The sequence below is a fragment of the Tardiphaga sp. 813_E8_N1_3 genome (assembly GCF_051811025.1).
Taxonomy (GTDB): domain Bacteria; phylum Pseudomonadota; class Alphaproteobacteria; order Rhizobiales; family Xanthobacteraceae; genus Tardiphaga.
Map to the genome: position 1 here is coordinate 4,997,625 of NZ_JBPWQE010000001.1, position 57,671 is coordinate 5,055,295.

Sequence of the window (57,671 nt, forward strand, 5' to 3'; positions counted from 1 at the left end):
TCTGCGCCCTTTACCAAACTGCCATACGCCGTTGCGAACCATTCGACGTAGTTGTCGAAGTTGGTCAGGAGAACATACTCTCCGAACTCAGCAAGCGGCGTGCCGGTGTAACGCGGCAACCAGTTTTCTACGATATCCTTTTTCTCTTTCATTCCCGCTGATCTCGTCTGGAGGTGTGCAACGCCGCAGCCTGCCAAACCAGTGGATAGGACTGTTCCCTGTCCAATGAGACACGCCTGGATTATCTGGGGTTCCATTAATCCACTTGCAACCGTGAATGGTCCGGGTCTTGCGTCGAATGCGCGCTATTCAGGAAGGTGACTTGCAACAGCGGCCGCGTTTGTCGGGTCTGATCGCGCAGGAATGATGTTTTCTTCTGCGACCTCGCACGTAATTGATTGTATAGTTGAGGACACGGAGGAGGCGAGACGTACTGCATTGCATCAATTCCCCTGAACTCTAGGAACGGAGGTTCGCCATGAAAGTCAAAGAGGTGATGCACAAAGGTGTCGACTGGGTCAGCCCCGACACCCCTGTCACCGAACTCGCAAAATTGATGCGGGGGCATGACATTGGCTGCGTTCCGGTTGGCGAGGACGACCGCCTGATCGGAATGGTGACCGACCGCGACATCGTCTGCAAAGGGCTCGCGAGGAACAGTTTCGATGCCCACCGCGCGACGGCGCGCGACGTGATGACCGAAGGTATCCATTGTTGCCGGGAGGACGATGATCTCGCAAAGGCAATGCATCACATGGAGAAACTGCGGGTCCGCAGGCTGCCGGTGATCAACAAGAGTAAACGGATGGTCGGTATCGTCAGCCTGGGCGATGTCAGCCATTCTGCGTCAGGTGATTTGTTGTCCGACTGCGTCAAGAGCGTTTCGGCCCATCACTGAAACACGGCCAGTCGGCACGATCGTGGAGCAGCTCGATGACAGAACTTTGCTCGTCGAACCGCGATGAAGTAGGTCGTGCCGACGCGGTCACGCCATTGTCCGTAGGCGCAGCGAGGGCGTAGATCGAAACTGCGGCATGCGGACAGCGAATACGGTCCCAACATTATGCACACGCCTTGTTCGCGTTTTTTTCTGAATGGTGGCAATTTGGCGCGCCATTCAGAACGAAACTGCGAACTTCTTATGTCATTGAGACTACCTGATAATATCGAAGATTCCTCTCGTCTTGCGCAACCCTCTCATTCGTTTCGACAACGGGCGGTGGCTCGCTAATCCCCGTCGTATTGAGATTCTGCCAGGACCCCCCACATCATCTTGATAAGGGAGTCCTGGCTGTGCAGACCGTACGGGCTACTCTTGCCGCGACAATTGCGATTGCCGCTCTGGCTGTCTTCCCCACCACGTCTGTCTCGGCGGAGGGGAGTGGAAAACTTGTGCTGACGATCGCAATCGACGGAGCGATCGGACCGGCAACCGCCAGCTACGTGAAGGACGCTCTCGCCAAGGCAAGCGAACGGCGCGCCGAAGCTGTCATTCTGCGCCTGAATACGCCGGGCGGCCTCGTCACCAGCATGCGCGAGACCATCGCCGACGTGCTGGCATCGCCCGTTCCTGTCATCGGTTATGTCGCCCCGTCCGGAGCCCATGCCGCCAGCGCCGGCACTTATCTCCTCTATGCAACGCATATCGCCGCAATGGCGCCGGGCACCAATCTCGGCGCGGCAACGCCCGTGCAAATCGGCAGTCCGGTGCCAGGCCTGCCGGGCATCACCCCTGACAAAGACGGTAAGGACAAGAAAGACGGCGCCCAGCAAACGGAGCCGAAGGACGCGATGATGGCGAAGGCGACGAACGACGCCGTCGCCTTTATCCGCAGCCTGGCCGAGTTACGAAGACGTAACGCCGATTGGGCCGAGAAAGCCGTCCGCGAGGCAGCCAGCCTCTCCGCCAGTGCTGCGTTGCAAGCGAATGTCATCGATCTCATTGCGCGCGACCCGGTCGAACTGCTCAGGCAGATCGATGGTCACGTCGTGGAGCTTCCCGGTGGCGACAGACGGCATCTGACGACGAAGGATGCGACGATCGAGACGATCGATTCCGGATGGATCGCGCAATTTCTGTCTGTGATCACCAACCCCAACGTCGCCTTCATTCTTCTGCTGGTTGGCATCTACGGTCTGATTTTTGAATTCATGTCTCCTGGTGCCGTCGCGCCCGGCGTGGTCGGTACAATCTGTCTGTTGCTAGGCCTCTATGCCTTCAACCTGCTGCCGACCAACTATGCCGGCCTTGGGCTGATGATGTTGGGGATCGCGCTTCTGATTATCGAGGCCTTCAACCCGACCGTGGTTCTTGGCCTCGGCGGAGCCATCGCCCTGGTCCTTGGTGGGTTGATGTTGTTCAGGATCGAAGCGCCCGGATACCGGCTGTCATGGACGCTCGTCGGCATCGTGACGGCGATGTTCATCGGGCTGCTTGTCATTGTGCTCGGCTCGCTTCGGCGTGCCCGCAAAGCTCCGGCACGAGTCGGCGCGCAGGCCATGCACGGCCTAGCTGCCGAAGTTCTCGACTGGAACGACATCGAAGGTCACGTCTTCACGCAGGGTGAGCGCTGGCGAGCCCGCAGCACGGAAACGTTCAACCCCGGAGAGACGGTCGAGATAGCCAGCATCACGGATCTGACGCTGATGGTGCGTCGCCGGCCGGCACTCAGCGCCGGCGAAGGAGGTGTGCGATGATGCTCGATTACATAGCCTATTCGCTGCTCGCGATCATCGTGATCGCCTTTCTCTCCTCCGCCATTCGCATCCTGCGGGAATACGAGCGCGGCATCGTCTTCACGCTCGGACGCTTCACCGGCGTGAAAGGTCCGGGGCTCATCATCCTGATTCCGTTCGTGCAGCAGATGGTGAAGGCCGATCTCAGGGTGATGGTGCAAGATGTACCGCCGCAGGACGTCATTTCCCGCGATAACGTTTCCGTCAAGGTGAATGCCGTTCTCTATTTCCGCATCGTCGATCCAGAACGCGCGATCATCAAGGTCGGAAATTACATGGCCGCGACCAGCCAGTTAGCGCAGACCACACTGCGCTCGGTGCTCGGCAAGCACGAGTTGGATGAAATGCTCGCAGAACGCGACAAACTCAACGCCGACATTCAGGAGATCCTCGACCAGCAAACCGACGCGTGGGGCATCAAGGTTACCAACATCGAGATCAAGGATATCGACCTCAATGAAAACATGGTGCGTGCCATCGCCAAGCAGGCCGAGGCGGAGCGGCTGCGGCGAGCGAAAGTGATCAATGCGATAGGCGAGCAGCAAGCCGCCGAGAAGCTCGTCGAGGCCGGCCGGATCCTCGCTCAGGAGCCGCAGGCGATGCAGCTGCGCTATTTTGCGGCGTTGCACGACATTGCAGGCGAGCGGTCATCGACTGTGGTCTTTCCGTTGCCGATGGATCTGCTCAGCCATATGACGCCGCGGCCGGGCGGAACATCGTGACTACCTTCTTGTACTTCGGTGCCAGCTTCGGCTTAAGTCGGTCATGGCCCGAAGGGGCCATGTCTCACACAAGCTTACTCACCAGCCCGATTGACCATTAATGAGTATCCTCGGCGCGCTCGTCGACAGGCACATGTGACGGGTGTCGTGCGTCGCCGCGCCGGTTTTGTGGACGGACATACATCGTCATCGCTTCCGGGAGCTCTGCCTTGACTTTCAGAGCGGCGACAAGCGCGTCCTCGGCGTCCACGACGACATGGCCCGCCTTGCCCTTTAACTTGAATCCAACGGTAAATTGCATCTGCGCACCACCTCGTCTTCACTGCACTCGTCTTCACTACAATTGCGTCGCCCGCCTACTTTCCTCCAACGGGCGCCATCTCGGCCTTCTTTCCCGTCGGGTCGAACTGTTTGAGATAGGCGACAACATCGTCAATCTGCTTCGGAATCTTGAGTCCCGGAAACGTCATTTTGGTGCCGGGGATCTTGGCCTTCGGATCCTTGATGTATTCGCGGAAGGTTGCTTCATCCCAGGTGATCCCGGAATTCTTGTTCGCAGGTGAATAACTGTAACCTGCAACTGTTCCAGCCTTACGCCCAAAAAGCCCGTTGAGCTCGGGCCCGACTGCATTCTTGGCGTTCTCGCCGATTTGGTGACACGCTCTGCACTGGGTAAATATTTTCTCTCCCGATGCAGCATCCTGCGCGAATGCAGAAGCGGTTGAGAGAATTCCGGCTCCGAGTACGCAAGCGAAAATTCGCATACGACCACTCCATGTCTGTCAACTCAGACGGTCGACAACCAAGATAGATCGACATGTCACTGACCGGCGCGTGGCACTCGCGGACGTGCCTCCGGTCCGCAATCAGCCAAGCGACTTGATGATCTCCCGGTAAGCCGTTTCGGGAAACGCTTTCAATGTGCGCGTTCGAATGTTTCCCAGCATACCGAGCTGCAAGTTGAATCGCGCGGCGACGGCATCATCAGGCGCTTCGTAAACCGCGACCATGTCATAGTCGCCCATGGTCAGAAAAAACGATTTGAACTCTCCATCCATATCCTTGAGAGCTTTCTTCGCCAGGTCGAGACGACGCGGCGAGTCCTTGACGTGTTGGACACCTTGATCGGTCCAGTTTGCAAGCATGATATATGTGGTCATAGAAGTCCTCCTTGCACACGAGGCCCCCGCTCATCTTTACGCCCCAGCCTTGAAGAAAATGATCCGGCTCAACAGCGTGTAGTCCGACTCAAACACCATGATTCCGACAAAAACCAGCAGCAGCAACGGCGGGAGTAGGATGGCATAAGCCAAAGCCAGACGCTCCCACGCCATGTGCATGAAGACCGCAATAATCAAGCCTGCCTTCAACATCATGAACAGCACGATGAGAGACCACCTCAGATATCCCTGCAGGTTGAAGTAGTCGACGAGGTAAGAGCATGTACTCAGGACAAACAACCATCCCCAGACCACGAGATAAAGCTTGATCGGGTGCTGATGTCCCTCGGCATGGGCCGCGGGGGTTGCATGGGATGTTGCATGTAGCGTGACTTCAGCCATGTTTTTCCCTCACCAAAGATAGAAAAAGGCAAAGATAAACACCCATACCAAATCGACGAAATGCCAATAAAGGCCAGTGATTTCGACGATTTCGTAGTTCCCCTTCCTGCTTGTGAAAAATCCCCGACGTCCAGTCTCGAAATCTCCGCGCCAAACCTTTCGCGCAATGATGATCAGGAAAATCACGCCAATCGTTACGTGCGTGCCGTGGAATCCTGTGATCATGAAAAAGCATGAGCCAAACTGCTCCGCCCCCCATGGATTTTCCCAGGGCCTCACCCCCTCCATGATCAGCTTGGTCCATTCGAAAGCCTGCATTCCGACAAATGTCGCACCGAACGCAGCGGTCACCAGCATCAGCATCGCCGTTTTGCGGCGATCGTTGCGGTAGCCAAAATTGACGGCCATAGCCATGGTCCCGCTGCTGCTGATCAGCACGAAGGTCATGATGGCGATCAGAATGAGCGGGATGTGTTGTCCCGCAATCGTCAGAGCGAAGACTTCACTCGGGTTTGGCCAGGGCACCGTCGTAGACATGCGCGCCGTCATGTACGACAGCAGGAAGCAACCGAAGATGAATGTATCGCTGAGGAGAAAGATCCACATCATGGCCTTTCCCCAGGATACATTCTTGAATGCCCGTTGATCCGAGGACCAGTCGCCGACAATACCTTGCCAGCCTGTGGTCGTCGTTCGGCGTCTTTCGATGTTTGTCAGCACAGTCTCTGCCATCGTATCGATGCCTTTCCTATGTCAGCAACTGGCGACAGATGGTGACGAGATCGTCCGCCCAGCCAGTCAGCAGAGCGAGCAGGATCAACCAGACCAAAAGCAGGAAATGCCAATACATCGTGCACAGTTCCACACTCAAACGCAGGCGCGGGATTTCAACACCGCGCCATGCCTTGACGATGGTTCTGCTCAGAGCGACGAGACCGCCGAGCAAGTGCAGTCCATGAATCGCGGTGATCAGATAGAAGAAGGCGTTGGCAGGATTGGCGGCCAGAAAGTAGCCCCCAGTGTTAAGCTGCTGCCACACCAGCAACTGACCTATCAGGAAAACAACGGCCGAAACGCCACCTGCAAGCAGGCCGGTGAGCACATTTTCGCTGTCGTCGCGACGTGCGGAAACCTGCGCCCATTGCAACGCGCCGCTGCTCACGATCAAAACAGCGGTGTTGAACCACAGCAACGCGGGCACGGGCAGCGACCGCCAGTCGATCAATTGCATGCGCATGGAGTAAGCGCTGACGAAGAGCGCAAATAGCGACCCGACAACCGCGAGAAACACACCCAAACCTATTTTCGCCGCCGGCAACGACATCGAACTTCCGCCGGGAAAATCGCCGACCGCCCCCTCCTCCAGCCAGGGCTTGGCCGCAAGCCGTTGCTGCGAGAGCCACCATCCCGCAATGGCCGCTATTCCAGCCATGAACAGGACGATAGCCGTCATGGATGCGCTCCCTTCGGCGTAGAGCTGGCCGGCGGTTCATTCTGGGGGATGAAATCCCGTGCAGCGCCGGGCACGCTATAGTCATAAGCCCAGCGATAGACGACCGGGAGCTCTTTGCCCCAGTTGCCATGCGCCGGCGGCGTCTGCGGCGTTTGCCACTCAAGTGTGGTCGCGTTCCACGGGTTACCGCCAGCGTCCTCGCCCTTGAACAGGCTCCGGATCATGTTGAACACGAATACGAGCTGGGCAAAGCCGACGATGAGCGCAGCGATACTCATGAATGCATTCAGGTCGTGGGCCGACGCCGGGACGAATGCCGTCCCGCCGATGTCGTGATAGCGGCGCGGCACACCCAGCAGCCCGAGATAGTGCATGGGGAAGAAGATCGCGTATGCTCCAAGGAATGTAACCCAGAAATGGAAGCGTCCCAGCGTCTCGTTCAGCATCCGTCCCGTCACTTTCGGATACCAGTGATAGATCGCGCCAAACACGACCATGATCGGCGCAACACCCATGACCATGTGAAAATGGGCGACCACGAACATGGTATCGGACAACGGAACGTCCACGACGACGTTGCCGAGGAACAGGCCGGTCAGGCCGCCGTTGACGAACGTGATGATGAATGCGAGCGCGAACAGCATCGGAATGGTGAGGTGAATGTCGCCGCGCCACAGGGTCAGGATCCAGTTATAAACCTTGATCGCCGTGGGGATCGCGATGATGAGAGTTGTTGTTGCGAAGAAAAATCCGAACTTCGGATTCATGCCGCTGACATACATGTGGTGCGCCCACACCACGAAGCTCATCGCTCCGATTCCGACAATCGCCCACACCATCATGCGATAACCGAAAATATTCTTTCGCGCATGAGTGCTGATGAGGTCAGAGACAATGCCGAAAGCAGGTAAAGCAACGATATAGACTTCGGGATGGCCGAAAAACCAGAACAGGTGCTGGAACAGCAGCGGACTGCCACCGCCGTACTTCCCCAGCTGCCCCATCTCCACGAGCGTTGGCATGAAGAAGCTGGTGCCAAGAAGCCGATCGAACAGCATCATCACCGAGGCGACGAACAAGGCTGGAAATGCAAGCAATGCCATCACGGTTGCTGTGAAAATGCCCCACACCGTCAGAGGCAGCCGCATCAGCGTCATTCCGCGCGTGCGACCCTGCAGCACCGTCACGACGTAATTCAAGCCGCCCATGGTGAAGCCGATAATGAACAGGATCAGCGACACCAGCATCATGATGATGCCTGCTTCCTGTCCGGGGCTTCCGGAAAGGATGGCCTGTGGCGGATATAACGTCCATCCCGCACCCGTTGGGCCGCCCGGCACAAAGAAAGTCGCAACCAGCACCAGGACGGCAAGCAGGTAAATCCAGTAACTCAGCATGTTCGCGTAGGGGAAAACCATGTCGCGAGCGCCGACCATCAGCGGGATGAGGTAATTCCCGAAGCCTCCGAGAAACAGTGCTGTGAGAAGGTAGATCACCATGATCATGCCATGCATGGTGATGAACTGGAGATACTGACTCGGATCAATAAACGAAAACGTTCCGGGGAAGCCGAGCTGCAGCCGCATCAGCCACGACAGCACCAGCGCGACCATGCCGATGGCCATTGCCGTCATCGCATACTGGACCGCAATGATCTTCGCATCTTGCGAGAAGACATACCGCGTCCACCAGCTTCTCGGGTGATAGAGATCGACCTCACCCACTTCGGCCGGCGGAATTCCTGCCAGTACGTCAGACGGGACATCAACCATTAAAATGTCCTCCCGGATTTATCCTCTGATCGTCACTCATCGCAAGCGTTACGACGTGCAACGCCGCCGCGCCGGTCCTGCTATTTGCCGCGGATCTTGTAAGTCGCCTTCATGATGATGCGATGGCCAAATAACGCTGCGAATGTCTGCTGCTTCTCCAGCCATGCATGATATTCGCTCTCCTCCTGGACGATGACGTTGCTCCGCATTTGCGCATGCGCGATGCCGCACAATTCCGCGCAAAGAACCTCGAATGTTCCTGTCCGCGTAGGAGTGAACCAGAAGTATGTGACCGAGCCCGGCACCATATCCATCTTCGCCCGGAACTCGGGCACGTAGAAATCGTGCAGAACGTCGATTGAACGGAGCAATACCTTGACCGGCTTCCCGATCGGGAGATGCAAGTCGTCGTTCTCAACCACGACGTCGTCCTGACCATTAGGATCGTTCGGATTCAAGCCTAGCGGATTCTCGGCACTGACGTTGCGGGCATCGACCGTCCCGAGCCGGCCGTCTTTTCCGGGCAGCCGGTAGCTCCAGCGCCATTGCTGGCCCATGACCTCTATCTCTGTCGCATCGGAGGGCACAGTCACGAACTGATGCCAGACAACCAAACCGGGCGCCAACATCGCTCCGACACCGATCGCAGTCCCTATGGTGAGCCACCATTCGAGCCTTTTATTTTCGGGCTCATAGGCCGCTTGTCTTCCTTCCTTGTGATGAAAACGGAAGATGCAATAGGCGATGAATGCGACGATCGCGAAGAAGACCGCCCCGGTGATCCAGAACGTCATGGTGATCGTGTCGTCGATGTAACTCCAGTTCGATGCGATCGGCGTCCACCACCATGGGCTTAAGAGGTGAAACAGCACCGAAGCGACTGCGACCAACAGCAGTATGAATGCTACAGCCATCCCTTGTTCATCCTTGCCTCTAGAGGCTGCGGACAAGACTTAGAAAAGGGCGCAGTTAACGTCTGCATCGATGGCTGATTTCGAGCTCGCCATCACAATGCTGGCCGCCTTGCCCTCTAACCGGTCGCAACATCGAATTCGAAAAGTTGCGATCGCTGGTGTCGTCGAACTACGGGCACTTGCCACTACAGGATGTTCCCCGGCAGGCTTGATTGTCAATAGACCGGCTTATTCCTCACGACGACGATAGCACCATGATCGAACCGTTGAGCAATGGCACGCGCAACGGATTCCCATATCGCATTGCAATACACGACGCCGCGCATCCGCGTGACAGACAAAGTGATGCATCAATTGCCATCAGCCACGCGGTGAAACGTAAACCTTACAAAGGAAGAATTCACCGAACAGTGCGTGCTATTCTTTCCGGATTGCGCTAAACTTACTGCACAGGTTGCGACAGGTTTTGCTCGGCAAAGCTCTCTTCGTTGAACTTGGCCGTCTTCCAGAACCAGTCGCGATTTCTGCGCACGAAGGCGAATACTCGTCATTTGAGAATGACCCGATCTCGCCGGTGCGAACGCGTGGGAGATCGTGACCATGGCCACTCCGTATTCTGACAAGATCTCGCAGACAGCACCAGGCGCTTCCGATAGCGTTGCCGTCCCCGTTATTCGCAAGATCGGGTTGTCCGATCTGCATGAAGCGTTGCAGCTAGGCTGGGAAGACTTCAAGGCGGTTCCAAGTCACGCCATTATTCTGTGCGTCATCTATCCTGTTCTCGGGCTTGTGCTGGCCAGAATGACCCTTGGTTATTCGGTGTTACCACTGCTTTTCCCGCTAGCCGCCGGTTTTGCGTTGATTGGTCCTTTTGCAGCCCTCGGTCTCTATGAACTCAGCCGCCGCCGCGAACGCGGCGAAGAGGCGTCGGCGTGGCATGCACTGGGCGTGCTGCGCTCGCCGTCCTTTGGGGCCATGCTTGGCCTCGGCACGCTGCTGCTCATTCTGTTCGTGGTCTGGGTGACCACTGCGAATGCGATTTACATCTCCAAGTTCGGCAATGCCCCTGCGGCCAGCATTCCCGATTTCGCATCGCGTATCTTCACAACCACAGAGGGGCACCAACTGATCGTCCAGGGCTGCGGCGTCGGACTATTGTTCGCCATCATGGCCCTGTGCGTTAGCGTCGTGGCGTTTCCGCTGATGCTCGACCGACATGCGAGTGTGACAGATGCAGTTCAGACCTCGCTGCGGGTCGTGATGAAAAATCCTGTGACCATGGCGGCATGGGGTCTGATTGTTGCCGCGCTGCTGGTGGCCGGTTCGCTGCCGCTATTCGTCGGTCTCGCTGTCGTTCTTCCCCTACTCGGTCATGCCACCTGGCATCTTTATCGCAAGGTGCTGGAACCAGACCCGAATCCTCGGCAGGATCCTCCCCGTCCGCCGAAAGGACGGCGCTATGCGGCCGATTTTCCGGTCTCTCTCTTCCCGTGGGGCCGTGATAAGCCATAGGTCGAAACAAACGACCGTGACGCTCGTGTCGGCTTCACAATCGGTCGCGCCACCCCGCGCGGATGAAATCCAGTCCAGATGAGGGGCGATCCCGGATATCTACCGGAAGCGGACTCCGCTCCCGGCAGGATGTCCACCATCATCTATTAGGAGAACCCAAACAGCTTTGCCGGATTTGTGACCAGTATCTTTTCCAGCAAGGCGTCGTCCGGCGCGTAGCGATAGAGCAATTCAAGCAGGTCGGCGTCATTCGGCGGCTGGACGACCGATACCGGGTGCGGCCAGTCGCTTGCCCAGACGCAGCGATCAGGCGCGGCTTCGAGATAGGCTTGCGCGATGGGAACGACGTCGTCCCAAGGCGGACCTTTCTTGGACGTCTTTTCACCAAGCGAGAGCATCACCCAGAAATTTCCCTTCGACAGCAGATCGAGAACCGCACGCAAGTTCGGATCGTTCTTGCCGAGCGTTGGATCCGGGCGACCCATGTGATCGATGAGGACTGGCACCTTGAGAGACGCGATCTTGTCGAGATTGGCGACAATGCCGTCCTTCTCCGGCTGGAATTTAGCGTACCAGCCGAGTTCGGAAATACGTGCGATCGCGCGCGCGTAGTCGCTGTCCGAAAGCACGGCGCCGAGCTCCTTGCGGAAGCTGAACCGCGCCCCGCCGACGCCGGCGTCGTTCAGCTTGGCGAGATACGCATCGTCGCGCTCGGCGAAAACCAGTGCATTCGCGCAGGCCTTGTAGTTCGGCCCCATCGCCGCCAGCCCGTCCAAAACCACCGAATGATCGGCGCCATATGTCGTCGTCTGCACGATGATGCCGCGCTCGATACCAAGCGCCTTGTGTACCCGAAGCGCAGCCTCCCAGGTCGCCGTCGGCATCTGATAGGCTGCGCCTGGCCGGACGGGATAGCGCTCCACCGGACCGAGCACATGGAACTGACTGTCGATGCTCTTTGGCGGCGGCTTGCGGGACGGCGTGCGCGGGTTTGGATCAAATGGAAGATAGTCGGGCATCTGTTGCTCCTTTAATCGATCACCGCAGTGAAATCGCATTGCACCAGGGCGCCGCCCTCCATCTCCATGGAGAGCGCGTGACGGGCCGGGCGCGAATGCTCGTCCGGAAACATCTTGAGCCACTCGACATTGACCGGCCCACGATTGCTGCGATCCTTGAGCCAGACCGTCATCTTGATGATGTCGTCGGTGCTGCCGCCACCGGCTTCCACGATCGCCTTCATATGCGCGAACATGTTGGCGCACTGGCTTGCGAGATCGGGTGGCATCTCGCTTGTCTTGGGATCGCGGCCGAGGATGACGCCGGACATCAGCAGATTGTTGATGCGGCAGGCATTGGGGATCGGATTTGCGTGTTTGAACTCGCCGATATGAACGCTGCGGCGGCGCTTGGAAGATGTCATGGCTACAGTCTCCGGATAACGGTCAGACGAATTGGCACGACACCGAGCCATACGGCCCGTAATCGGCATGTATCGTATCGCCGCGGCTGACCTCGATCGGACGCGTGAAGGATCCGGCAAGCACCACCTCGCCGGCAGCGAGATATGCGTCGTGCGGCGCTAGGCGATTGGCGAGCCACGCGATGCCGTTTGCCGGATGGTTCAGCACGCCGGCAGCAACCCCGGTCTCTTCGATCTGGCCATTCCGGAACAACAGCGCGCTGACCCAGCGCAGATCGACATCCAGCGGACGGAATGGGCGACCGCCGACCACAAGCGCGGCATTCGCTGCGTTGTCGGAGATCGTGTCCACCACCGTGCGGGGCTTCTTGGTTTGCGGATGCACGCGGTGCATGCGCGTTTCCAGGATCTCGAGCGCCGGTGTGACGTAGTCTGTCGCATTCAGCACGTCGAAGATCGTGCAATCCGGCCCGCGCAGATCGGTCTTGAGCACGAAGGCCAGTTCGACCTCGACGCGCGGCGCGAAGAACCGCTCATAAGGGATGGTGCCCGCATCCTGATAGAACATGTCGGCGAACAACACGCCATAGTCCGGCTCGGAGATGCTGACCGCATTCTGCATCGCCTTCGAGGTCAGGCCGATCTTGTGGCCTTTGATTACCCGCCCGCGTTCGAGCTGCAGCGCCGTCCAGGTCCGCTGGATCGCATAGGCATCCTCGATGGTGAGATCGGGATAGTCGGCGGTGAACATGGTGATGAGCGTCTTGGTCCGCTCCGCTTCGTCGAGGCGATGCGCCAGCGTATCGATGACCGTCTGATCGAGCACCGTTATTTCTCCTCTGTGACGACGTTGCGAAGAATGCCGATCTGCCTGGACTCGACCTCGACGACATCGCCTGGCTTGAGCCAACGCGGCGGCGTGAAGCGGGCGCCGGCGCCGGTTGGTGTTCCGGTTGCGATCATGTCGCCGGGCTTCAAGGTGGCGAAGGTCGACAGATAGGAAATCAGGTAGTCGAAGGTGAACATCAACCGCTCGGTCGAGTCGTTCTGACGCTCCTCTCCATTCACCCGCGTGACGATATCGTGGGTCCCCTGCGGATCGCATTCGTCGGCCGTGACGATCCACGGCCCGACGCTGCCGGACCGGTCGAAATTCTTGCCCTGGGTGACGTTGAACTTGCCGTGGTGCAGCCAATCCCGCACCGAGCCTTCGTTGCAGAGCGTCATGCCGAAGATGTGCGACCACGCATTCTTGCGCGTGATGTGACGGCCTTCCTTGCCGATGACAATCACGAGCTCGCCTTCGTAGTCGAGCTGCTCGGAGATCTTCGGCTTTTCGATCGGCTGATCGGAGCCCACCACCGATGACGGGTTACGGACGAACAGACTCGGATATTTCGGCAGATCCGAGTTGTCCTTGTATTCGGCGTTGCGGTCCTTGTAGTTGACCCCAATGCACCACAGCTTCTCCGGCGCCGGGATCGGCGGCAGCAAGACCAGGTCCGACAGTCGATGATCGGGCTTGCGGCCGGCGCTCACCTGCTTCGCCTTCGCCAGCCCGTTGCCCGCGATCAGGCTGCGCAGATCGGGAAACTCCGATCCAAGCGATGCGCTGAGATCGATGACGCCGTCATCGGCCACCACGCCATAGTGGCTGTTTCCGCCGGTCAAATAGCTGCATAGTTTCATGAGGGCCTCTTGAACAATTCACTGGATCGATTGCCGCCGGATCGCGATGCCGGAGCGGTTGCTCGCGTTGCGCCCGCAGCGTTGTTCCAATTACTTCGATGTCTGGAATACGGACTTCAACGTGACGATCTCGCCTAGCCGCGCGTAACGCGGACCGGCAATGCGGGCGATCGGATCAAGGTTCTCGGTCTCGATCTTGCCGTTGGCGAGCAGATCGTCCTTGATGTGAAATGCGACCACTTCGCCGACGATCAACCGGCTGCGGGTATCGCCGAATTCGAGGCATTGCCGAAATCGGCATTCCATCGCGATAGGCGCCGCCGTCAGCCGCGGCACCGCGATATGATCGCTGGGAGTCGTCTCGAGACCGAGGACTTCGACCTCGCTCACCTCCGGCGGATGTTCGGCGGAGCTTTCGTGCACCGCCGACATCAACGGCGAATCCGCGATGTGAATGACGTATTCTTCGCGATCCAGGATGTTGCGCGCCGTGTCCTTGTAGACGCCTGATTTGCGGCCGACGCTGATTGCCAGCATCGGCGGCTTGGGCGAGACGAAGGTGAAAGCACTGAAAGGCGCAAGGTTGACAGTACCTGCCTGCGACATGCTGGTCACCCATGCGATCGGTCGCGGGACGACGATGCCGGTGAGCAGACGATAGGCTTTCTCGGCGCCAAGTTCAGCGGGATCGATCTTCATTCGTCAATCCGCCTTCACGTTGGCCTTGCGCACGACCGGAATCCACTTGGCGTCCTCACGATCGAGATAGGCTCTGAACTCACCTGGCGTCATCGGGAGCGCTTCGGCGCCAAGCTTTTCGAACTTGTCGATCACGCCGGGCTCTTTGAGTATCTCAGTCAGCGCTTTGTTCAATTTATCGGCGATGGGAGCGGGGGTGCCCGCCGGAGCAAACAGCCCTGTGAAGGTCTGGCCGTCGAAATCCGGATAGCCGAGCTCGGCGAAAGTGGGCACGTCCGGAAGCGTCTTCAGCCGATGTGGGCTCGTGACCGCCAGGGCGCGCACCATTCCACTCTTGATATATTGAAGGCTGACCGACAGTTGATCGAATGCGAACTGAACCTGTCCGCCGAGAAGGTCATTGGTCGCGGGCGCGTTGCCGCGATAATGCGCCGTCACCCAACGAATCTCGAGTTTGGACTGCATAAGTTCGCTGAGCAGGTGATTGGTGGTGCCCGGCCCCGGGGAGGCCATCGTCAGCTTGCCCGGATCGCGCTTCGCGAGTTCGAGCAATTCGGCGAACGACGTAGCCTTCACGGAAGGATGAACCTCGAGCACCAGCGGCGTCATCGAGATGCTTGAGATCGGCAGGAAGTCGCGCTTCCAGTTGTAGGCGTCACGCTTGTTGATTTCGGGAGCAAAGAGAACCGGACCATTGGCGCCGACCATGAGCGTGTAGCCATCATTCGGCGCTTTCGCCAGCGCTTCTCCAGCGATCATGCCGCCAGCGCCCGACTTGTTTTCGATCACGAAGGGCTGGCCCAATTTCTCTTGCAGCCGATCCGCGACGATGCGCGCCGCGCTATCGACATTACCGCCGGCCGGATAGGGCACGATCAGTTTGACAATGCGCGCGGGCCATTCCTGGGCCGTCGCCGCGCCATTAACCAGCGTCACAACAATGGCTGCAGCGATCCATAGCGACCTCATCATTTCCTCCCGCCAGATGCGGCTTTCACGCCGCTGACCGTATATTCGACGCCGATTGGGACCAGCGCTCTTGCGGCGAACCATTGGTTCAACCGCTTTACTTGTCGATGCCAATGTGCGGTTATTGTCCACATTATGGACAACGGAATGCCGACAACGCTCGACCCGGAGCCGCGACAAGGCGCGCAGGCGATCCGGCGCGCGCTCTTCCTCCTGCGCGTGCTTGCAGCCGGCGGTGAGAGCGGATTGCCGTTGAAAGAAGTCGTCCAAGCGACGCGTCTATCGCGCCCGACCGTACACCGGATCGTCCATGTCCTGATGGAGGAGGGGCTCGTCGAGCGCCACGAGCGCTCGGGTCGCTATGCAATCGGCACGCAGGTCCCTGAATTGGCACTCGCTCGCCCATCGCGCTCGCCATTGCTCGCAGCGGCGGACGACATTTTGCGCGAAACGTCGCAACGGGTCGGCGATACACTGTTTCTAACGGTGCGCACCGGCAACGACACGTTATGCGTAGATAGGAGAATTGGCTCATATCCGATTCAGGTACTCTCGATCGCCGTCGGTGCACGGCGGCCGCTCGGCGTCAGCAGCGCAGGGGTCGCCATCCTGGCCGCGTTACCGGCTCAAGAGTCACGCAGGATCGCTGCGACGAATGAACCTCGTTTCGCGGGATATCGGACCGACCGGCAGACCGTGCTGTCAGAAATCGCCGACGCCCGGCGCAGGGGCTATGGCGTGCGCGAAGTCGGGTTGGTCCAGGGCACGAAATCGATTTCGACCTGGATCAAGACAGCCGATGGCGATCCGGCGGCGGCCCTCACCATATCGGCCGTTCGAACACGGCTCGGCCCGCGACGCGAGCAGGAAGTTGTCGAAACGCTTCTGAAGGCAGCTTACGAGATCGAGCAGAAAATCCGGTAAGCAGGCACGCGTCGTCGCCCAATCCAGGGCAAAGGTCCGTTTGCGATATAAGCAGCGATTGAACAGCCAATCGACGGCCGGCTGTTCTCATCTGAACGGAAAAGTCTGGCGCGCCATTCAGGACACAACCACAAACTCATACACGATTGAAATTGCTTGAGATTTCGTAAAATACGCGATGGCGCGAGGCTCGTCGACATCGATTCCGGCCTCAAGATACACCTCACAACTCCGCGCGCCACGGCGGCTCCGGGGTGCTAGTATCGTCGAGGCCGCACGACCGAAGATTTCACCTGTGCGATTGAATCGCGCTCGGGAAACAATGGCGCACGAAGAGATGCACTCCAAAAACAACGGCCGACCGTAATTGCGGTGAGTCGGCTGGGACGTGGAGGACGCTATGGCGTGGCGTGACGACAAGGCCCGGGCAACTCTGATCCGCGACGCGGCGGGAAGCGTGCAGTCGGGCAAGGCCCCCCGAACCTTTGCCGAGCTTATGTTCGGCTACACCAATGTCGAGGACCTCGCCAGTTACGATGCCTCCTCGCTTGCCTTCCTGGCGGAGCAAGCCTGGGAGCATGTACAGCGACGCACGGCGGGTCGTGCCGATATCCGCGTCGTCAATCCGATGATGCCGGACGGGCGCGAGATGTCCGTGCTCGAAATTCTCAACGACGATATGCCTTTCCTGTTCGATTCCATCATGGCGGAGCTCGCCGAGCAGGGCATCGAAGTCACCCTCGTCGCTCACCCCATCATCGCGGTGGAGCGCGATGATCAAGGCAAACTCCTGCACTTCCACGGTGAAGCACTGCCGGAAGGGGCAAAGGGCGCGCGCGAGAGCCTGATTCACCTCCACATCACCCGCCTCGACGCCGACGCTGACCGCGAGAGGCTGATTGACGGCCTCAGCAGGACGTTGAGCGACGTGCGCGCCTGCGTCGTGGACTGGCGCGTCATGCGTGACCGGGTCGAGAACGCGATCAAGACTTTCTCTTCCAATCCGCCGCCGCTGCCGATCGACGAGGTCGCCGAGGCCAACCAGTTCCTGCAATGGCTTTGCGCAGACAATTTCACCTTTCTCGGCGTGCGCGAATATCGCTTCTCGCCCGATAGCGATGCGTCGGACGACATCACGACCACTGAGGGCCTCGGCATCCTCCGCGATCCCGATGTAAAGGTCCTGCGCCGCGGCGGCGAAATGGTGGTGATGACGTCGGAAATTCGCGAGTTCATGCGCGAGCCGACCCTACTCATCGTCATCAAGGCCAATGTGAGTAGCCGCGTTCATCGCCGCATCCGGATGGATTATATCGGAATCAAGCTCTATGCGCCCGACGGCCGGCTCGAGGGTGAACTACGAGTCGTCGGCCTGTTCACCTCAGGCGCCTATACGCGCTCGGTACGACAGATCCCCTATGTTCGCCACAAGGTATCGCGGGTGCTCCAGCGCGCCGGCTTCGACCCGAACAGCCATTCGGGCAAGGCGCTGATGCATATCCTCGAGGAATATCCGCGAGACGAACTATTCCAGGTCGACGTCGACACCCTCTTCAATTTCATCATGGAGATCCTGATCCTCTATGAGCGCCCCCGCGTCCGGGCGCTCGCTCGGGTCGACAAGTTCGATCGCTTCGTCTCCATCCTCGTCTTCATTCCGCGCGACAAATACGACACTGATGTGCGCATGCGCGTCGGCGCCTTCCTGTCGCAGATCTACAAAGGGATGCTGGCGGCCTCCTACGCCTCTTTCCCCGAAGGAGCATTGGCGCGCGTTCACTACATCATCGGACGCTATGAAGGTAAGACTCCTGCCGTCGAGCGCGCCACACTGGAAGCCGGGATCAACGCCATTGCCGCGACCTGGGCCGACAAGCTGAAGGCCGCGCTGACTGCGTCTACCGATGGCATGCGGGCGCGCATGCTCGCCAATCGCTATGCCCAGGCCTTTACCGGCGGCTATACCGAGGTTTCCACGGCAGAACAGGCGATAGCCGATATCGCCACCATCGAAAGGCTCACGCCAACCCGCCCGGTGACGATTTCGGTTCATCGCTTTGAGGGCGAGGACGATCCCAGACGCTTCGGCCTCAAGGTGTTCTCGGATGCCGCGCCGCTGTCGCTGTCCTATCGCGTGCCGGTGATCGAAAATCACGGCCTGCGCGTGGTCGATGAACGTACCTATCAGATCGTGCCCGGTGCCAGGCCGGAGCCGGTGTGGCTGCACGACATGACGATCGAGACCAGCGACGGCCAGCCGATCGAGATCAACCCGGAATTCAACCATCGGCTCGAAGCCTCGATCATGGCGGTGGTCGGTGATCGAGCTGAATCCGACGGATATAACGGGCTGATCCTGCGCACGGCCTTGGGCTGGCGCGAAGTCTCGACCATCCGGGCGCTGTCCCGCTATTTGCACCAGATCCGCGCACCGTTCAGCCAGGATTATATGTGGGAGACTCTGCGCAAGAACGCAGCGATCACCGCCAACCTCGTCGCGCTGTTCCAGACCCGCCTCGATCCACGCCTCACCCTTACTGATTCCGAGCGCTCGGCCCAGGAGACCACCCTCCTTGCCGATATCGAGGAGCAGCTCAAATCTGTCGCATCGCTCGACGAAGACCGCATCCTCCGCCGTTTCACCAATCTGGCACAGTCCACCATCCGCACCAATTTGTGGCAGGTCGGCGAGGACGGACATCCGCGTCCGGTGATCTCCTTCAAGTTCGACGCGCGCGGAATCGAGGACCTGCCGGCCCCACGACCGCTCTACGAGATTTTCGTCTATTCGCCCCGCGTCGAAGGCATTCACCTGCGCTTCGGCAAGGTTGCGCGTGGCGGACTACGGTGGTCCGATCGGCCGCAGGATTTCCGCACCGAGATCCTCGGCCTCGTCAAAGCCCAGCAGGTCAAGAACGCCGTGATCGTGCCGGTCGGCGCCAAAGGCGGCTTCGTGCCCAAGCGCCTGCCCCCACTCTCCAGCCGCGACGCGTGGCTCGCGGAAGGCACCGAAGCCTATCGCATCTTCGTTCGCTCGCTGCTCGAACTCACCGACAATCTCGACGGTGACGACCTCCTCCCACCCGACTCGACCGTGCGGCATGATGGCGACGATCCTTATCTGGTCGTCGCCGCCGACAAGGGCACCGCCACCTTCTCCGACATCGCCAACGCGATTTCGGCCGAGAAGAACCATTGGCTCGGCGATGCCTTCGCCTCCGGCGGCAGCCAGGGCTACGATCACAAGAAGATGGGGATTACAGCGCGAGGCGCCTGGGAGGCGGTCAAACGCCACTTCCGCGAGCTCGGCACCGACATTCAGACCATGCCTTTCACCGTGGTGGGCGTCGGCGACATGTCCGGCGACGTCTTCGGCAATGGCATGCTGCTCTCGCCGGCGACGAAACTCGTTGCGGCATTCGATCACCGCGACATCTTCATCGATCCCTCCCCCGATCCGGCGATCAGCTACGCCGAACGCAAGCGCCTGTTCGACATGCCGCGATCGAGCTGGCAGGACTACAACAAATCGCTGATCTCGCAAGGCGGCGGCGTGTTCTCGCGCACCCTCAAGGCGATTCCACTCGCACCCGAAGTGCGCACCCTGCTCGATCTCGACAAGCCTCAGGCAACGCCCTTCGAGGTGATGACGGCGATCCTGAAGGCGCGCGCGGACCTACTGTGGTTTGGCGGAATCGGCACCTATATCCGGGCATCGGTGGAGAGCGACGATCAGGCCGGCGACCGCGCCAATGATCCGATCCGCATCACCGGGACCGGCGTTCGCGCCAGGGTGATCGGCGAAGGCGCCAATCTCGGCGTCACCCAGCGCGGCCGCATCGAAGCGGCGCAGACGGGCGTCAAGCTCAACACCGACGCGATCGACAATTCGGCCGGCGTGAATACGTCCGACGTCGAGGTCAATATCAAGATCGCATTGGCGCGCCCCGAGCGCGAGGGACGCCTCAGCCCCGCTGACCGTAACACTCTGCTCGCCGCGATGACCGACGACGTCGGTGCGCTGGTCTTGCGCAACAACTATCTGCAAACGCTCGCGCTCTCGCTCGCCGAACGCAAGGGCGTGGCCGAGACCGGCTTCCTCACTCGCCTGATGCAGTCGCTCGAGCAGCGCGGCCTGCTCAGCCGCGCAGTCGAATTCCTGCCCGACGACGCTGCGATCACCGAGCGCACACGGCGCGGGCAGTCCCTGACACGGCCCGAACTTGCCGTGTTGCTCGCCTACGCCAAACTGACGCTCTACGACGACCTGCTCGGCACCAGCGTGCCGGACGATCCTTATCTCGCCCGCGAGCTCTCCGGGTATTTTCCGGGCCAGGTTCAGGACAGATTCCCGACAGCGGTAGAGTTCCATCGTCTCCGACGCGAAATCATCGCGACCAGCCTCGTCAATACGGTCATCAACCGCGGCGGCCCGGCGTGTATCGTGCGCCTGATCGACGAAACCGATGCCGATATCCCCACCATCGTCATGGCCTATGTGGCGGTGGATGAATCCTACGGGCTCAAGTGGCTAAATGATGCGATCGATGCGCTCGACGCCTGCATCGAAGGGCAGTTGCAATTGTCCCTCTATGAGGCGGTCCAGGACCTTCTCCTTTCCCGCATGGTCTGGTACGTGCGCAACATTAATTTCAAGGACGGCCTCGAGGCGGTGATCGCACGTTTCGGCCCGGGTATCCGCGAGATCAGGGCCTCTCTCGACAACACCCTGCCACCGGACTTGCAGGCCGCGCGCGGCAAGCGCCGGCAGGAGCTGACCGATGCCGGCGTCCCGTCCGGCCTCGCCGGCGAACTGGCCGATCTCGACACCCTGGTCTCGGCGCCAGATATCGTGACGGTCGCCGAGCGCACCAGCCGCAGCATCGGCGATGCCGCCGCGACGTTCTTTGCCGCCGAGGCCAGTTTCCGTCTCGACCGCATCATCGCCGCCGCGCGCAGCGTGCCGGCCAGCGATCGTTTCGAACGCCTCGCCATCGACCGCGCCGTCGACCTGATCGCGTCGGCCGAAAGAGGCCTCGCCGCGGATATGCTGGCAACCGGCCAATCGGGCCAGCAGGCTGCGGAAACCTGGCTTGCAGCTCATCCCGAGGCGACGCGGATCCGCCGCGCAGTCGAGGAGATTGCTGCTGGCGGCCTGACGCTCGCCAAGCTGATGGTGGCGGCAAACCTGTTGGGGGACTTGGTCAAAGGCTGAGGCGTGCGAGGCAGCGATGTGAAACTCTAAAGAGCAACGCTAGCGCAGGTTGTTAGCCAGCAAACGGAGGAACCCAATGATCCACGCTACTTGCCATACCGCTGATAATGTCCGCTGCATCGAGTTCGATGCCACACCTTGGTTCAGCGAGGCCAACGCTCCGAGCATCATCGATTTGGCCCAACGAGGATGGGCCAGTACAGCGATTGCAGATTCCCTCGAGCGCCGACGAGGATACGAACGGTTGCACGACCTCATTGAGTATGCGGCGAAGCGACTGCAACCGGAATCCCTGGAGGACCCCACCTGGGAAACCTTCGAGTGCGTCGTCGATGGACCCGAGGCCGTAGCTTGGCTCAAGAAAAACCGGCCCGACGTTGTGGCAAGGATCCCGTAAGCTACGGGAAGCGCAGCGATGGCGACGATGATTGGCGGCATCACTATCGGGCCAAGTTAGCAGCGAGTCCTTACAGTGCCCGAAAATGGGCATTTTCAAACCGCCCTTCGAAATCACGGTCCAGGCAACAGCACGCATGATCGACGTCCGCCAACTATCTAAATGAGCAATACCCGAGTTGAACTGCACTACCTATGTCGTCAATTTGGCATGATCTGATGACTCAGTTTTCGTCAGCTTCCGATCAAGCCTAAGCGCACAAATGTTCGCGCGATGCCAAGATGCGATCGAGCACACCAGGAGTAGAAGGCGAGCGATCGAAGATCGTCCGCTATATCCAGGGCCCGGCGTCGAGCTGTTGTTGTCTGTCGTAAAGCTGATGGTGCTCGTGATTATCGCGGCGCGATCGACAGCCGATGGCATTACGATGAAAGACGTTGGTGTTCAAAAGCGCAAAGCCATCACCGGGCGGAGCGAACCGGAGTTGACGCTTGCACCACAGAGCGGCAACGCGCCCGATCCACGTCTCGTCGAATTCGTGCGTCTACTGGCTCGCCATGCAGCGCGGCGGTGGTACGAACAAGCCGACAAGGAGCAAGGTCTGAACCGCTCCCGACTCTACCGGAAACGGTATCATGAAGGTCGCGCTCTTCCTTATCTCGGCGGAGGGCAAGGCTGACCGTTTGGAAGCACGCATCTGGCAGCTGGTGGTGCCGGACGTGCAGCAGGCGGTGGCGGCGGTGCCGGACGCGCAGCAGGTGGCGGCGGTGGTGCCGGACGTGCAACAGGTGGTGGCGGTGGTGCCGGACGCGCAGCAGGTGGCGGCGGCGGTGCCGGACGCGCAGCAGGTGGCGGCGGCGGTGCCGGACGCGCAGCAGGTGGCGGCGGCGGTGCCGGACGCGCAGCAGGTGGCGGCGGCGGTGCCGGACGCGCAGCAGGCGGCGTGGCAGCCGGCTTCGTAGCCGAATTCGGAGCTGCTGGCACCGCGGGTGCAGGCCCAGGAGTTTGGGACGATTTTGCGCCGACGGGCGGAGAAGCCTTCGGAGATGTGACAGGTGGAAGCGGCTGACCGTTGGTTCCTGGTAGCGCCGATCCCGGCTTGTTCGCACCCGGAGCTACAGGGGCTGCTGGCACTGGTGTCGCAGCCGGCGAAGATTTCGCACCGGAAGCTGGTGACGCGCCTGGAGCTGCGCCGGGGATAGGCGGAAGCGGCTGACCGTTCGATCCCGGTAGAGTCTGTCCCGGCGGCTTGCTGATTGCATTTGGAGTCAAAGGCGCTGCCGAGGCCGGCGGCGTCCCCGGTTTTACAGCTGTCAACGGGGGCGTACCGGGCGCGACATTTGTAGGTGACGTCGGAGCCGGACCTGTTGTCGCTGGTGCGGACTTTGTACCAGCCGGCGGCAGTGCACTGGGAACTGGCTTGCCGTCGGGGCCGACGGCGCCTGGCGGCGGCGTTGGCCCTGTTGCTGGCGTGGACTGCGCCTGAGACGGCGCCGGCTGCGCTGGAACAACAGGTTTGGGCGTCTGTACGGGTGGAGGGTTAGGCGCGAGCGCAGCCTTGGTCGCGACCGAAGGCGGCAACGAAGGCGCCAGAAGCGCGGCAGCTCCTGCACCCGCAACTCCCGCAGCGATGACGCCGCCCACTCGTGATGAGGGCACCGGCGCCTGTCCCACGCCTTGCACTGGAGCAGCGGGCGGAGGCGCAAGGGTTTGGGCCTGCCCGCTGGGATTGGTGATCGTCACCACATTCGTCGTATTGTTGACGACGACGGTGTTGTGAATGTTGTTGTAGATGATGTTGCTCGGCGGAGGTGCCACATACTCAGGTGGCCGCACCCATACGGGAACGGGCGAGTAGTCCGGGACCGGAAGAATGAACGCATAGACCGGCGGCGGTGGTGGCGGCAGATCGACAAAATAGACCGGACGCGGCGGCAGGAAGATGATCGGCGGCGGAGGCGGCGGAGCAAATCCGAAATCGGGATCGTCGAACATCAAAACCGGGCGCTCGACGTAGATTACTTCCTCTGGCGGCGGCGGCGGCACGTCATATGCGATGACCGAAAACTGCGGCGGCGGTTCAAAGGCTGCTGAAAGATAGGCAAGCCGGCGACGGGCATCATCCGCGTGCGCGCCCCGCGGGTAGCGGCGAAGATAGGACCAGTAAGCGGGTGGCGTGTTGACACCCCGCGTTCGGCGCCAGGTGATCGCCTCGCGGCGCGCTGCGACGATCGCACGAACCCGCCGCGCCATCGGATCATTGGGATAGGCAGCGAGGAAGGCCTCATAATCCTCCAGCGTGTCACGGTCCACGGCGGCCAGGTAGGCTTCCTGCGAGCTGAAATCGCGAAGCGGTCTTGAGCGAATCGCGGAGGTTTGCTCGCGCGAAACCGCAGGCGGAGGTGCGTCGGGCGCGCGCTCGAAGAAATAGAATGGCGCCTCTAACTTCGACGCATTCCACGGGACTTCCGCGCCCTTGGTTGTTTCGTTGACGCGGAGCCGAATGCGGCTGAAGAGATCTTCCACGCGCAGCCCGCCTTCACGCATCATTTCGGCAAGCGCCTGGGCATATGCCGAATAGGGGCCGGCCTCAGAGGGGGCCACCGTACCCGGTGCCGAATTGAAGGCGATAAACATGCCTTGTTCGGGCTCGACGAGCGCCAGTCCGCCGGTCAGCGGCGCGCCGGTCTTGGCGAAGGGATTAGCTCGCGCGATATCGAGCACCACCATGCTTGCCTTCAATTTCAACGCGGCAAGCGGCGCCATATAGTCGGATAACCGAAGCGCTTCCGCCGATATATTGACGTCGCGAGCGATCCTGGCATCGACCGGCACGAAATAGTTCTCGCCTTCAAGCTGCAATCCATACCCGCCAAGATAGATGAAGGCGACAGTCTCCGGTCCAGAGGACGATGCCTTGTCCAGGAACTCCCGGAACGTCCGACGCAGCGAATCCTGATCCAGATCTCGTGCCCCGGTGACGTCGAAGCCGGCAGCTTGAAGTGTTTGTGCAATCAAGCCGGCATCGTTCGCGGGGGTCGGCAGGGCACCTGCCTGATAGTTCGCATTGCCAATCACCAGAGCGATGCGCCGTTCGGACGGCGCGGCGTTCGATGTGCTTCCACCGACCAGCATGAGTGCCAACAGAAAAGCAGCGAACTTCGAGATCGATGTCATGACCATCCCGCCAAATCTTTGGGTCCAGCGTTACACATAAATTCAACAGCGTTGAACGAATTCTGAATGGAACGGGTCGGAATTAAGGCGCTACCAAAGAGCATGAGGAGGGCAACAGGATACGTTAACCACTGATTGTTCCCCTCGTCGGTATGGTCAGCAGGCGAATAAACCTCAGCGAGGTATCCACCAGTGTCACGTCAGCAATTGTTATCAAAGTTCGAACCCGCGGTTGGCACTTCGGTGCCCTTTTTCAGCGACGACGAGTGTGTTCAGAAACTTGCAATGCTGATGGAGCACAGGGACAGCAGGAGCCTTGGCGAAATTGCTGCATTGATTAGCCGTTTAGCCGTTCCAATAGAATAATTGCCGGCGAAGCATATATGGTAGTAACAGATTGCCTCACGGCTGCACTTGATTTAGGGCGTGGACTCATTGGCGCGTAGCCAAATCCGGATTGATGCGAGCTTGATGAACGCCAGATAGTTGGCTGCGAGTTTGTCGTACCGGGTCGCGACAGGCCGACATTGCTTGATCTTGTTGAAGAACCGTTCGATCAAGTTCCGCGCACGATACAAATACGGGCTGAAGCAGATCGGGTCTTTACGATTTCGTTTTGGCGGAACGTTCGCCCATGCTCCTTGCTGGCGGGCAGACTCCCTGATCCAGTCCGCGTTGCTGGTGTACGCGCACGACGGAGGTATCGATCATCTGCACCGCCGCGTCATGACCGGCGGCCAACGCATCCATGATCCGGTCCCACACGCCAGCCCGCCGCCAACGAACGAAGCGATTGTAACAAGTGGTGCGGGGACCATAGGTCTCCGGCAGGTCGCGCCATGGCGCACCTGAACGGAGGACCCAAAAGATGCCAATGAGCACGCGACGGTCATTTACACGCTGAACGCCACGCGGCTTGTTCGGCAGCATCGGTTTGATGGCCGTCCATTCATAATCGCTGAGTTCGTAGCGTATGATTCGGGGCTCCAGTTTCGGAGCTTGAACCATGTCCGCGGTGATACCATCAAGCCGCATTGGCCCTGCGAGGCGCCGCTAACTGGTTCGACCCGGTCGCGAATGACCTGCAACGGACCTCGCCTCTTTAGCCAACTGGTGACGTCCATATCCAGTGCGTGTTCCTCCTGTGATATTAATGACGCAGTCGGCCGAATATGGCGGCGAGCCTTGTCGGATGACCGATATTGGTTGGACTCCGCGATGTTTTCCCCCGCTAACCTGCTTGCACAGAACCCCGCTTAACGGGTCCACGCACGACGGGCGCCGCAAAGGCGCAACGGAATTTCAGACGTCGCTATTTGGGCTGCGGGGAGATTTTTTTGTCTTATTTTGTGGCGTCTGAAGGCGCGCTGGAAACCGGTGCGGCCATTGGTGCGCGCAAGCGATCGCATAGCCGTTTGGCGGCGCTGACCTTGGCCGCGTCGTCCCGTCGCCTGCTGGGCACCAGCTCCATGGCGGCGCTCGGACTGGTCCTGGCAACATCGACGCCATCGCGCGCCACCGACTGGACCGGCGGCACCTCAACCGACTGGTTCATCGGCACCAACTGGTCGGCCGGCGTTCCAACCAGCGCGGTCGACGCGATTATCGACACCGTCGCGCCCAATGCCACAGTGGTCGGAGCGGCCGGCGCGCAGGCGAATGTTCTCTGGCTCGGCGTTTCCGGTACTGGCACGCTGACGATCCAGAACGGCGGCGCGGTGAGCAGCTCCGCCGGCGTTCTCGGCTTCGCTGCCGGCTCGACCGGCACCGCGACGGTCGATGGCGCCGGCTCGTCCTGGACCAATTCCGGCAACCTCTTTCTCGGCAATGGCGGCACCGGTACGCTGACGATCCGGAACGGCGGCGCGGTGAGCAACGGCACCAGCTTTATCGGCTACCGTGTCGGCTCGACCGGCACCGCGACGGTTGATGGCGTCGGCTCGTCCTGGGCCAATTCCACTAACCTCTTTGTCGGCTATTACGGCACCGGCACGCTGACGATCCAGAACGGCGGCGCGGTGAGCAACATCGACGGCGTTCTCGGCAACAATGTCGGCTCGACCGGCACCGCGACGGTTGATGGCGCCGGCTCGGCCTGGACCAATTCCGGCAATTTCTTTGTCGGCAATTCCGGCACCGGCACGCTGACGATCCAGAACGGCGGCGCGGTGAGCAACATCGTCGGCGTTCTCGGCTTCAATGCGGGCTCGACCGGCACCGCGACGGTTGATGGCGCCGGCTCGGCCTGGAGCAATTCCGGCGATCTCCGGGTTGGCGATTCCGGCACCGGCACGCTGATGATCCAGAACGGCGGCGCGGTGAGCAACGTCATCGGCTGGATCGGCAACAATGTCGGCTCGACCGGCACCGCGACGGTCGATGGCGCCGGCTCGTCCTGGACCAATTCCGGCTCCCTTTATGTCGGTAATGGCGGCGCCGGCACGTTGACGATCCAGAACGGCGGCACGGTGAGCAACGGCGGCATCGGCTCTCTCGGCTACAATTCAGGTTCAACCGGCACCGCGACAGTTGATGGCGCCAGCTCCACCTGGACCAATTCCGGCTCCCTTTATGTCGGCAATGCCGGCGCCGGCGCGTTGACGATTCAGAACGGCGGCGCGGTGAGCAACGTCACCGGCTATCTCGGCGTCGTTGCCGGCTCGACCGGCACCGCGACGGTCGATGGCGTCGGCTCGTCCTGGACCAATTCCAGCGATCTCAATATCGGCTATGGCGGCACCGGCACGGTGACGATCCGGAACGGCGGCGTGGTGAGCAACGTCACCGGCTTCCTCGGCATCAATGCCGGCTCGACCGGCACCGCGACGGTCGATGGCATCGGCTCGTCCTGGACCAGTTCCGGCGACCTCTATGTCGGCCGTTCCGGCACCGGCACGCTGACGATCCGGAACGGCGGCGCGGTGAGCAGCTCCGGCGTCGCCTTTATCGGCGAACTTGCCGGCTCGACCGGCACCGTAACGGTTGATGGCGCCGGGTCGTCCTTCACCAATTCCGGCCTCATTATCGGCTCTTTCGGCACCGGCACGCTGACGATCCAGAACGGCGGCACGGTGAGCAGCGCCGCCGGCTATGTCGGCAGCAATAACCTCTCGACCGGCACCGTGACGGTTGATGGCGCCGGGTCGTCCTGGACCAGTTCCGGCACGCTCTATGTCGGCAATTCCGGCACCGGCACGCTGACGATCGCCAATGGCGGCATCGTCTCGACGGCTTCGGGCATGCAGATCGCCACTTCGGCCGGCTCGACCGGCACGCTCAATATCGGCGCCGCCTCCGGTCTGGCCGCGGCCGCGCCCGGCGCGCTGACCACACCCTCGGTCGTGTTCGGGGCAGGCACCGGCCGCATCGTCTTCAACCACACCGCCTCGAACTACAACTTCGCCCCGATTATCTCCGGCGCGGGGGCGGTGACGGTGGAGAACGGCACCACGATCCTGACCACGACCAACACCTATAGCGGGGCCACCACGGTCAATGGCGGCACGCTGGCGGTCAATGGCTCCATCGCCAGTTCGGCGGTGACGGCGAACAATGGCGGCACGCTCGGCGGCAACGGCACCGTCGGCGGTGTTACCATCAACGGCGGCGGCGTGCTCGCGCCCGGCAATTCGATCGGCACGCTGACGGTCGGCGGCAATCTGGCGTTCGGCGCCGGCGGCATCTACCGCGTCGAGGTCTCGCCATCGGCCGCCGATCGCGCCAATGTCACGGGCATCGCGAGCCTGACCGGCGGCACCGTGCAGACGGTCTTCCAGCCGGGCAGCTATGTCAGCAAGAGCTACACCATCCTGTCGGCGGCCGGCGGCCTCGGCGGCACCACCTTCAGCGGCGTGAGCGGCAGCATGCCCGCTTTCAACGTCGGCCTGAGCTACACGTCGACCGACGTGGTGTTAAACCTCTTGGCGTCGCTCGGCGCCGGCACCTCGCTGCCGGGCAATGCGCAGACCGTCGCATCCACGCTCAACAACTTCTTCAACAATAGCGGCGCGCTGCCGCCAGCCTTTGTCGCGCTGTTTGGTCTCACCGGCAGCAATCTCTCATCCGTGCTGTCACAGGTATCGGGCGAGACCGCCACCGGCTCGCAGCAGACGACCTTCAGTGCGATGAACCAGTTCATGGGCGTGATGACCGATCCCTTCATCGACGGTCGCGGCGATCCGGTTTCAGCGGGATCATCCGCGGGCGCATCGGCCTATGCCTCACCGGACATGCCGCGCTCCGGTGCGGCGCGCGACGCCTATGCGATGTTCACCAAGGCGCCCGTCATGGCCGATCCGTTCGCGCAGCGCTGGAGCGTGTGGGCGGCAGGCTATGGCGGCTCGCAGACCACGAACGGCAACGTGACACTCGGCTCCAACAACACGACCAGCCGCATCGCAGGCATCGCGGTCGGCGCCGACTACCGTATCTCGCCGAATACGCTGGCAGGCTTTGCGCTGGCGGGTGGTGGTACGACCTTCAGCACCGTCAATGGCGGCTCTGGCCGATCCGATATGTTCCAGGCCGGCGCCTTCGTCCGGCACAATGCGGGTGCGGCGTATCTCTCCGGCGCGCTGGCCTATGGCTGGCAGGACATCACCACCAATCGCACGGTGACGGTGGCCGGCATCGATCAGTTGCGCGCGCAGTTCAACGCCAATGCCTTCTCGGGTCGCGTCGAAGGCGGCTATCGCTTTGTCAGCCCGTGGATGGGCGGCGTCGGCATCACGCCTTATGCCGCAGGACAGTTCACCACCTTCGATCTGCCGGCCTATGCCGAGCAGGCGGTAACCGGCATCAACACCTTTGCGCTGGCCTACGCATCAAAGAGCGTCACCGATACGCGCAGCGAACTCGGGCTGCGCAGCGACAAATCATATGCGATGCCGGACGGCATCGTCACGCTGCGGGGGCGCCTGGCATGGGCGCATGGTTTCAACCCCGGCCGCAATATCGGTGCGACGTTCCAGACATTGCCGGGCGCATCCTTTGTCGTTGGCGGCGCCGCGCAGGCCAGCGACTCCGCGCTCGTCACCGCCTCCGTCGAAAAGAAATGGCTGAACGGCTGGTCCGTCGCCAGCACCTTCGAGGGCGAGTTCTCTCAGCTCACCAAGAGCTACGCCGGCAAGGGCGTGGTGCGGTATGCGTGGTGATGCGAAATCGTGTCCACATTCAGTTCGACGATGAGCCGGAAGGCTTGGGACGCGACGACCATCGCGCCTTCACCGACAAGAACGTCGTGTGGTCTCTTTCGCTATGCATCAAGGTCCTGCGGCACCTCGGCGTGCCATTTCCACGGCCAGCAGAACTCAGCGTGTTCGCGCACGACCTTTCGATTCCGACGGCTTAAACTTTTACAGCCTGGAGCGGCAGAGAATCGAAAGACGCGACCGCCCGCGGCAGAATTGCACGTCGAAACGCGCTATGATACTTAGCCTGCAACCTGGGAGGCGGCCGACATCAGCTCTCGGGGGGTCGGAGCCCCAAACATGCGACGGCCATCCTCGGGAACTTCGGTAAAGCTCCAGCGCACGATACCCTCGCGATCAAGCAGGAATTGGCCAAAGAGTTGGCCATGGCCAGTTGCCTTCATGTGCTCGTCGGCTTCGGTCATTTCGTAGCCGTCCTTATTGTTGAGGAGATCAGCCGCAGCCATCGGATTCATCGGCTCGGGCAGCTCGCCCGGCATGTCTATCCGCATTGTCATCACGGCGTTCATCCCCATCTTGTGCGGCCACTCGGTTTCGCTCTCTGTGAACTCGAGATTGGGCAAGCCAAACGCGCGGTGCGAGACGCGCTCGGGGTCGGACGCGGCGAGGAGATTGGGCAAAGGATGGTAACGGAAATAGAGCCGCGCACGCTCGATAGGCGTGTTGACCACCACGAGACTCTCGACGCCTTTCTCGCGCAGGGCTGGGTCAAGTTGCGCCTGGGCCGCGAGATGGCGCCGGCAGAACGGGCAATGCAGGCCTCGAAACAAGCCGACCAATACTGGGCTGTGGCCGCGAAAGTCATCAAGCGCGATCTTGCCGTCGCGTGTGATCGCATCCAGCACAATGTTCGGTGCGCGGTCGCCCGGGTGGAGTAGCCCATCGACATGACGTTCGGACATGATCAACCTCCTCTACTTTGCTAATCAAGAAATGGCAGTACGACCAGCGCTTCGGGATCAAGCCCGTGCCGGGCGCAGACATCGTGCGCCAGAGCAAAATACCGCTCGGCCTCAGACATGTCGCCTCGATCGAGGTTCAGCGTCGCGAGACCATCATAGCATGGAAAGAGCTGCTGTGGCTCGCCCGTTTCCCGCGCCACCTCAATGGCCTCATTGTAGTAGCGGACCGCAAGTTCCGGCTGGCCATGGCATTGATGAATCTGCCCGAGCACAATCAATGGCACTGCGAGATGTTCTCGCTGATCGAGTGCACGGTCGAGTTCGATCGCCTTTTCGGCGGCCGGCACGCCTTCGTCGGCACACCTGTCCGTGAAGGTGCAACAGGCGACAGCAAGGTTGGCAAGAAGACGCGCCTGAAAGCCGAAATCGCCGATCCGGCGTGCGACATCAAGGCCGCGTCGGCATACCTCCATGGCTTGCGCCGGATCAACCATCGTGTAGAGCACACTAAGATTCGTGTAACCGCGACAGGCTGCGCTAAGGAGACCAGCGGTTTCGGCGACTGCGACGCTACGTTCCACCTCGCACACGGCCTCCCGGCTTCGGCCCAGCCGCGCCAGTGCAACCCCTTTGGTATTGAGCGCCTCTGCAGTAGCGCGAGCCGCCTCAAGCCCGGCTTGTATATCTACGTCCGTCGGCACGGATTGAGCGTAACCCAGCGCATCGTCTGCCCATCTCGCAGCCGCGGCGTGATCGCCCGTGCGAAACGCGAGGTGGCCGCGCTCTTGCAAGAGATGCGCCCACTCGATCGGCGCGTCCGTTCCTTCAAGCAGCGCAGCCGCCTCGGCGTAATGCGCCTCCGCCTTGGTTCGTTTGCCAGCGTCCCACATCAATCGACCAAGTTTGCGTAGTATCCGCGCTGCGGCGGCGCAGTCCCCGGCCGCGCGATGGGTCTCCAACACCGTCTCGTAGTGTTCGTCGGCCGTGTCACGCCGGCCAGCAGCTCCACAAAGGTCGGCAATTCGCTCGTACAGCACAAGCCGTTCCGGTCCTTGATCGCCAGAGGTCAATAAGACGGCCAGTGCCTGCTGATAGAGGCGGATAGCGTCATCGTTGGCGTAGATCGCGCGCGCTCGATCACCTGCTGCGCTCAGGTAATGTGCGCCCTTCGGCTTGCTCGCACTGAGGCTGAAATGATGTCCCAGCAGTGTAAGGTCTTCGAGCCGCTCGGGATCATCCCCGCACAACCGCTCTAGGGCAGTACCGATCCGCCCATGCATCTCAATACGCCGTTGCAGAAGGAGGTTTTGGTAGATCACATCCTGAAGCAGGGTTTGCGTGAAACGATAGGATTGCAGCGAAATCGAGCTCGCCCCCGCGATCTCCTCGACGATCTCGGCGTCGCACAGCAGTTCAAGCCCTGCCTCTACTTTCACCGGGTCAGTCGCCGTGGCACCGAGAAGAGCAGCATCAAAGCGTGGGCCGATGACCGCTGCCTCCTGAGCCAACCGACGCACGTCGTGTGGCAGTCGGTCCACTCGCGCGAGCAACAAGGCCTGAATGCTCGCCGGGATGTCAGCGGCCGCTTCATCGAACTTGATCTGCCAATGCGAGCCGTCACGCGCTAAAACGCCAGCTTCGATAAGACCGCGTATGATTTCTTCAACGAACAGCGGATTGCCGCTCGCGCGTTCAAGAATTCGATTGAACAGATTGCCGGATGATCCATTCCAACCGTCACCGAAGAACGCCGCGAGCAGCTTTTGTCCGTCGGCGATGCCAAGGGGTGCCAGCCGCAGTGTGGTATGGCTAATTCGACTTGAGTCGAGCTGGTCCATTTCAAGTGTCGGCCGGTGTGTGAACAATAGCATCAGCCGCCCGCGCTCCAGCCGATCCATCACGAACCGCAGCGCCTCAAGCGATACGGCGTCGGCCCAGTGCAGGTCCTCGACAATGATCAGGAGGGGCGATAGGGCCAGACGCCGTTCGAAGACGGTGCGGATCGCGAAAAAAATCTGCCGTCGAAGCTGTTCCGGTTCAACGTGCTGCAGGACGTCGTCGGGGTCGCCGAGACCAAGAACATAAAAATAGAGGGGCATCAGCCGCTCGACCTCTTCGGCCGCCATGCCAAGCCCCGACAACGCTTCGGCCAGCTTGGCTTGCGCCTCTGCCGCCGAAGCCTTGTGCGCGATGCCGTAGGCGCTGCGCAGCACTGCGGCAAGAGTACCGTAGGATTGCTCGCCCAGCGGCGAGCAAGCGGCCCGCCGGATCGCCACGCCTGCGAAGCGATCCTCATCGCGAGCGCGGGTAACGAATTCATCCACCAGGCGCGATTTTCCGATGCCGGCTTCGCCAACCAGCCGCATCAGCTGGGCAGCTCCGCCACACGCCAGATCAAGGCACCCCATCATACGGGCGATCTCCGCGTCGCGTCCGATCAGCGGCGCGCTAAGGCCCAGTATTTCGAGTCCTCGTGCCGCACGCGGTGTGTCGAGCGGCCCCCTGAGACGATGTACCAGGACGCTGCCAACCTTGCCGCGAAGCGCAACGTCGCCAAGTGATTCATACGAGAATGCATGCCGCGTGAGGCGGTAGGTGAGCGGCCCCACCAGCACTTCGCCCGGGGCTGCCATCGATTGCAATCGCTGAGCGGTATTCACCGTGTCACCGGTCACTGAATAGGATTTGGCAGCGCCCGCACCAAGTCCCCCCGCAACCACGTGCCCGGTGTTGATACCGATATGGAGCATGAGCGGCGAACCTGCGTATGCCTTCAAACGTTCTCCCAGGTGCGCCGTTCGCTTGATCATGTCGAGGGCCGCGCGGAGCGCCCGCTCAGGGTCGTCTTCGTGCGCGGCCGGCGCACCAAACAGTGCGAGCAGCGCATCGCCGATGAATTTGTCCACGAAGCCGCCAAAATTTTGCACCGCTGCCGTTAATTCCTCAAACAATTCGTTCTGAAGGGTCTGCATGACTTCCGGGTCGAGCCGCTCGCTCATCGTGGTAAAGCCACTGAGATCCGCAAACAGCACGGTAATGGTGCGGCGGTTCGCTTCGGTATCGACCTTGTGGGGTGTCCGCCGAGATGCTCGCTCGATCTCGATAACCGGGCTCGGCGTGAGCGCTGGTCGATCGGGCCCTACCGGAATCGTCGGTGATGACGCCTCCCGTCGGTCGCCGGCATTAGAGGCGTCATCGACGTGGGCGCCACATTTCGGGCAATACGTAAAATCGGGTGCGCATACATAGCCGCAACTGGGGCACGAGTTCGGCTGCTTTGCACCGCACTTCGGGCAGAAAGCAAAGCCGCTCTGAACCTCGAAACCGCAACGGGAGCAGGTCATGGATCAAGACCTCGCGGGAGTCGCGATGGCGCGATCTGATCTTGGACCTCACCGAATGGGCCCTAGATCCTTGGTAAGAATGGCCTCACAGCGTCGGAAGAGCAAGCGGGGGTTCTAGTATGGACGACGAGGATCATAGATGCGGTGGAGTTCGTTCTTGCGATCCTGCCTGTTGGCAGATGCGGGTTCGGCGAAGCGCGATCGCTTCGCCGGGGCGCATGAGTTCAACCCCGACCGCAGCGTTGCCGCCACATTCCAGTCCGTGCCCGGTGCGTCGTTCGTCGTCAACGGCGCACAGCAGGCCAGCGATGCCGCATTGACCACCGCCTCCGCCGAGATGAAGTGGCGCAACGGCTTCTCACTCGCCGCAATCTTCGAAGGCGAGTTCTCCGACGTCACCCGCAGCTACGCAGGCAAGGGCGGCGCGCGTTATCAGTGGTAAACGGCAAGCTTACTGCCGCTCATTCTGCGAACGGGGCACTAAGTGGCCCTTTGGCAAGAAGGTCACCAATGCTCCTCCGCTTCTGGATTGAGCCACAGACCTCTCGCGATCATCCATCCAACACTAAGAGGTAATACAGGTTAGTTCTGTGCGCGCCGCAAGGCCTAGTGGACCGATGAGATGGATCATCGCCCACAAGCCATATTGGGCAAAAGCTTCTGCCTCATCCCGGCAATCGCACCGACAATCACGATTGCAGGCGCACCGATTCCCTGCCGCGCGGCGTCCGCCGGAGCTTTGTCAAGACTCGTTTCAACAATTTGCTCTTCCGACGTCGATGCCGAGCTGATGATAACGGCCGGTGTATCACGCGCCATGCCGCCACGTTCGAAGGCGCTCATGATCTCAGGCAAATTCGACATGGGCATGTAAACGATGATCGGCTGTCCGACACTCGCCAGCCTCTCCCACTCGGCTATCGATGCCCGATCCGCCGATCGGCTTCCCGCCATCAGGATAACCGCATGGTTGATGTCCCGCATCGTCGCCGGAATGCCGGCGAGGGCTGCAGCCGCAAGTCCCGACGTAATGCCCGGTATGATTCTGAATCGAACACCGGCCCGTGTCAGTGCCAAGGCTTCTTCTCCACCACGCCCGAATACAAAGGGATCGCCGCCTTTCAGCCGCAGAACGCGGTGCTGCATCCTGGCGCGTTCGATCAGAAACTCGTTGATGTCGCCCTGCTCGGATGAAGGTCTGCCGCCGCGCTTTCCCGCAAAGATCAGTTTCGCCTGATTGCCCACAAGCTTCAGGATCCGCGGATCAACCAGCGCATCGTGAACAATGTCATCTGCCGTCTTCAGTGCGTGGAGCGTATGCAGTGTCAAAAGCCCAGGATCGCCCGGGCCTGCACCTGCAAGCCATACCTCGCCGGGTGGGAAGTCCGGGAACTCAGGAAGGGTATCGGCGAGAAGCTGAGCGTCCATCACGACTCTCGCCCCCGGAACCGCCGCTGATAGGCGCTGTCGTAAAGCGCACTTTCACGAAACTCCCGCGCGGCCAACACCTCGCCCACGAGAATAAGCGCAGTACGATCGATGCTGGTCTTCTGAACTTCAGTGGCGATGGTGCCGAGTGTGGCGCGGATGATCTGTTCGTCAGGCCAGCTTGCGCGAAACACCACCGCAACCGGACACGCTTCGCCATAAGCGGGGATCAATGTCGCAACTGTTGTCTCAAGCACGTGAATGGACAGATGAATAGCGAGCGTGGCGCGCGTCGCCGCGAATGCAGCCAAATCTTCCGTTTCGGGCATCGACGAAGCCCGTCCTGAGGTTCGGGTCAGGACGACCGACTGCGCGACCTCGGGTAGTGTCAATTCCCGTGCCAGCGCGGCAGACGCTGCGGCGAAAGCCGGCACGCCCGGCGTGACGGTGTACGAGATATTGAGCGCATCGAGACGCCGCAACTGTTCGCCAAGCGCGCTCCAGATCGATAGGTCGCCGGAATGGAGCCGCGCGACATCCTGACCTGCATCGGAGGCTTGCACGATCTCCGCGATGATCTCGTCGAGTGACATCGGCGCCGTATTGATGATGCGCGCGCCGGCCGGGCAATGGCCTAACAGAGCTTGCGGCACCAAGGAGCCGGCATAGAGACAAACCGGGGAGCCAGCGATCAGATCGCGTCCGCGGATCGTGATCAGATCGGGTGCGCCGGGTCCGGCTCCGATGAAATGAACAGTCATGTGTCCTCGCCGACTGCGATCGCGCAGGTTATGTTGTTGGCCACGATGCGCGCCCCGAGCAGCCGGGCATTGTGCCCCGCTGCCACAAGCGCAGATGCTTCCGCGATCGACGGAACGCCCTTGATCCCCTGGACGCGCAATGAATGCGTGATAACCCGATCCGTGACACGCCCCAAATCTGACACTGGACATCGCACCAGCGGCACCGACAGATGCCGGGCCGCATGTGCGATCCCCTGCTCATCGGCTTTCAATGTTTCCGTCGCAATCGCGCTGAGGTCATCATGCGCAATACCGAAATGCGAGAGCGCCGCAAAAATCACGCTGACCACGTCTTCGGACGGCGCCCCGCGCCTGCACCCGATGCCTGCAACGATCATGGCTTCTTCACCCGCCATTGCGTGACCGGCATTGCCGGGCGCCAGCCGGACATGGTGCCCACTTTATCGACTCGCGCGATTTGCAGCCGCACGAGATCGCCGCCGAAGCGGCCGAAATAATCGGCGAGCCGGGCTTCCGTCTCGAGCGACACCGCATTGGCCACGAGGCGCCCGCCAGACTTCAGCGCTGACCAGACCGCTTCGAACACGCCATCATCCATCATGCCGCCGCCGATAAACACAGCATCCGGTCGGGTAAGCCCCGCGAGTGCTTCCGGCGCATGGCCTTGCACGATCTTGAGATCCGGCGCACCGAGGGCTGCAGCGTTTCGCGCGGCCCGGTCTGCCCGGTCCTGACGTGCCTCGACTCCGATTGCACTCAAGGAGGGATGGCGCAGCAACCACTCGATCGCGACCGAGCCTGCGCCAAGTCCGATATCCCAGAGCAGTTCGCCGTATCGCGGCTCCAGCGACGACAGCGTCACGGCGCGAATTTCGCGCTTTGTCAGTTGGCCGTCATGCTCGAATAGTCCGTCATCGAGGCCCGGTGCGAGAGCGATGATCGCAGCGTCCGGTTCCGCAACCACCTCGATAGCGATCGTGTTAAGCGCGGCAATGTCTGCGATATCGAAAGTCGATGCTGTCGCGTGACGCACCCGCTCACGAGGACCGCCCATCGCCTCGAGCACTGAGATGCGCGATTGTCCCATGCGATGCGCGTTGAGAAGTTCGACGAGCTTGGCTGGCGTCGTGCTGTCCCACGACAACGCGAGGATGCGCGCGCCGGGTTGCAGGTGCCTGACAATGCCGTGCAGCGCACGACCATGCAGCGTGACCAGTGCAACGTCCTGCAGCGACCATCCCATCCGTGCAGCCGCGAGACTGAAAGCGGACGGTTGCGGCAGGCAAACGAATTCCTCGGCCGGCACAAATGCCGCGAGTTGCTTGCCAACGCCGAAATGAAAGGGATCACCGCTCGCCAGAACCACGACGGAGCGCCCACGATACTGCTTGATCTCGTTGAACGCGTCGCTCATGGGACTGGGCCAGATCAGACGCCGCCCCAGAACAAGATCGCCGGCCAGTTCCAGATGGCGCGCGCCGCCCACAACCAGCTCCGCCGAACTGATCAAGCGCTTGGCAACAGCAGACAGCCCGTCGATACCGTCTTCACCAATGCCGATGATGGACAGCCAGCGCTGCTCCGTGCAGGTTGCAGGCTCAGCAGTCATGGAGATGGCCTTGATACGCGTTCTGATCCTCGGAGGTACCACGGAGGCCTCTGACCTGACGCAGCTGCTTGCGACCGACTCGCGCTTTGAGACGACCGTCTCGCTTGCCGGGCGCACTGCGAATCCCAAATCGCAGCCCGTTCAAACGCGGATCGGCGGTTTCGGCGGCGCCGACGGTCTTGCCGCATGGCTGCAGCGGGAAAAAATCGACGCCGTCGTTGACGCAACGCATCCCTATGCCGATCAGATCTCGTCCAATGCCGTGGCCGCATGCACGCGGCTTGCGATCCCGCTCGCCTCGATCCTGCGCGCCGCCTGGCAACCTCGACCGGACGATAACTGGCTGACCGTCGCAAGCGCGGAAGCCGCCGCTGACGCGCTGGGGCCTGGGCCGCGCCGTGTTTTCCTGAGCCTTGGCCGGCAGGAGCTCAGCGCCTTCGCAACGAGCCCCCATCATCACTACATCGCACGCACCATAGATCCGCCCGACGATGTCGCGCTGCCGCCCGATATGCGTTTTCTGTTCAGTCGCGGCCCCTTCAACATGCCGGCTGAAACGGCACTTCTCGCGCACGAGAAAATCGATGTTGTTGTTTCCAAGAACTCGGGGGGCGCTGCGACCTACGCCAAGATCGACGCCGCGCGCGCGCTTGGAATTCCGGTCGTGATGATTGCGCGTCCGCATAAGCCGTCCGGGCACGGTGTGCAAAATGCTGAAGCTGCCGTCATCTGGCTCGAACAACAGCTCGCTCATCGCACAACCTCTTGCTCCGCGCGCGGCGTATAGATCCAGGGCCGCAATCCCTTTCGGGGGATCAGCCGCGTGGCCTCGGCGCCGATGATGACAAGCGTGCGCATATCGGCGAGAGCCGGGTCCACCTCTGCCAAAGTTGATACGATCACGCTTGCTTCCGGAGTCCCGGCTTTTCTGACGAAGAGCACAATGGTCTCGGGCGACTTGATGGCCCGCAAAAGATCGAATGCCTGCCCGAGCTGATGCGGCCGCGCCCGCGACGCCGGGTTGTAAAGCGAAATGACGAAATCACCTTCAGCCGCCGCCCGCAGACGCCGCTCGATGGTCGCCCATGATTTCAGATTGTCCGACAGCGAGATCGCGCAGAAATCCCCCCCAAGCGGTGCGCCGACTTCGGCTGCAGCGGCGAGCATGGCTGTGATCCCCGGCTCGACACGAATATCGAGGTCTCGCCAAGCGGGATCGCCGGCCTCGATCGCCTCGAACACCGCAGCCGCCATCGCGAATACGCCGGGATCGCCCCCCGAAACGACCGCGACCTTCATGCCTTCAGCCGCGAGTGCGAGAGCATACTGTGCCCGATCGATCTCGACGCGATTGCCAGACGCATGACGGCGCTGGTTGAAAAGGGTTTCCGGGATTCGATCGATATAGGGTCCATAACCAACGAGATCTGTCGCGGCCTGAAGCGCTCTGCTCGCCGCCGGCGTTAAGAGGTCGATGGAGCCGGGTCCAAGACCGATAATAAAAACCGAACCGCTCACAGCCGTCTCCCCTGCCCCGGAATCAGCACCATCGAAAAATAAGGGCCGTCGCCATCGGGACATTCGGCCAAGGGCATAATCCGCTCACCTGGCATGGAGCCCCGCTCCACATAGATGGCGCGCGCAAGCAAACCCGCTGCGTCAACAGCACGGCGGATCTTTGCCAGATTCTTGCCGACCTTCATGATCACGGCAGCATCCGTGTCAACGAGACGACGCCTCAACTGATCTTCATCCAGCGTTCCCGGAAGCACCGAGAGAACGTCATTACCCCAGGTGATCGGTGCATTTGCGTGTGTCCAGCAAGCCGACATGCCGGTGACGCCGGGCACAACCTCGATCGGGAAGCTGGCTTCGAGACGGCGCCAGATGTGCATGAACGAGCCATAGAAGAACGGATCGCCCTCGGCCAGCAGCCCCACGGACTTGCCCTGCCGGAGCAGCCCCGACAGCGTCTCGACGCTTGCTTCATAGAACCGGCTGATCTGCTCCTGATAGGAAGGATCTTCCGGCGGGATCTCGTTCGTGACGGGATATTCCAGCCGCAGCTCTGGGCGTCCCTTTTCGATCAAAGGGTCGACGATGCCGCGCGAATTGCCCTGCAGGCCGCGCTTGGCGAAAAAGGCGATCACATCGACATCCCGCACAAGGGCCGCAGCCCGCAGCGTCAGATAGTTGATATCGCCGGGCCCGACCCCGATGCCATAGAGCGTTCCACCACGCGCGTTGCCGCCGATCGCGTCGAAACTTGTCATTCGCGTTCACTCGCCAGCGCATTGACCGCCGCCGCCGCCATGGCGCTACCGCCCCTGCGACCACGGACAATCAGGAATGGAACGCGGGTCTGCTCCGCAAGAGCCTGCTTGGACTCCGCAGCTCCGACAAAACCGACGGGAGCGCCGATGATGGCGGCAGGATGCGGCGCGCCTGCGTCGAGCATTTCGAGCAACCGAAACAGCGCGGTCGGCGCATTGCCTATGACGACAACAGCGCCCTCAAGATGCGGCCGCCAGAGCTCCAGCGCCGCGGCCGAGCGTGTATTCCCCGTCTCGATGGCAAGCTGTGCGACAGTCGGATCATCGAGCGTGCAGACGACGCTGTTGTCTCGCGGCAACCGGCTGCGCGTCACGCCGTTAGCCACCATCTTCGCATCGCAAAGAATCGGCGCGCCACGCAGCAATGCTTCGGATGCGCTCGCCGCAAATGTCGGAGACATAAAAAGATCATCCACGATGTCGACCATGCCGCAGGCATGGATGATTCTGACGGCCAGTTTCTCCTCGTTCTGTTTGAAGCGGGACAGATCGGCTTCGGCTCGAATGATCGCAAATGAATTGCGGTAAATCTCGGCACCATCCCGAATGTAGGAAAGTGTGTCAGTCATGCTTGCCACCTTGGTCGGCATCGAAGATCTGGTCGGGATCAGCGACAAAATCGGAAAAGAGAAAGCGGCGCGAGGGGACATCCTGAGCCGTGCCACTGCGCACGAGGCCGTAACGACAATCGTCCCCGACCAGCACAAAGTCGCTCGTCCCCGATTTCGCGCACCCCTTGGCACAGCCGGAAACATGAACGGTTCCAGTGAAGCCAAACCGCGGCAGCAATCGCGCCAACCAGCGGGCATCGCCACGCGTATCGAGGGAGGTCGACTGACAACCGGGAGCACCCGGGCAGGCTTCGATCTGAAGCAGCGGATCAGCGGCGTCAACGACCAGGCCAACACTTGCCGCAGCCGCGAGAATGCTTTGCCCCGCCGCCTCGCTGGAGACCTCAGCATAGAGCGTGCGCCAGGGCGAGAGCCTGATGTCCTTGACACCACGGGCTACCATCGCATCAGCGAGCATCCGGATTTGACCGGCTTCGACACGCCCAAAAGGCGCTGCGATCCCCACAACAAACCGTCCGGCACCCAGCGCGATCAAACCGGTGCGTTGCATCAACGGCGCATCTACTTCGCGCGGCGGCTCGTGGAGCGCATCCAACCGCGGCACGACCGCGGACCGAACAGATGCAAGACCTTCATCGGACAGGTCGCGCATCCGCCGCCGCTGTTCACGCGACGCCACGGCGATGAAGGCAAGCCCTGCTTCGACGGCGACGGCCGCCGCCGCACCGGGCACGATTGAACCAAGCCACTCCACCCCGATCTGCGTTTCGAGGCCAATCGCAATCGCAGCGCCTTGACCATCTGCAATCGCGGCAAGACGAATATCGCCACGCTGTTCCGCAAGACCCAGGATGCCACCGCCATCGACGATGAAGCCAAACTTGGTCGGCAATGCCCAAAGCGACGTCTCGGTCGCGAGCAGCCGTGCAAGCTCTCCACCGATGCTTCTGACGTCAAGAACTTCGGCGGGATCGATACCCGTGAGAGGATTGATCATGACGTTACGTACGGCCTCGCCATCCGGACTGCAGTCGAGCAATCCAAATCGGGCGATCACCTCGTGCAGTTGCGGCAGAGTTGCCTCGCTGACGCCACGTATCTGCAGATTTGCCCGCCGCGTCAGATCGATATGTCCGCTGCCGAGACGTCCTGCGGCGTCGGCGAGCGCAACCAGTTCGTCGAGGCCAAGCGTCGCCGATTGCGGGCGAACGCGGACGATCAGTCCGTCGCCGCTCAACATCGGCCGCAAGGCACCGGGGCACCAGCCCTTCGCCTCCATCGAGGTCAAACGATTCACGTCACGTGTCCCTGCCGCACCCGGATCCGCCCGTCAGATCTTGGCACCACCGCCCCTTCGCATCAGATAGCTATCCATGATCCATCCATTGGCGAGACGCGCCTCTGTCCTGACCCGCTCGATATCATCGACGACATCTTTCAGCTTGCCCGATATCAGGATTTCGTCGGGCATGCCGATATAGGCGCCCCAGTAGATATCGACATTCTGATCGGCGAACTGCTTGTAGGTATCTCCGCCATCAAGCATGACGACGACGCTATCGGCGCCTTCAGGGAAGCCTTCCGCCATCTTCCGTCCCGTAGTGATTTCGATGGATTGCCCGATGCGGTTGAGCGTTGTTTTGTGTTTTGCAGCGAGCGCCTGGACACTGCTGATGCCGGGAATGACCTCATATTCAAGTTCGTAGCGACCGCTGCCGGCAATCATCTCGACGATCCGAATCGTGCTGTCATAGAGCGTCGGGTCACCCCATACCAGAAATGCGCCGCATTCGCCGTCCGACATCTCCTGCGAGATCAGGCGTTCGAACAGAGCTTGCTTGTCGCGGTTGAGGCCATCCACGGTTGAGAAATAATCCTCCGCATCGCGCGCCCATTCCGGGCTGGTCGCGTCAACGAAGCGATGGTTGTTGCCTTTGATATAACGCCGGCAGATTTCCTTACGAAGCTCGATCAGCTTCGTCTTGCTCGGTCCCTTGTCCATGATGAAGAAGACGTCGGTCCGGTTCAGGGCATCCACGGCCTGCATGGTGACGTAGTCGGGATCTCCAGCTCCGATGCCGATAATAAGTATCTTCTTCATAGCTCGGTACTCCGAAGCAACAGCACATACACGGCGTTTCGACGTTATCGTCCCGAGCCGACCCAATGCAGAACGTGCAGCCCAGTCTCGAAGCACACGTCCGAGACGTGACGTCGAATGATCACAATTGCCTGAATTTTGATACGGACCCGCTCGACTGCGAAAACAACCAGCCGCCAGCGCGGTTGCTGATACATTCTGCCCTCACTCCTGGCGGCGGATACGACCAGCTCCTGTTGCGACATCGAGGCACCCCTCCCGACGCGTTCACACATGACCATGACCGGCAGCAGTTTTTCAATCGGCCAATCGGACGAAAGGTTATGCCTGGCATAGACGGGACATTGATCCGTACTTAGGGTGATGCCCGCCACCGCCGCAGACCGATCACAGGCCCCCTTCGGGGCCTTTTTCGTAATCCATCGATATAGACTCGCCGTTATTGAAAATAAGCGACTCAGAGCGAAAATGAAAAGGCCGGTTTTATTGGGCCTAATAGACTCGCTCTTAACTTGGCCCGATATGAACGGAAAAGTCTGGCGCGCCCGAAAGGATTCGAACCTCTGACCCCGTGATTCGTAGTCACGTGCTCTATCCAGCTGAGCTACGGGCGCGTGCCGCGATGTGTGGGGCCAAAAGTCAGAGCCGCCAACATCGGATGCGTTTCGGAAACGATGTTTGCGAAAGCGGGCCATAGCTACCGGGTCGAGCCCGGCTTGGCAAGCGCCCTGAGCCGCTTATTTCACTCCCGTGACATACCCGGAAAAGACGGCTCAGGCCCGCGCGCGTTCGTTGCGGATGCTGTGCAGTTCCACCGGCCGGTCCGGAAGGCTGATCCGGAAGGTGGCGCCCAAAGTGCCTTCCACAAGGTGAATATCGCCGTCATGGGCGCGGACCAGTTCGGCCGCGATTGCGAGGCCCAGCCCGCTACCACCGGGGCGGGACGAGCCCTGAAACGCCTCAAACAGGTGATCACGCGCCCGCTGCGGGACGCCGGGGCCGGTGTCGGACACTTCGAGAATGGTGACAGCGCCCTCGCGGCGACCAGTAATGCGAATCTGCTGCGGGGCGACGTCGCTCTGCGGCTGGCCTTCGAGCGCCTGCGCCGCATTGCGGACCAGATTGAGCAAAATGCGAAACAACTGGTCGGGATCAGCATCGACCATCAGCCCGCGCTCGATGGCGTTGACCCAGCCGATCGACGCGTCGGTCGCGAGCCCCGCCGATTCGCGGACTTCATTAACAACCGGTTCGACCAGCATCATTTTGCGATCGGGGGCCGCTTCCTGCGCGCGGCCATAAGAAAGTGTCGACTGGCAGAACGCGATAGCGCGCTCCAGCGAGCGCATCAGCTTCGGCGCGAAGCGCTGCACGCGCGGATCGGGTACGCTCGAGAGCTGATCCGACAGCAATTGCGACGACGCCAGTAGGTTGCGCAAATCGTGATTGATCTTTGAGACCGCGAGGCCCAGCGCGGCAAGGCGGCTCTTCTGATGCAGCATCGAAACGAGATCGCGCTGCATGTCGGACAATTCGCGCTCCGCCACGCCGATTTCGTCGGCGCGCTGGCTCGGCACGATGATCCGCGCCGAACTCTCGGGGTTTTCATGGAAAGCGACGAGATTGGCCGTCAAATTCCGCATCGGCCGCACGAACAGATAATGCAGCGCCAGATAGACCAATCCTGCAGAGAGAATCGCCAGTCCCAGCGACACCCACAACAGATTGCTGGAGAAACGATACATCGCCTGCCGCAGCGGTAATTCATCGACCACCACTTCAATGAATTGCGCCCCGCCAGGCGCCGGCCCGATGATGCGCATCGTCTGATCGCCGGTTTCCAGCATGACTTCGAACGCATCGACGATCGCCGACCACACCGTCATCGACCGCATATCGATGTCATGATCGATCTGCGACGGAAGATCCGCGCTGGCGAGCAAACGGCGCTGCTGGCCCATCTTGATGGCCACCGCACGGGCGCCGATGCTGCTCAGGATTTGCCGCGACAGCGATTCCGGGACCATGCCGAGCGGCGCGGCGTCCAGCACCAGTGCTGCCGTATTAGCCGCGGCCAGCCTGTCGTTCAGCCTGTTGATCCGGAAATTGGCGATCGAGGGCACATAAATGAGAATTTCGGCAATCAGCACCAGTGGGATGGTGAGCAACAACAGCTTGCCCGACAGCCCCAGCCGTCGCATGGGGCCGAGCCTGAACGCGGGCTCGATGGGCTTTTCGCCGGCCGAAGACACAATATTGCCCTCTGATCTCACGGTCTGACGCTGAACTATCGAGAGATACGGGTCCAACGACGATTTGTTACGATGATGGTTGCGACCAATTCTTAAATCTGTCCGCCAAGCGAACACGCTTAAGCCATAGAGCAATTTCACAACCGCCAACAACCTGAAAACACCGGGAAATTGGGATTAGTCCCTTGGTTCCAGGAATTTGGCGGACCGGAACACCGCTACAGGGCAACATTGACGAAAACAGGACGCTCCCGTATAAGCCCGCCAACTGTCCGCGATGGCCCGGTTTTGGATCGGGTGCGGCTCGTCTTTGGGCCTGAAATGGCTCGTTGAGCCAACATCTTAGGACTTACCTCAAATTACTCGGCGAATTGCCCGGTCAGCGGAGAACGACCCGTGAAGCGGACTTATCAACCCTCGAAACTGGTGCGCAAGCGCCGTCACGGCTTCCGTGCTCGCCTGGCGACCGTTGGCGGCCGCAAGGTTCTGGCTGCGCGCCGCGCACGTGGCCGTAAGCGCCTCAGCGCCTGATCGGATCTCTTCCGAGAGTTCATCATGGACCGGTTACGGCAGCGGGCGGACTTTCTCGCCGCTGCCAATGGGCCGCGGGTGAACAGCCCTGCCTTTGTGATGCAAACCCGGCGACGTGACGACGACGGCCCGATCAGGGTCGGCTTTACCGTGACCAAAAAAAACGGAACCGCCACCGAGCGGAACCGGATCCGACGCAGGCTTCGCGAACTGGTGAAGCGCGTCGATGTCTTATCCATGCGACCCCACAGCGATTATGTGCTAGTCGGCCGTCGTGTCGCGCTCCAACGCGATTTCACGATGATGCTCGACGACCTCCGCTCGGCGCTGCACCGCCTCGATCGGCAATCTTCTAAGACGCAATCTTCTAAAACCAGCGTGACCTGACGCTTCCAGCCTGCGACAAGCGCAGCCGGAAGCGAGAGCCGCACCCGCATTTGAATGACGAGACCTGAACGATGATCGACAATCGCAACACCATCATTGCCGTCATTCTGTCCGGCCTGGTGCTGATCGGCTGGCAATATTTTTACAACATCCCACAGATGGAGAAGCAGCGCGCACAGACCGCGACGCAGAGCCAGCTCGCCAACCCGACTGCACAGCCAGGCACCGCCCCCGGCAGCACAACGCCGACAGCGAACTCCACCGCAGCGGGCGGCGCGCCAGCGAATGTCGCCCCGGCCAATGCTCCGATCGTCAGCCGCGACAGCGCCATTGCCGCTTCGCAGCGCGTCAAGATCGACACCCCGCGCATCTCCGGCAGCATCGCGCTGAAGGGCGCGCGCATCGACGATATCTCGCTGACCAAGTTCCGCGACACCGTCGACCCCAAGTCGCCGGCGATCGTGCTGTTCTCCCCTTCGGGCACGGCCGCACCTTATTATGCCGAGTTCGGCTGGGTCGCCGCCGCCGGTGCGAACACCAAGATCCCCGACCAGAACACCCAGTGGCAGCAGGAAGGCTCCAATGCCCTGACGCCGACCACGCCTGTCGTTCTGAAATACAACAACGGCGATGGCCTGACGTTCACCCGGACGATCTCGATCGACGACCGCTACCTGTTCTCGGTCAAGGATGACGTCAGCAATATCGGCAACGCGCCGGTGACGCTGTATCCGTTCGCACTGATCTCGCGTCACGGCACGCCGCATGTGGAAGGCTATTACATCCTGCATGAAGGCCTCGTCGGCTATCTCGGCGACCAGGGCTTGCAGGAATACGGTTACAAGAAGATCGACGAAGCCAAGGCGGTGAATTTCAACGTCACCAATGGCTGGCTCGGTATCACCGACAAATACTGGGCCTCGGCCCTGCTGCCCGACACCACTGCGAAGCTGCAGGCGCGGTTCTCGTCGAACCTGACCGGCACGCAGCGGACCTACCAGACCGATTATCTGCAGGACGCGCAGACCATCGCCATCGGCGGCACCGGCACGGCCAATGCCCGCCTGTTCGCCGGCGCCAAGGAAGCCGCCACCGTCGGCATCAACTTCCCGCTGGCCGTCGGCCTCGGCGGCTATAATCAGGCGCTCGGCCTCAACCACTTCGATCTTCTGATCGACTGGGGCTGGTTCTACTTCATCACCAAGCCGATGTTCTTGGCGCTCGACTGGTTCTTCCACCTGTTCGGCAACTTCGGCATCGCCATTCTGCTCGTCACCGTGCTGGTGAAGATCATCTTCTTCCCGCTGGCCAGCAAGTCCTACGCCTCGATGGCGAAGATGAAGGCCGTGCAGCCGCAGCTGGCGGCGCTCAAGGAGCGCTTCCCTGACGACAAGATGAAGCAGCAGCAGGAGATGATGGAGATCTACAAGAAGGAGAAGATCAACCCGATCGCCGGTTGTCTTCCCGTCATGTTGCAGATTCCGGTGTTCTTCTCGCTCTACAAGGTTCTGTTCGTCACCATCGAAATGCGGCACGCGCCGTTCTTCGGCTGGATCAAGGATCTCTCGGCGCATGATCCGACCAACCTGTTCAACCTGTTCGGCCTGATCCCGCTCGATCCAACGACGATTCCGGTGTTCGGTCACTACCTCGCGCTCGGCATCTGGCCGATCATCATGGGCATCACGATGTGGTTCCAGATGAAGCTGAACCCGACGCCGCCGGATCCGACGCAGAAGATGATCTTCGACTGGATGCCGCTGATCTTCACATTCATGCTCGCCGGCTTCCCGGCCGGTCTCGTGATCTACTGGGCTTGGAACAACACCCTCTCGGTGCTGCAGCAGGCCTACATCATGAATCGCAACGGCGTGAAGGTCGAACTGTTCGACAACGTGAAGTCGACCTTCGCGAAGAAGAAAACGACCTGATCAAACCAAGTGGCTGACGTCCCCGGCGCAAGCCGGGGCGCAGGCCGGAAAGACTTCGCATGACCACTGACACCGATGCGAAGCTGATCGAACAGGGCCGTCTGCTGTTCGCTGGCGAATGGACGTTCATCTGGGCTTCGCCCTCGATCGAGACGCTGCCACCGATGGCAGGGATGGAAGTGGCCTTTGCCGGCCGTTCCAATGTCGGCAAATCCAGCCTGATCAATTCGCTCACCGGCCGCAATGCGCTGGCGCGGACCTCGCATACGCCCGGCCGCACCCAGGAGCTGATCTTCTTCGAAGGTCCCGATGGCTCCGACTTCCGGCTCGTCGACATGCCCGGCTACGGCTATGCCTCGGCGCCGAAGGTCAAGATCGCGTCCTGGACCAAGCTGATCTACAATTTCCTCCAGGGTCGCGCGAGCCTCGCGCGCGTCTATGTTCTGATCGACTCCCGGCATGGCCTGAAAGACGTCGATCTCGACGTGCTCAGGTCCCTCGATCGGTCCGCTGTCAGCTACCAGATCGTGCTGACCAAGGCTGATCAGGTGAAAAAGAGCGAACTCGAAAAGACCCTCGAAGAAGTGCGCACTGAATTGCGGACTCATCCAGCAGCCTTTCCCGACGTGCTGATCACATCGTCGCGCACGGGCGACGGCATGGCCGAATTGCGGGCCGCCATGGTCCGCCTGTTGAACGAGCGCAATTGATGACCCGCTTTGGCCTGTTTCGCATTCTTGTCATTCTGGCCGGCGTGATGGGCGCCGATGGCGTCATTCTCGCCGCCGCCTCCGCGCACCAGCCCGATGCGACCCGGCTGGCCTCAGCCTCCTCGATGCTGCTGTTCCACGCGGCCGCCATTCTCGGCGCCGTCGCCCTGATCGAGCGCGGCGTCGCCCATCTGCAGCTCGGCGTGACGGCCGCCTTCGGCTTCGTCATTGCTGCCGCGATCTTCGCCGGCGACCTGACCCTGCGCCAATATGTGGGTCACGGCCTGTTCACAATGGCCGCGCCGACCGGCGGCGCCCTACTGATCTTGAGCTGGCTGGCGCTGGCGGTATCCGCAGCTTGGCCACGTCCCGCCTGACGCCGGGCTACTGGACAGAGCAGCGATGCTTTGCGCGGCGTCGATCAATCGGCTAGAACGCGCCGCAGATTGCTCACCGTGAGATCCGCTTCATGACCGACGCGCCCATCATCAGTGCTCTCGACCAGGCCCGCATCCTGTCGGAGGCGCTGCCCCACATGCAGCAATATGACGAAGAGACGATCGTCATCAAATATGGCGGACACGCCATGGGCGCCGAGGATACAGCGCGCGCCTTTGCCCGCGACATCGTTCTGCTGGAGCAGACCGCCATCAATCCGGTGGTCGTCCATGGCGGCGGACCGCAGATCGCGCAGATGCTGACGCGCCTCGGCATCAAGTCGGAATTCGCCGCTGGATTACGCATCACCGATGCGGCGACGATCGAGATCGTCGAGATGGTGCTTGCCGGCTCGATCAACAAGCAGATCGTCAGCTATATCAACGAAGCCGGCGGTAAGGCAGTCGGCCTATGCGGCAAGGACGGCAACATGGTCACCGCGTCGAAGGCGACGCGCACCATGGTCGATCCTGATTCGAACATCGAGAAGGTGGTCGATCTCGGTTTCGTCGGCGAACCGGAGAAAGTCGATCTCACGCTACTCAACCAGCTGATCGGCTATGAGCTGATCCCGGTATTGGCGCCGCTTGCAGCAAGCAAGGAAGGCAAGACCTACAACGTCAATGCCGACACCTTTGCCGGCGCCGTCGCAGGCGCGCTGAAGGCCAAGCGCCTATTGCTGCTCACCGACGTGCCGGGCGTGCTCGACAAGTCGAAGAAGCTGATCCCGGAACTGTCGATCAAGGATGCCCGCAAGCTGATCGCCGACGGCACGATTTCCGGCGGCATGATCCCGAAGGTCGAAACCTGCATCTATTCGCTCGAACAAGGTGTCGAAGGCGTCGTCATCATCGACGGCAAGACTCCCCATGCCGTGCTGCTCGAACTCTTCACCAATCAGGGCACGGGCACGCTGATCCACAAGTGATGGACAGGGCACGCATCAGAAGCATCGTCATGCCCGGCCTTGTGCCGGGCATCCACGTCTTCTGCCAACGCGTGACGCAAAAGATCGATGACTGGGTCAAGCCCGGCCATGACGCGTGGAGAGGCTCCGGCCGCTCGCTTTTTCTCAGTCTCGCTCTGCTATTGGGCGCATTCACCATCCCCGCCCACGCCGACCTCAAACTCTGCAACCGCATGAGCTATGTTGTCGAAGCCGCCATCGGTATCGACGACAAGAGCGCCACTGCGACACGCGGCTGGTTTCGCATCGATCCCGCGCAGTGCCGCGTCGTCGTGCAGGGCACGCTGACGGCCGATCGTATCCTGCTGCATGCCCGTGCACTCAGCATCTACGGCGCCTCACCCGTGGCGCAAAACGGCACCGACAACCTGTGCATCGCGCCGGATAACTTCGTTATCGCCGCTGCCCGGCAATGCCGTGCCGGACAGTCACAAGCGCCGTTCACGATGATCAAGCCGACGCAGACCGACGACGGCAATATGGTCGCCTATCTCGCGGAAGACAGCGAATATGACGACGAGCAGGCCAAGCTCGCTGCCATCCAGCGCCTGCTGGTGATCGCGGGCTATGACGCCGCACCGATCGACGGCGTCGATGGACCGAAGACCCAGAGCGCGCTGTCCTCATTCCTCAAGAGCCGCAGTCTCGCGGCTGATGTGGTTTCAACGCCGAATTTCTTCGAGACCATGATCGCCGCCGTGCAGGCGCCCTCCGCAACAGGCCTCACCTGGTGCAACGATACGTCCTACAAGGTGATGGCGTCTGTCGCGACCGATGACGGCAAGGGCGTTGTCAGCCGCGGCTGGTATCGCATCGAGCCCGGCAAATGCCTGCGGCCCGACGTGGTCGGCCAGCCCCGCCAGATCCTCAGTTTCGCCGAAGCAGTCGATGATAACGGCCGCGCTATCAAGCTTAACGACAAGCCCCTGAACTGGGGCGGCGTTCGCATGCTGTGCACGCGCGAGAGCAAATTCGAGATCCGCGAACACAACGACTGCAATAGCCGCGGCCTCACCAGCGTCGGCTTCGCCATCGTCGATATGACAGGCGGCGGCAAGACGCTGCGCTTTGGGACACCGTGACGGCCAGACAACAGAGACAATCAATGACCCTGCCGACCAAATCGCCGCGTGCCTTCAACCATGTCGAGACATGGGTGTTCGATCTCGACAACACGCTGTATCCGCACCACGTGAACCTGTGGCAGCAGGTCGACGGCAAGATCCGCGACTTCGTCGCGAACTTCCTCAGGATTTCGCCCGACGCGGCCTTCAAGGTTCAGAAGGACTATTACAAGCGCTACGGCACCACCATGCGCGGCATGATGATCGAGCACGGTGTCCGCGCCGACGATTTTCTGGCTTTCGTTCACGAGATTGATCATTCGCCGCTGGAGCCCAATCCGGTGATGGGCGCCGCGATCGCGCAACTGCCAGGCCGCAAACTGATCCTGACCAACGGTTCGGTCGCCCATGCCGGCGCCGTGCTGGAGCGCCTCGGTTTCGCCGACCAGTTCGAAGCAATCTTCGACATCATCGCCGCCGATCTTGAACCGAAGCCCGCTCAGCAGACCTATGATAAATTCCTGCGCCTGCATGGCGTCGATCCCTCCAAAGCCGCCATGTTCGAGGACCTGTCGCGCAACCTCGTCGTGCCGCACCAACTCGGCATGACCACCGTGCTGATCGTGCCCGACGGCGCCAAGGAGGTGGTGCGCGAGGACTGGGAGCTGGAAGGCCGTGACGACGACCATGTCGACCATGTCACCGACGATCTGACGAGTTTTCTGGCGGCGCTGAATAGGGGGCGGTAGAGCGGGATGGCCGCCCACGCGTCTTGACTCTCCCCGGCCAAATCCCGACAAAAGCTTCAAGAAATCACCTTTTACCCACGTTCTGCCCAAGGAAATCGCGATGTCGCTGACCGCCCTCGAATCCACCATCAATGCCGCCTTCGACGCGCGCGATAACGTCAACGCTGCGACCAAGGGCGAAGTGCGCGACGCCGTCGATCAGGCGCTGAACCTGCTCGACAAGGGCGAGGCCCGCGTCGCCGTCCGCGCCGACGACGGCAAGTGGACCGTCAATCAGTGGCTGAAGAAGGCCGTGCTGCTGTCGTTCCGCCTCAATGACATGGCGCAGATCTCTGGTGGTCCCGGCGGCGCGGCCTGGTGGGACAAGGTGCCCTCGAAGTTCGAGGGATGGGGCGACAACAGCTTCCGCGACGCCGGCTTCCGGTCTGTACCGGGCGCTATCGTGCGCAAGTCGGCCTTCATCGCCAAGAACGTCGTGCTGATGCCGTCTTTCGTCAATCTCGGCGCCTATGTCGATGAGAGCTCCATGGTCGACACCTGGTCGACTGTTGGCTCCTGCGCCCAGATCGGCAAGCGCGTGCACATTTCGGGCGGCGTCGGCATCGGCGGCGTGCTGGAGCCGCTGCAGGCCGGTCCGGTGATCATCGAGGACGACTGCTTCATCGGCGCCCGCTCGGAAGTCGCTGAAGGCGTGATCGTACGCAAAGGCGCGGTGCTGGCCATGGGCGTGTTCCTGGGCGCGTCGACCAAGATCGTCGATCGCGAAACCGGCGAAGTGTTCGTCGGCGAAGTGCCGGAATATGCGGTGCTGGTCCCCGGCAACCTGCCCGGCAAGCCGATGAAGAACGGCCAGATCGGCCCCTCCACCGCCTGCGCCGTGATCGTCAAGCGTGTCGACGAGCGCACCCGCTCCAAGACCAGCATCAACGAGTTGCTGCGCGACTGATTTGTCGTTTCATCCGGTTTGCGCGTAGCATCGCGCAGACCGGATCGATCGACAATTTGGGGGCTGCCATGGACTGGACCACGCTGCTTTTCAGCTTCACGGGACGGATCAATCGCGGCAAATACTGGCTAGCCATCCTGATCTACCTGGTCATCTGGATCACCTTCATCACCGCTGCCGTGATGTGGCTCGGCGGATTCGACACCGACCGGCTGTTCAGCATGGTCGGCGCGGCCATCCTGCTGTGGCTGGCGGCCATCGTCCTCATCGTCGCCGGCACATGGTCCGGCATCGCCACCGGCATCAAGCGGCTGCACGACCGCGAGAAGAGTGGATGGTGGATCCTGGTGTTCTGGCTCGGCCCCAGCGTCCTGAGCGGCATCGGCAGCACCAGCAGCGCAAGCACCAGCTTCGTCTTTCATATTGCCAGCTTCGCCGTGACCATCTGGGCCATCGTCGAACTGGGCTTCCTGCGCGGCACTGCGGGTCCGAATGAATACGGTCCCGATCCGCTTGCCGAACCTGCGATTGCACAGAAGGTCTGAGCCTCATCGGCCGCGCGTTCCGCTCCGCGATCGAACCGAAGTCCACCCGAGGCGACAAACTATCCTGAGCCGCGCCATCGCCGTGCTCCGGAGCACCGCTCATGGGCTATCAATGGCTTCTGTTCGGCTTTGACGGCCGCATCAACCGCTCCAGAGTCTGGCTCGCGGCGCTAATCATGCTGGGCTGTATGATGTTGCTGGGCTCGGCGATGGTGGGCATCGGGAAGCTGCTGGGAATGCCGATCAACTCCTACAGTTTCAGCACCGGCGACATCTTCGCCATCGTCGATCCCGCATCGTATCGTTCGATGCCACGAGCCAACTTGCTCCTGCTGGTGGTCCACGTGGTGGCAACACCACTATTCCTATGGATCTATGCAGCTATCTCGATCAAACGGCTACATGATCGGGACCGAAGCGGTTGGTGGATGGTTCCGTTCTTTGTCGTGCCCGGCCTGTACAACCAGCTTGGTGGCTGGCTGGGCGACTCGATCCTCGCGATCGCGCTGGCCATAGTCGTATTCATCGTCGCCCTCTGGGGGGCGGTCGAACTGTATGTCCTCAAGGGAACGCACGGCGACAACCGGTTCGGCGCCGACCTGCTGGCCCCCGCCGATCCAGTCGATACGCGGCCGGCCTGGGACCAGCAAAGCGAGCTTGAATTTGTCCCGCATCGCGCTGGCCCATCGATGGGACCTCATGTTAATCGGGGGACATGAATGACGCCCTGTCCATCGCCCAAGCGCTGCTGCGCTGCCCGTCCGTCACGCCCGCCGATGCCGGCGCCCTCGGCGTGCTCGAGAGCCTGCTGACGTCGGCCGGCTTCGAAGTCCATCGCGTCACCTTCAGCGAGGAAGGCAGTGCCGACATCGAAAACCTCTATGCGCGTATCGGGACCTCAGCGCCGCATATCTGTTTCGCGGGCCATACGGACGTCGTTCCACCCGGGGAAGAAGCCACGTGGAGTCATGCCCCCTTCTCTGGCGATGTGACGGATGGATTGCTCTATGGCCGCGGCGCCGTGGACATGAAGGGCGGCATCGCCGCGTCAGTCGCCGCCGTGCTGGACTATCTCGCCGCGAACGGGGAGCAGCCGAAAGGGTCGATCTCGTTCCTGATCACCGGCGACGAGGAAGGCATCGCGGTCAACGGCACCGTGAAGCTGCTGCAATGGGCCGCCGAGCGCGGCGAAAAGTTCGATCACTGCATCGTCGGCGAGCCCTCGAATGTCGAGGAGATGGGCGACACCATCAAGATCGGCCGCCGCGGTTCGCAGTCCGGCACGCTGGTGGTCGATGGCGTGCAGGGCCATGTCGCATATCCGCATCGCGCGTCGAATCCGGTGCCCGATATCGCCACATTGATCACGGCGCTGAGCAGCGATCCGCTCGATCAGGGCAATGCGCAGTTTCAGCCGTCCCATCTCGAATTCACTTCAGTGGACGTCGGCAACACCGCCAGCAACGTGATCCCGGCGCAAGCGCGGGCGAAGTTCAATATCCGCTTCAACGACCATCACACGCAGGCGTCATTGCGCGAGCTGATCGATTCACGCGTCGCGGCTGCCGCAGGCAATCGCATTCGCGCGCAGGTGATCTGGGAGCCGAGCAATTCGGATAGCTTCGTCACAAAGCCGGGCGCGTTTACCGATACGGTCGTTGCCGCGATCAAGGATGTCACCGGCCGCACACCCGATCTCAACACGGGCGGCGGTACCTCGGATGCGCGCTTCATCAAGAACTACTGTCCGGTAATCGAATTCGGCCTGGTCGGTCAGACCATGCATCAGATCGACGAACACACAAAGGTCGCCGATCTGGAAAAACTTACCCAAATCTATCGTGGCGTACTGGATCGGTATTTCGCATGAGCGACGGCATTCTGGTTCTCACCGCTCTCGACAGCGAGCTCGATGTGGCACGTGCGCCTGTTGGCTTTCGCGTGATCTTCACCGGCGTCGGCAAGATCAACACGACGATTGCCACGCTGCAGGCGATCCAGATCGACAAACCGAGGCTGGTGGTGAACTACGGTACGGCGGGCAAGCTCAACACGACGCTGAACGGCCTCGTCGAAGTCAGCGACGTGATCCAGCGCGACATGAATGCCGAACCGCTGGCGCCACGCGGCCGCACACCCTATTCGCCCGATCTCGACCGCCTGTCATCGGGCCGGCAGGGCGTCATCTGCGGCACGGGGGACAGTTTCGTCACCTCGACCGATCCGTGGCTGGTCGACAACAAGGTCGACGTCGTCGACATGGAACTGTTCGCCATCGCCCATGTCTGCCTGCGCCACGGCATTCCCTGGCGCGCGTTCAAGTTCATCACCGACGATGCCAATGATTTCGCGCATGAGCACTGGACGGCCAATGTCGCCAATGGCCAGGACCTGTTCTGGGATGCGATGAAGCGCGTGAAGGTCTAGTAGTCGACCTTTACCAGATACAGCCCATCTGGCGGTGCCACGATACCGCAGGCGCGGCGGTCCTTCGCGGCAAGCGCCGCAGCCAGGTCGTCCGGCGTCCAGCGGCCGTTGCCGACCCAGACCAGTGAGCCAACCATCGAGCGCACCTGACTGTGCAGGAACGAGCGCGCGGAGGTCGAGATGGTGATCGCCTCGCCGTTCTGCACCACATCGAGCTGATCGAGCGTGCGGATCGGCGACTTGGCCTGGCATTCGGTATCGCGGAAGGTCGTGAAATCGTGGCGACCGAGCAAACGTTTCGCGGCCTCGCTCATAGCTGCGATATCGAGCGGACGCGGCACCCGCCAGACCCGGCCGGCATCGACGGTGAGGTTCGCGCGGCGATTGGTGATGCGATAGACGTAGTGGCGTTTGATGGCCGAGAACCGCGCCTCGAAATCATCCGGCACGACATCTGCCGACAACACCCCGACCGGATGCGGTCGCAGATGCGCGTTCATGCCATCACGGAATCGGCCGGGCACCAGCACCTTCGGCACATCGCAATGGGCTACCTGGCCGAGCGCATGCACGCCGGCATCGGTGCGACCGGCGCCATGAACGCGGATCGGCTCGCCGCAAATGGCTTCTGCCGCTGCTTCCAGCGCGCCCTGTACGGTCAGCGTCGCGTTGGCCTGCACCTGCCATCCGGAGAACGGCGCGCCGTCATATTCGATGATCATCTTGTAGCGCGGCATCAGCTCACCCGCAGCGGCGGCTTCAGAGGCGTGCCACGCAGGAATTCATGGGCCTTCATCGGCTGCTTGCCAGCGCGCTGCAGATCGATGATACGGATCGCGCCGTCGCCGCAGGCAATGGTCAGTTGATCGTCGATAACGTCGCCCGGCGCGCCCGATCCCTTCGCGAGCTCGCAGCGCAAGATCTTCGCGCGCACCGCCTCACCCTCGATCGGCACTTCGCACCAGGCGCCGGGAAACGGCGACAGGCCATGACAGTGCCGCAGCACCTCGCGCGCCGGCTTCGACCAGTCGATCTTCGCCTCGGCCTTGTCGATCTTGGCGGCGTAGGTCGCACCGACATCGCTCTGCGGTGTAAAATCGAGCCGTCCTCTTTCGAGCGCGCCCATGGCACGCACCATCAGGTCGGCACCTAGCGGCGCCAGCGCATCATGCAGATCCAGCGCGGTCATCGCATCGGTGATCGGCAAACGTTCGGCCATGGCGACGTCGCCAGTGTCGAGGCCGACATCCATCTTCATCACCATGACGCCGCTCTCGGCATCACCTTCCATGATCGC

At 61.2% G+C, this 57,671-nt stretch carries 55 protein-coding genes, 1 tRNA gene and 2 pseudogenes (2 of these 58 cut by a window edge); 26 read left to right on the plus strand and 32 right to left on the minus strand.

What is annotated here, in order from left to right; all coding sequences use genetic code 11:
* Positions 1–152, minus strand: partial view of an AMP nucleosidase gene (locus AB8A33_RS23710; protein ID WP_439094994.1) — the 5' end (the start) only. It extends 649 nt beyond the left edge of the window; the window shows 152 of its 801 coding nt (coding positions 1–152); the start codon lies at positions 150–152; its stop codon lies beyond the left edge, outside the window.
* Positions 153–478: 326 nt separating this feature from the next.
* Here AB8A33_RS23710 and AB8A33_RS23715 point away from each other — a divergent pair, with 326 nt between their 5' ends.
* The 3 genes from AB8A33_RS23715 (at position 479) to AB8A33_RS23725 (ending at position 3,458) form a co-directional block, all read left to right on the plus strand.
* Positions 479–898: a CBS domain-containing protein gene (locus AB8A33_RS23715; RefSeq protein WP_439094995.1), complete on the plus strand. Its 420-nt coding sequence runs from the start codon at positions 479–481 to the stop codon at positions 896–898.
* Positions 899–1,293: 395 nt separating this feature from the next.
* Positions 1,294–2,697, plus strand: coding sequence for an NfeD family protein (locus AB8A33_RS23720; protein ID WP_439094996.1), 1,404 nt, complete (start codon positions 1,294–1,296; stop codon positions 2,695–2,697).
* Positions 2,694–3,458, plus strand: a complete 765-nt coding sequence (locus AB8A33_RS23725; protein WP_439094997.1) for a slipin family protein — start codon at positions 2,694–2,696, stop codon at positions 3,456–3,458. Before AB8A33_RS23720 ends, AB8A33_RS23725 begins: the two co-directional genes overlap by 4 nt.
* A 97-nt stretch (positions 3,459–3,555) precedes the next feature.
* On the opposite strand, the gene AB8A33_RS23730 is transcribed toward AB8A33_RS23725, so the two are convergent.
* From AB8A33_RS23730 to coxB, 8 genes are all read right to left on the minus strand, one after another.
* Positions 3,556–3,759 carry a hypothetical protein gene (locus AB8A33_RS23730; RefSeq protein WP_089262760.1) on the minus strand — a complete coding sequence of 68 codons (204 nt, stop codon included), beginning with the start codon at positions 3,757–3,759 and terminating at the stop codon, positions 3,556–3,558.
* Between the two features lie 55 nt (positions 3,760–3,814).
* Positions 3,815–4,222 (minus strand): c-type cytochrome, encoded by a 408-nt coding sequence (locus tag AB8A33_RS23735; RefSeq protein WP_439094998.1) that lies wholly within the window; start codon positions 4,220–4,222, stop codon positions 3,815–3,817.
* Positions 4,223–4,324: 102 nt separating this feature from the next.
* A complete protein-coding gene (locus AB8A33_RS23740; protein ID WP_092139920.1) occupies positions 4,325–4,618 on the minus strand; it encodes a GYD domain-containing protein in 294 nt (97 codons plus the stop codon).
* Positions 4,619–4,654: 36 nt separating this feature from the next.
* On the minus strand, positions 4,655–5,020 hold the full coding sequence (locus AB8A33_RS23745; protein ID WP_439094999.1) for a cytochrome C oxidase subunit IV family protein: 366 nt from the start codon (positions 5,018–5,020) through the stop codon (positions 4,655–4,657).
* Between the two features lie 9 nt (positions 5,021–5,029).
* Positions 5,030–5,752, minus strand: coding sequence for a heme-copper oxidase subunit III family protein (locus AB8A33_RS23750; RefSeq protein ID WP_439095000.1), 723 nt, complete (start codon positions 5,750–5,752; stop codon positions 5,030–5,032).
* A 16-nt stretch (positions 5,753–5,768) separates the two neighbouring features.
* The gene (locus tag AB8A33_RS23755; protein ID WP_439095001.1) at positions 5,769–6,473 is read right to left on the minus strand and encodes a cytochrome c oxidase subunit 3; all 705 of its coding nucleotides are present in this window, start codon (positions 6,471–6,473) and stop codon (positions 5,769–5,771) included.
* Entirely contained in the window at positions 6,470–8,245 is a 1,776-nt protein-coding gene (locus tag AB8A33_RS23760; RefSeq protein WP_439095002.1) for a cbb3-type cytochrome c oxidase subunit I, read from the minus strand. Before AB8A33_RS23760 ends, AB8A33_RS23755 begins: the two co-directional genes overlap by 4 nt.
* Before the next feature lie 80 nt (positions 8,246–8,325).
* Positions 8,326–9,159: a cytochrome c oxidase subunit II gene (coxB, locus tag AB8A33_RS23765; RefSeq protein WP_439096023.1), complete on the minus strand. Its 834-nt coding sequence runs from the start codon at positions 9,157–9,159 to the stop codon at positions 8,326–8,328.
* A 254-nt stretch (positions 9,160–9,413) separates the two neighbouring features.
* Between coxB and AB8A33_RS23770 the strand changes: the two genes are divergently transcribed.
* Positions 9,414–9,599 carry a hypothetical protein gene (locus tag AB8A33_RS23770; protein WP_439095003.1) on the plus strand — a complete coding sequence of 62 codons (186 nt, stop codon included), beginning with the start codon at positions 9,414–9,416 and terminating at the stop codon, positions 9,597–9,599.
* A gap of 160 nt (positions 9,600–9,759) precedes the next feature.
* Positions 9,760–10,671 (plus strand): DUF2189 domain-containing protein, encoded by a 912-nt coding sequence (locus AB8A33_RS23775; protein WP_439095004.1) that lies wholly within the window; start codon positions 9,760–9,762, stop codon positions 10,669–10,671.
* Between the two features lie 146 nt (positions 10,672–10,817).
* Here the strand turns inward: AB8A33_RS23775 and AB8A33_RS23780 are convergent, their stop codons facing one another.
* The 6 genes from AB8A33_RS23780 to AB8A33_RS23805 all read right to left on the minus strand — a co-directional run bounded on the left by AB8A33_RS23780 (position 10,818) and on the right by AB8A33_RS23805 (position 15,451).
* Positions 10,818–11,690: an amidohydrolase family protein gene (locus AB8A33_RS23780; RefSeq protein WP_439095005.1), complete on the minus strand. Its 873-nt coding sequence runs from the start codon at positions 11,688–11,690 to the stop codon at positions 10,818–10,820.
* Positions 11,691–11,701: 11 nt separating this feature from the next.
* Positions 11,702–12,094, minus strand: coding sequence for a RidA family protein (locus AB8A33_RS23785; RefSeq protein ID WP_439095006.1), 393 nt, complete (start codon positions 12,092–12,094; stop codon positions 11,702–11,704).
* A gap of 22 nt (positions 12,095–12,116) precedes the next feature.
* A complete protein-coding gene (hpaH, locus tag AB8A33_RS23790) occupies positions 12,117–12,926 on the minus strand; it encodes a 2-oxo-hept-4-ene-1,7-dioate hydratase (RefSeq protein ID WP_439096025.1) in 810 nt (269 codons plus the stop codon).
* The gene (locus AB8A33_RS23795; RefSeq protein WP_439095007.1) at positions 12,923–13,783 is read right to left on the minus strand and encodes a fumarylacetoacetate hydrolase family protein; all 861 of its coding nucleotides are present in this window, start codon (positions 13,781–13,783) and stop codon (positions 12,923–12,925) included. The genes hpaH and AB8A33_RS23795 overlap by 4 nt, the downstream gene beginning before the upstream one ends.
* Before the next feature lie 90 nt (positions 13,784–13,873).
* Positions 13,874–14,482, minus strand: coding sequence for a flavin reductase family protein (locus AB8A33_RS23800; protein WP_439095008.1), 609 nt, complete (start codon positions 14,480–14,482; stop codon positions 13,874–13,876).
* A 3-nt stretch (positions 14,483–14,485) separates the two neighbouring features.
* Complete coding sequence (locus AB8A33_RS23805; RefSeq protein WP_439095009.1) at positions 14,486–15,451, minus strand: Bug family tripartite tricarboxylate transporter substrate binding protein; 966 nt, start codon at positions 15,449–15,451, stop codon at positions 14,486–14,488.
* A 147-nt stretch (positions 15,452–15,598) separates the two neighbouring features.
* On the opposite strand from AB8A33_RS23805, the gene AB8A33_RS23810 reads away from it, so the two are divergent.
* From AB8A33_RS23810 to AB8A33_RS23825, 4 genes are all read left to right on the plus strand, one after another.
* Complete coding sequence (locus tag AB8A33_RS23810) at positions 15,599–16,375, plus strand: IclR family transcriptional regulator (protein ID WP_439095010.1); 777 nt, start codon at positions 15,599–15,601, stop codon at positions 16,373–16,375.
* Between the two features lie 388 nt (positions 16,376–16,763).
* Positions 16,764–21,590, plus strand: coding sequence for an NAD-glutamate dehydrogenase (locus AB8A33_RS23815; protein ID WP_439095011.1), 4,827 nt, complete (start codon positions 16,764–16,766; stop codon positions 21,588–21,590).
* Between the two features lie 76 nt (positions 21,591–21,666).
* Complete coding sequence (locus AB8A33_RS23820; protein ID WP_439095012.1) at positions 21,667–21,987, plus strand: hypothetical protein; 321 nt, start codon at positions 21,667–21,669, stop codon at positions 21,985–21,987.
* A gap of 361 nt (positions 21,988–22,348) precedes the next feature.
* The gene (locus tag AB8A33_RS23825; RefSeq protein ID WP_439095013.1) at positions 22,349–22,666 is read left to right on the plus strand and encodes a hypothetical protein; all 318 of its coding nucleotides are present in this window, start codon (positions 22,349–22,351) and stop codon (positions 22,664–22,666) included.
* Here the strand turns inward: AB8A33_RS23825 and AB8A33_RS23830 are convergent.
* Both AB8A33_RS23830 and AB8A33_RS23835 read right to left on the minus strand, forming a co-directional pair.
* On the minus strand, positions 22,642–25,164 hold the full coding sequence (locus AB8A33_RS23830) for a caspase family protein (protein WP_439095014.1): 2,523 nt from the start codon (positions 25,162–25,164) through the stop codon (positions 22,642–22,644). The two genes, AB8A33_RS23825 and AB8A33_RS23830, sit on opposite strands and share 25 nt — an antisense overlap.
* 419 nt (positions 25,165–25,583) lie before the next feature.
* A pseudogene (locus tag AB8A33_RS23835) lies at positions 25,584–26,172 on the minus strand (IS5 family transposase).
* A gap of 329 nt (positions 26,173–26,501) precedes the next feature.
* On the opposite strand from AB8A33_RS23835, the gene AB8A33_RS23840 reads away from it, so the two are divergent.
* Positions 26,502–30,317, plus strand: coding sequence for an autotransporter outer membrane beta-barrel domain-containing protein (locus AB8A33_RS23840; RefSeq protein WP_439095015.1), 3,816 nt, complete (start codon positions 26,502–26,504; stop codon positions 30,315–30,317).
* Complete coding sequence (locus tag AB8A33_RS23845) at positions 30,317–30,514, plus strand: hypothetical protein (RefSeq protein WP_439095016.1); 198 nt, start codon at positions 30,317–30,319, stop codon at positions 30,512–30,514. The genes AB8A33_RS23840 and AB8A33_RS23845 overlap by 1 nt, the downstream gene beginning before the upstream one ends.
* A gap of 81 nt (positions 30,515–30,595) precedes the next feature.
* Here AB8A33_RS23845 and AB8A33_RS23850 read toward each other — a convergent pair whose 3' ends face one another.
* Both AB8A33_RS23850 and AB8A33_RS23855 read right to left on the minus strand, forming a co-directional pair.
* On the minus strand, positions 30,596–31,276 hold the full coding sequence (locus AB8A33_RS23850; protein WP_439095017.1) for a peroxiredoxin-like family protein: 681 nt from the start codon (positions 31,274–31,276) through the stop codon (positions 30,596–30,598).
* Between the two features lie 20 nt (positions 31,277–31,296).
* Positions 31,297–34,620 carry an adenylate/guanylate cyclase domain-containing protein gene (locus AB8A33_RS23855; protein ID WP_439095018.1) on the minus strand — a complete coding sequence of 1,108 codons (3,324 nt, stop codon included), beginning with the start codon at positions 34,618–34,620 and terminating at the stop codon, positions 31,297–31,299.
* Positions 34,621–34,816: 196 nt separating this feature from the next.
* Between AB8A33_RS23855 and AB8A33_RS23860 the strand changes: the two are divergent.
* Positions 34,817–35,062: pseudogene (locus tag AB8A33_RS23860) on the plus strand (autotransporter outer membrane beta-barrel domain-containing protein); the annotation flags it as partial.
* Between the two features lie 185 nt (positions 35,063–35,247).
* Here AB8A33_RS23860 and cobA read toward each other — a convergent pair.
* From cobA to cbiE, 4 genes are read right to left on the minus strand one after another with little or no spacing between them, the layout of a single operon-like run.
* Positions 35,248–36,048 carry a uroporphyrinogen-III C-methyltransferase gene (gene cobA, locus AB8A33_RS23865; protein ID WP_439095019.1) on the minus strand — a complete coding sequence of 267 codons (801 nt, stop codon included), beginning with the start codon at positions 36,046–36,048 and terminating at the stop codon, positions 35,248–35,250.
* A complete protein-coding gene (cobM, locus tag AB8A33_RS23870) occupies positions 36,048–36,809 on the minus strand; it encodes a precorrin-4 C(11)-methyltransferase (protein ID WP_439095020.1) in 762 nt (253 codons plus the stop codon). The genes cobA and cobM overlap by 1 nt, the downstream gene beginning before the upstream one ends.
* Positions 36,806–37,189 (minus strand): cobalamin biosynthesis protein, encoded by a 384-nt coding sequence (locus AB8A33_RS23875; RefSeq protein WP_439095021.1) that lies wholly within the window; start codon positions 37,187–37,189, stop codon positions 36,806–36,808. Before AB8A33_RS23875 ends, cobM begins: the two co-directional genes overlap by 4 nt.
* Positions 37,186–38,421, minus strand: a complete 1,236-nt coding sequence (gene cbiE / locus AB8A33_RS23880; protein WP_439095022.1) for a precorrin-6y C5,15-methyltransferase (decarboxylating) subunit CbiE — start codon at positions 38,419–38,421, stop codon at positions 37,186–37,188. The genes AB8A33_RS23875 and cbiE overlap by 4 nt, the downstream gene beginning before the upstream one ends.
* A gap of 13 nt (positions 38,422–38,434) precedes the next feature.
* Between cbiE and AB8A33_RS23885 the strand changes: the two genes are divergently transcribed.
* Positions 38,435–39,208, plus strand: a complete 774-nt coding sequence (locus AB8A33_RS23885; protein WP_439096026.1) for a cobalt-precorrin-6A reductase — start codon at positions 38,435–38,437, stop codon at positions 39,206–39,208.
* Here the strand turns inward: AB8A33_RS23885 and cobJ are convergent.
* The 7 genes from cobJ to AB8A33_RS23920 form a co-directional block, all read right to left on the minus strand.
* Positions 39,172–39,939: a precorrin-3B C(17)-methyltransferase gene (cobJ, locus tag AB8A33_RS23890; protein ID WP_439095023.1), complete on the minus strand. Its 768-nt coding sequence runs from the start codon at positions 39,937–39,939 to the stop codon at positions 39,172–39,174. The genes AB8A33_RS23885 and cobJ overlap by 37 nt on opposite strands.
* Complete coding sequence (locus AB8A33_RS23895; protein ID WP_439095024.1) at positions 39,936–40,694, minus strand: precorrin-2 C(20)-methyltransferase; 759 nt, start codon at positions 40,692–40,694, stop codon at positions 39,936–39,938. Before AB8A33_RS23895 ends, cobJ begins: the two co-directional genes overlap by 4 nt.
* A complete protein-coding gene (locus AB8A33_RS23900; protein ID WP_439095025.1) occupies positions 40,691–41,323 on the minus strand; it encodes a precorrin-8X methylmutase in 633 nt (210 codons plus the stop codon). The genes AB8A33_RS23895 and AB8A33_RS23900 overlap by 4 nt, the downstream gene beginning before the upstream one ends.
* Positions 41,316–42,623 (minus strand): precorrin-3B synthase, encoded by a 1,308-nt coding sequence (cobG, locus tag AB8A33_RS23905; RefSeq protein WP_439095026.1) that lies wholly within the window; start codon positions 42,621–42,623, stop codon positions 41,316–41,318. Before cobG ends, AB8A33_RS23900 begins: the two co-directional genes overlap by 8 nt.
* Before the next feature lie 33 nt (positions 42,624–42,656).
* Complete coding sequence (gene cobF / locus AB8A33_RS23910; RefSeq protein ID WP_439095027.1) at positions 42,657–43,427, minus strand: precorrin-6A synthase (deacetylating); 771 nt, start codon at positions 43,425–43,427, stop codon at positions 42,657–42,659.
* A 537-nt stretch (positions 43,428–43,964) separates the two neighbouring features.
* Positions 43,965–44,041, minus strand: a tRNA-Arg gene (locus tag AB8A33_RS23915).
* Between the two features lie 159 nt (positions 44,042–44,200).
* Positions 44,201–45,628 carry an ATP-binding protein gene (locus AB8A33_RS23920; RefSeq protein ID WP_439096028.1) on the minus strand — a complete coding sequence of 476 codons (1,428 nt, stop codon included), beginning with the start codon at positions 45,626–45,628 and terminating at the stop codon, positions 44,201–44,203.
* 447 nt (positions 45,629–46,075) lie between these two features.
* Here AB8A33_RS23920 and rpmH point away from each other — a divergent pair, with 447 nt between their 5' ends.
* The 13 genes from rpmH to AB8A33_RS23985 all read left to right on the plus strand — a co-directional run bounded on the left by rpmH (position 46,076) and on the right by AB8A33_RS23985 (position 56,374).
* Entirely contained in the window at positions 46,076–46,210 is a 135-nt protein-coding gene (gene rpmH / locus AB8A33_RS23925) for a 50S ribosomal protein L34 (protein ID WP_011471298.1), read from the plus strand.
* Between the two features lie 24 nt (positions 46,211–46,234).
* Positions 46,235–46,597, plus strand: a complete 363-nt coding sequence (gene rnpA, locus AB8A33_RS23930) for a ribonuclease P protein component (RefSeq protein WP_089262790.1) — start codon at positions 46,235–46,237, stop codon at positions 46,595–46,597.
* A 71-nt stretch (positions 46,598–46,668) separates the two neighbouring features.
* Complete coding sequence (yidC, locus tag AB8A33_RS23935; RefSeq protein WP_439095028.1) at positions 46,669–48,528, plus strand: membrane protein insertase YidC; 1,860 nt, start codon at positions 46,669–46,671, stop codon at positions 48,526–48,528.
* Between the two features lie 59 nt (positions 48,529–48,587).
* Positions 48,588–49,238: a ribosome biogenesis GTP-binding protein YihA/YsxC gene (gene yihA / locus AB8A33_RS23940; RefSeq protein WP_439095029.1), complete on the plus strand. Its 651-nt coding sequence runs from the start codon at positions 48,588–48,590 to the stop codon at positions 49,236–49,238.
* Positions 49,238–49,615, plus strand: coding sequence for a DUF423 domain-containing protein (locus AB8A33_RS23945; protein ID WP_439095030.1), 378 nt, complete (start codon positions 49,238–49,240; stop codon positions 49,613–49,615). Before yihA ends, AB8A33_RS23945 begins: the two co-directional genes overlap by 1 nt.
* Before the next feature lie 92 nt (positions 49,616–49,707).
* On the plus strand, positions 49,708–50,604 hold the full coding sequence (argB, locus tag AB8A33_RS23950) for an acetylglutamate kinase (protein WP_439095031.1): 897 nt from the start codon (positions 49,708–49,710) through the stop codon (positions 50,602–50,604).
* An 83-nt stretch (positions 50,605–50,687) separates the two neighbouring features.
* Complete coding sequence (locus AB8A33_RS23955; RefSeq protein WP_439096029.1) at positions 50,688–51,725, plus strand: DUF1036 domain-containing protein; 1,038 nt, start codon at positions 50,688–50,690, stop codon at positions 51,723–51,725.
* A 23-nt stretch (positions 51,726–51,748) separates the two neighbouring features.
* Positions 51,749–52,456, plus strand: coding sequence for a pyrimidine 5'-nucleotidase (locus AB8A33_RS23960; RefSeq protein ID WP_439095032.1), 708 nt, complete (start codon positions 51,749–51,751; stop codon positions 52,454–52,456).
* A gap of 100 nt (positions 52,457–52,556) precedes the next feature.
* On the plus strand, positions 52,557–53,402 hold the full coding sequence (gene dapD / locus AB8A33_RS23965) for a 2,3,4,5-tetrahydropyridine-2,6-dicarboxylate N-succinyltransferase (protein ID WP_093759804.1): 846 nt from the start codon (positions 52,557–52,559) through the stop codon (positions 53,400–53,402).
* A 68-nt stretch (positions 53,403–53,470) separates the two neighbouring features.
* Complete coding sequence (locus AB8A33_RS23970) at positions 53,471–53,947, plus strand: DUF805 domain-containing protein (RefSeq protein WP_439095033.1); 477 nt, start codon at positions 53,471–53,473, stop codon at positions 53,945–53,947.
* A 101-nt stretch (positions 53,948–54,048) separates the two neighbouring features.
* A complete protein-coding gene (locus AB8A33_RS23975; RefSeq protein ID WP_439095034.1) occupies positions 54,049–54,666 on the plus strand; it encodes a DUF805 domain-containing protein in 618 nt (205 codons plus the stop codon).
* Complete coding sequence (gene dapE / locus AB8A33_RS23980; RefSeq protein WP_439095035.1) at positions 54,663–55,817, plus strand: succinyl-diaminopimelate desuccinylase; 1,155 nt, start codon at positions 54,663–54,665, stop codon at positions 55,815–55,817. Before AB8A33_RS23975 ends, dapE begins: the two co-directional genes overlap by 4 nt.
* Positions 55,814–56,374, plus strand: a complete 561-nt coding sequence (locus AB8A33_RS23985; RefSeq protein ID WP_439095036.1) for a phosphorylase family protein — start codon at positions 55,814–55,816, stop codon at positions 56,372–56,374. The genes dapE and AB8A33_RS23985 overlap by 4 nt, the downstream gene beginning before the upstream one ends.
* Here AB8A33_RS23985 and truA read toward each other — a convergent pair.
* Positions 56,371–57,111, minus strand: coding sequence for a tRNA pseudouridine(38-40) synthase TruA (gene truA / locus AB8A33_RS23990; RefSeq protein WP_439095037.1), 741 nt, complete (start codon positions 57,109–57,111; stop codon positions 56,371–56,373). The two genes, AB8A33_RS23985 and truA, sit on opposite strands and share 4 nt — an antisense overlap.
* Positions 57,111–57,671: the 3' portion of a methionyl-tRNA formyltransferase gene (fmt, locus tag AB8A33_RS23995; protein WP_439095038.1), read on the minus strand. 372 nt of this gene lie beyond the right edge of the window; only the last 561 of its 933 coding nucleotides appear in the window; its start codon lies beyond the right edge, outside the window; its stop codon occupies positions 57,111–57,113. Before fmt ends, truA begins: the two co-directional genes overlap by 1 nt.

Coding starts and splice junctions, on each gene's coding strand:
- AB8A33_RS23715 (WP_439094995.1), top strand. CDS start 479: ATGAAAGTCAAAGAGGTGATGCACAAAGGTGTCGACTGGGTCAGCCCC.
- AB8A33_RS23725 (WP_439094997.1), top strand. CDS start 2,694: ATGATGCTCGATTACATAGCCTATTCGCTGCTCGCGATCATCGTGATC.
- AB8A33_RS23730 (WP_089262760.1), bottom strand. CDS start 3,759: ATGCAATTTACCGTTGGATTCAAGTTAAAGGGCAAGGCGGGCCATGTC.
- AB8A33_RS23735 (WP_439094998.1), bottom strand. CDS start 4,222: ATGCGAATTTTCGCTTGCGTACTCGGAGCCGGAATTCTCTCAACCGCT.
- AB8A33_RS23740 (WP_092139920.1), bottom strand. CDS start 4,618: ATGACCACATATATCATGCTTGCAAACTGGACCGATCAAGGTGTCCAA.
- AB8A33_RS23745 (WP_439094999.1), bottom strand. CDS start 5,020: ATGGCTGAAGTCACGCTACATGCAACATCCCATGCAACCCCCGCGGCC.
- AB8A33_RS23750 (WP_439095000.1), bottom strand. CDS start 5,752: ATGGCAGAGACTGTGCTGACAAACATCGAAAGACGCCGAACGACGACC.
- AB8A33_RS23755 (WP_439095001.1), bottom strand. CDS start 6,473: ATGACGGCTATCGTCCTGTTCATGGCTGGAATAGCGGCCATTGCGGGA.
- AB8A33_RS23760 (WP_439095002.1), bottom strand. CDS start 8,245: ATGGTTGATGTCCCGTCTGACGTACTGGCAGGAATTCCGCCGGCCGAA.
- coxB (WP_439096023.1), bottom strand. CDS start 9,159: ATGGCTGTAGCATTCATACTGCTGTTGGTCGCAGTCGCTTCGGTGCTG.
- AB8A33_RS23770 (WP_439095003.1), top strand. CDS start 9,414: ATGATCGAACCGTTGAGCAATGGCACGCGCAACGGATTCCCATATCGC.
- AB8A33_RS23775 (WP_439095004.1), top strand. CDS start 9,760: ATGGCCACTCCGTATTCTGACAAGATCTCGCAGACAGCACCAGGCGCT.
- AB8A33_RS23780 (WP_439095005.1), bottom strand. CDS start 11,690: ATGCCCGACTATCTTCCATTTGATCCAAACCCGCGCACGCCGTCCCGC.
- AB8A33_RS23785 (WP_439095006.1), bottom strand. CDS start 12,094: ATGACATCTTCCAAGCGCCGCCGCAGCGTTCATATCGGCGAGTTCAAA.
- AB8A33_RS23795 (WP_439095007.1), bottom strand. CDS start 13,783: ATGAAACTATGCAGCTATTTGACCGGCGGAAACAGCCACTATGGCGTG.
- AB8A33_RS23800 (WP_439095008.1), bottom strand. CDS start 14,482: ATGAAGATCGATCCCGCTGAACTTGGCGCCGAGAAAGCCTATCGTCTG.
- AB8A33_RS23805 (WP_439095009.1), bottom strand. CDS start 15,451: ATGAGGTCGCTATGGATCGCTGCAGCCATTGTTGTGACGCTGGTTAAT.
- AB8A33_RS23810 (WP_439095010.1), top strand. CDS start 15,599: ATGCCGACAACGCTCGACCCGGAGCCGCGACAAGGCGCGCAGGCGATC.
- AB8A33_RS23820 (WP_439095012.1), top strand. CDS start 21,667: ATGATCCACGCTACTTGCCATACCGCTGATAATGTCCGCTGCATCGAG.
- AB8A33_RS23830 (WP_439095014.1), bottom strand. CDS start 25,164: ATGACATCGATCTCGAAGTTCGCTGCTTTTCTGTTGGCACTCATGCTG.
- AB8A33_RS23845 (WP_439095016.1), top strand. CDS start 30,317: ATGCGAAATCGTGTCCACATTCAGTTCGACGATGAGCCGGAAGGCTTG.
- AB8A33_RS23850 (WP_439095017.1), bottom strand. CDS start 31,276: ATGTCCGAACGTCATGTCGATGGGCTACTCCACCCGGGCGACCGCGCA.
- AB8A33_RS23855 (WP_439095018.1), bottom strand. CDS start 34,620: ATGACCTGCTCCCGTTGCGGTTTCGAGGTTCAGAGCGGCTTTGCTTTC.
- cobA (WP_439095019.1), bottom strand. CDS start 36,048: ATGGACGCTCAGCTTCTCGCCGATACCCTTCCTGAGTTCCCGGACTTC.
- cobM (WP_439095020.1), bottom strand. CDS start 36,809: ATGACTGTTCATTTCATCGGAGCCGGACCCGGCGCACCCGATCTGATC.
- AB8A33_RS23875 (WP_439095021.1), bottom strand. CDS start 37,189: ATGATCGTTGCAGGCATCGGGTGCAGGCGCGGGGCGCCGTCCGAAGAC.
- cbiE (WP_439095022.1), bottom strand. CDS start 38,421: ATGACTGCTGAGCCTGCAACCTGCACGGAGCAGCGCTGGCTGTCCATC.
- AB8A33_RS23895 (WP_439095024.1), bottom strand. CDS start 40,694: ATGACAAGTTTCGACGCGATCGGCGGCAACGCGCGTGGTGGAACGCTC.
- AB8A33_RS23900 (WP_439095025.1), bottom strand. CDS start 41,323: ATGACTGACACACTTTCCTACATTCGGGATGGTGCCGAGATTTACCGC.
- cobF (WP_439095027.1), bottom strand. CDS start 43,427: ATGAAGAAGATACTTATTATCGGCATCGGAGCTGGAGATCCCGACTAC.
- AB8A33_RS23920 (WP_439096028.1), bottom strand. CDS start 45,628: ATGCGACGGCTGGGGCTGTCGGGCAAGCTGTTGTTGCTCACCATCCCA.
- rnpA (WP_089262790.1), top strand. CDS start 46,235: ATGGACCGGTTACGGCAGCGGGCGGACTTTCTCGCCGCTGCCAATGGG.
- yidC (WP_439095028.1), top strand. CDS start 46,669: ATGATCGACAATCGCAACACCATCATTGCCGTCATTCTGTCCGGCCTG.
- yihA (WP_439095029.1), top strand. CDS start 48,588: ATGACCACTGACACCGATGCGAAGCTGATCGAACAGGGCCGTCTGCTG.
- AB8A33_RS23945 (WP_439095030.1), top strand. CDS start 49,238: ATGACCCGCTTTGGCCTGTTTCGCATTCTTGTCATTCTGGCCGGCGTG.
- argB (WP_439095031.1), top strand. CDS start 49,708: ATGACCGACGCGCCCATCATCAGTGCTCTCGACCAGGCCCGCATCCTG.
- AB8A33_RS23960 (WP_439095032.1), top strand. CDS start 51,749: ATGACCCTGCCGACCAAATCGCCGCGTGCCTTCAACCATGTCGAGACA.
- dapD (WP_093759804.1), top strand. CDS start 52,557: ATGTCGCTGACCGCCCTCGAATCCACCATCAATGCCGCCTTCGACGCG.
- AB8A33_RS23970 (WP_439095033.1), top strand. CDS start 53,471: ATGGACTGGACCACGCTGCTTTTCAGCTTCACGGGACGGATCAATCGC.
- AB8A33_RS23975 (WP_439095034.1), top strand. CDS start 54,049: ATGGGCTATCAATGGCTTCTGTTCGGCTTTGACGGCCGCATCAACCGC.
- dapE (WP_439095035.1), top strand. CDS start 54,663: ATGAATGACGCCCTGTCCATCGCCCAAGCGCTGCTGCGCTGCCCGTCC.
- AB8A33_RS23985 (WP_439095036.1), top strand. CDS start 55,814: ATGAGCGACGGCATTCTGGTTCTCACCGCTCTCGACAGCGAGCTCGAT.
- truA (WP_439095037.1), bottom strand. CDS start 57,111: ATGCCGCGCTACAAGATGATCATCGAATATGACGGCGCGCCGTTCTCC.